At 69.9% G+C, this 55,657-nt stretch carries 59 protein-coding genes and 1 pseudogene (2 of these 60 cut by a window edge); 33 read left to right on the top strand and 27 right to left on the bottom strand.

Annotated features, from left to right (window positions below; all coding sequences use genetic code 11):
• From BN1701_RS04450 to BN1701_RS04430, 5 genes are all read left to right on the top strand, one after another.
• Positions 1-615 carry the 3' portion of a TIGR03842 family LLM class F420-dependent oxidoreductase gene (locus tag BN1701_RS04450; protein WP_054045752.1) on the top strand. 405 nt of this gene lie to the left of the window's left edge, so the window shows 615 of its 1,020 coding nt (coding positions 406-1,020); its start codon lies beyond the left edge, outside the window; it ends in the stop codon at positions 613-615.
• 90 nt (positions 616-705) lie between these two features.
• A complete protein-coding gene (locus tag BN1701_RS36760) occupies positions 706-1,242 on the top strand; it encodes a peptidoglycan-binding protein (RefSeq protein WP_054045750.1) in 537 nt (178 codons plus the stop codon).
• A 10-nt stretch (positions 1,243-1,252) separates the two neighbouring features.
• Entirely contained in the window at positions 1,253-1,816 is a 564-nt protein-coding gene (locus BN1701_RS04440) for a hypothetical protein (RefSeq protein ID WP_157367761.1), read from the top strand.
• A gap of 140 nt (positions 1,817-1,956) precedes the next feature.
• The gene (locus tag BN1701_RS04435; protein ID WP_054045746.1) at positions 1,957-2,571 is read left to right on the top strand and encodes a NucA/NucB deoxyribonuclease domain-containing protein; all 615 of its coding nucleotides are present in this window, start codon (positions 1,957-1,959) and stop codon (positions 2,569-2,571) included.
• On the top strand, positions 2,571-3,092 hold the full coding sequence (locus tag BN1701_RS04430; RefSeq protein ID WP_157367760.1) for a hypothetical protein: 522 nt from the start codon (positions 2,571-2,573) through the stop codon (positions 3,090-3,092). Before BN1701_RS04435 ends, BN1701_RS04430 begins: the two co-directional genes overlap by 1 nt.
• A 256-nt stretch (positions 3,093-3,348) precedes the next feature.
• Here BN1701_RS04430 and BN1701_RS04425 read toward each other — a convergent pair whose 3' ends face one another.
• Positions 3,349-4,218, bottom strand: coding sequence for a PPK2 family polyphosphate kinase (locus BN1701_RS04425; protein WP_054045741.1), 870 nt, complete (start codon positions 4,216-4,218; stop codon positions 3,349-3,351).
• Positions 4,219-4,355: 137 nt separating this feature from the next.
• On the opposite strand from BN1701_RS04425, the gene rocD reads away from it, so the two are divergent.
• Positions 4,356-5,594 (top strand): ornithine--oxo-acid transaminase, encoded by a 1,239-nt coding sequence (gene rocD / locus BN1701_RS04420; protein ID WP_054045739.1) that lies wholly within the window; start codon positions 4,356-4,358, stop codon positions 5,592-5,594.
• A gap of 107 nt (positions 5,595-5,701) precedes the next feature.
• Here the strand turns inward: rocD and BN1701_RS04415 are convergent, their stop codons facing one another.
• Positions 5,702-7,324 carry an ATP-binding cassette domain-containing protein gene (locus BN1701_RS04415; RefSeq protein ID WP_054045737.1) on the bottom strand — a complete coding sequence of 541 codons (1,623 nt, stop codon included), beginning with the start codon at positions 7,322-7,324 and terminating at the stop codon, positions 5,702-5,704.
• Between the two features lie 62 nt (positions 7,325-7,386).
• On the opposite strand from BN1701_RS04415, the gene BN1701_RS04410 reads away from it, so the two are divergent.
• A complete protein-coding gene (locus BN1701_RS04410; protein ID WP_054045735.1) occupies positions 7,387-8,061 on the top strand; it encodes a phosphatase PAP2 family protein in 675 nt (224 codons plus the stop codon).
• 111 nt (positions 8,062-8,172) lie between these two features.
• On the top strand, positions 8,173-8,325 hold the full coding sequence (locus tag BN1701_RS35230; RefSeq protein ID WP_157367759.1) for a hypothetical protein: 153 nt from the start codon (positions 8,173-8,175) through the stop codon (positions 8,323-8,325).
• Between the two features lie 161 nt (positions 8,326-8,486).
• Here the strand turns inward: BN1701_RS35230 and zapE are convergent, their stop codons facing one another.
• Entirely contained in the window at positions 8,487-9,506 is a 1,020-nt protein-coding gene (zapE, locus tag BN1701_RS04405; protein ID WP_054045734.1) for a cell division protein ZapE, read from the bottom strand.
• On the opposite strand from zapE, the gene BN1701_RS04400 reads away from it, so the two are divergent.
• Together BN1701_RS04400 and BN1701_RS04395 are read left to right on the top strand one after the other, a co-directional pair.
• Positions 9,505-10,317: a pyrimidine reductase family protein gene (locus tag BN1701_RS04400; protein ID WP_082860260.1), complete on the top strand. Its 813-nt coding sequence runs from the start codon at positions 9,505-9,507 to the stop codon at positions 10,315-10,317. The genes zapE and BN1701_RS04400 overlap by 2 nt on opposite strands.
• 27 nt (positions 10,318-10,344) lie before the next feature.
• Positions 10,345-11,439 carry an ATP-dependent DNA ligase gene (locus BN1701_RS04395; RefSeq protein ID WP_054045729.1) on the top strand — a complete coding sequence of 365 codons (1,095 nt, stop codon included), beginning with the start codon at positions 10,345-10,347 and terminating at the stop codon, positions 11,437-11,439.
• 16 nt (positions 11,440-11,455) lie between these two features.
• On the opposite strand, the gene BN1701_RS04390 is transcribed toward BN1701_RS04395, so the two are convergent.
• The gene (locus tag BN1701_RS04390; protein ID WP_054045727.1) at positions 11,456-12,367 is read right to left on the bottom strand and encodes a DMT family transporter; all 912 of its coding nucleotides are present in this window, start codon (positions 12,365-12,367) and stop codon (positions 11,456-11,458) included.
• A gap of 109 nt (positions 12,368-12,476) precedes the next feature.
• Here BN1701_RS04390 and BN1701_RS04385 point away from each other — a divergent pair, with 109 nt between their 5' ends.
• A complete protein-coding gene (locus BN1701_RS04385; protein WP_054045725.1) occupies positions 12,477-13,985 on the top strand; it encodes an alpha/beta hydrolase in 1,509 nt (502 codons plus the stop codon).
• A gap of 218 nt (positions 13,986-14,203) precedes the next feature.
• Here BN1701_RS04385 and BN1701_RS04380 read toward each other — a convergent pair whose 3' ends face one another.
• Positions 14,204-14,821, bottom strand: a complete 618-nt coding sequence (locus BN1701_RS04380) for a DUF6319 family protein (protein WP_054045723.1) — start codon at positions 14,819-14,821, stop codon at positions 14,204-14,206.
• Between the two features lie 134 nt (positions 14,822-14,955).
• Here BN1701_RS04380 and BN1701_RS04375 point away from each other — a divergent pair, with 134 nt between their 5' ends.
• Positions 14,956-15,165: a hypothetical protein gene (locus BN1701_RS04375; protein ID WP_054045721.1), complete on the top strand. Its 210-nt coding sequence runs from the start codon at positions 14,956-14,958 to the stop codon at positions 15,163-15,165.
• A 4-nt stretch (positions 15,166-15,169) separates the two neighbouring features.
• Here BN1701_RS04375 and BN1701_RS04370 read toward each other — a convergent pair whose 3' ends face one another.
• Complete coding sequence (locus tag BN1701_RS04370) at positions 15,170-15,364, bottom strand: hypothetical protein (protein ID WP_054055610.1); 195 nt, start codon at positions 15,362-15,364, stop codon at positions 15,170-15,172.
• Positions 15,365-15,483: 119 nt separating this feature from the next.
• Positions 15,484-16,533, bottom strand: coding sequence for a non-homologous end-joining DNA ligase (ligD, locus tag BN1701_RS04365; RefSeq protein WP_054055609.1), 1,050 nt, complete (start codon positions 16,531-16,533; stop codon positions 15,484-15,486).
• A 96-nt stretch (positions 16,534-16,629) separates the two neighbouring features.
• On the opposite strand from ligD, the gene hisS reads away from it, so the two are divergent.
• From hisS to BN1701_RS04335, 6 genes are all read left to right on the top strand, one after another.
• Positions 16,630-17,898 (top strand): histidine--tRNA ligase, encoded by a 1,269-nt coding sequence (hisS, locus tag BN1701_RS04360; protein ID WP_054045719.1) that lies wholly within the window; start codon positions 16,630-16,632, stop codon positions 17,896-17,898.
• Between the two features lie 49 nt (positions 17,899-17,947).
• Positions 17,948-18,274, top strand: coding sequence for a hypothetical protein (locus BN1701_RS04355; RefSeq protein ID WP_054055608.1), 327 nt, complete (start codon positions 17,948-17,950; stop codon positions 18,272-18,274).
• 38 nt (positions 18,275-18,312) lie between these two features.
• Positions 18,313-18,762 carry a peptide-methionine (R)-S-oxide reductase MsrB gene (msrB, locus tag BN1701_RS04350; RefSeq protein WP_054045716.1) on the top strand — a complete coding sequence of 150 codons (450 nt, stop codon included), beginning with the start codon at positions 18,313-18,315 and terminating at the stop codon, positions 18,760-18,762.
• Between the two features lie 105 nt (positions 18,763-18,867).
• Complete coding sequence (locus tag BN1701_RS04345; protein WP_054045714.1) at positions 18,868-19,758, top strand: TIGR04222 domain-containing membrane protein; 891 nt, start codon at positions 18,868-18,870, stop codon at positions 19,756-19,758.
• A gap of 13 nt (positions 19,759-19,771) precedes the next feature.
• Positions 19,772-20,578, top strand: a complete 807-nt coding sequence (locus BN1701_RS04340) for a DUF692 domain-containing protein (RefSeq protein ID WP_054055607.1) — start codon at positions 19,772-19,774, stop codon at positions 20,576-20,578.
• Positions 20,575-20,910 (top strand): hypothetical protein, encoded by a 336-nt coding sequence (locus tag BN1701_RS04335; protein WP_054045712.1) that lies wholly within the window; start codon positions 20,575-20,577, stop codon positions 20,908-20,910. The genes BN1701_RS04340 and BN1701_RS04335 overlap by 4 nt, the downstream gene beginning before the upstream one ends.
• A 108-nt stretch (positions 20,911-21,018) precedes the next feature.
• On the opposite strand, the gene BN1701_RS04330 is transcribed toward BN1701_RS04335, so the two are convergent.
• Positions 21,019-21,774 (bottom strand): VOC family protein, encoded by a 756-nt coding sequence (locus BN1701_RS04330; RefSeq protein WP_054045710.1) that lies wholly within the window; start codon positions 21,772-21,774, stop codon positions 21,019-21,021.
• Between the two features lie 229 nt (positions 21,775-22,003).
• On the opposite strand from BN1701_RS04330, the gene BN1701_RS04325 reads away from it, so the two are divergent.
• Positions 22,004-25,168: a S8 family peptidase gene (locus BN1701_RS04325; protein WP_054045709.1), complete on the top strand. Its 3,165-nt coding sequence runs from the start codon at positions 22,004-22,006 to the stop codon at positions 25,166-25,168.
• A 1-nt stretch (position 25,169) separates the two neighbouring features.
• Here BN1701_RS04325 and BN1701_RS04320 read toward each other — a convergent pair whose 3' ends face one another.
• The 8 genes from BN1701_RS04320 to BN1701_RS04285 form a co-directional block, all read right to left on the bottom strand.
• Entirely contained in the window at positions 25,170-26,108 is a 939-nt protein-coding gene (locus BN1701_RS04320; RefSeq protein WP_231949480.1) for a CoA transferase, read from the bottom strand.
• 353 nt (positions 26,109-26,461) lie between these two features.
• Complete coding sequence (cyaB, locus tag BN1701_RS04315) at positions 26,462-27,016, bottom strand: class IV adenylate cyclase (RefSeq protein WP_054045705.1); 555 nt, start codon at positions 27,014-27,016, stop codon at positions 26,462-26,464.
• Positions 26,997-27,968, bottom strand: a complete 972-nt coding sequence (locus BN1701_RS04310) for an aldo/keto reductase (RefSeq protein WP_054045703.1) — start codon at positions 27,966-27,968, stop codon at positions 26,997-26,999. Before BN1701_RS04310 ends, cyaB begins: the two co-directional genes overlap by 20 nt.
• A 120-nt stretch (positions 27,969-28,088) precedes the next feature.
• Positions 28,089-30,227, bottom strand: a complete 2,139-nt coding sequence (locus BN1701_RS04305) for a radical SAM protein (protein WP_231949479.1) — start codon at positions 30,225-30,227, stop codon at positions 28,089-28,091.
• Between the two features lie 42 nt (positions 30,228-30,269).
• Positions 30,270-30,569, bottom strand: a complete 300-nt coding sequence (locus tag BN1701_RS04300; protein ID WP_054045701.1) for a hypothetical protein — start codon at positions 30,567-30,569, stop codon at positions 30,270-30,272.
• Complete coding sequence (locus BN1701_RS04295; protein WP_054045699.1) at positions 30,566-30,859, bottom strand: hypothetical protein; 294 nt, start codon at positions 30,857-30,859, stop codon at positions 30,566-30,568. Before BN1701_RS04295 ends, BN1701_RS04300 begins: the two co-directional genes overlap by 4 nt.
• 163 nt (positions 30,860-31,022) lie before the next feature.
• A complete protein-coding gene (locus tag BN1701_RS04290) occupies positions 31,023-31,280 on the bottom strand; it encodes a hypothetical protein (protein ID WP_054045698.1) in 258 nt (85 codons plus the stop codon).
• Entirely contained in the window at positions 31,277-31,510 is a 234-nt protein-coding gene (locus BN1701_RS04285; RefSeq protein WP_054045696.1) for a hypothetical protein, read from the bottom strand. Before BN1701_RS04285 ends, BN1701_RS04290 begins: the two co-directional genes overlap by 4 nt.
• Before the next feature lie 267 nt (positions 31,511-31,777).
• On the opposite strand from BN1701_RS04285, the gene BN1701_RS04280 reads away from it, so the two are divergent.
• Positions 31,778-33,013, top strand: a complete 1,236-nt coding sequence (locus BN1701_RS04280; RefSeq protein ID WP_231949478.1) for a helix-turn-helix domain-containing protein — start codon at positions 31,778-31,780, stop codon at positions 33,011-33,013.
• A gap of 11 nt (positions 33,014-33,024) precedes the next feature.
• Positions 33,025-33,681: a YdcF family protein gene (locus BN1701_RS04275; protein ID WP_054055604.1), complete on the top strand. Its 657-nt coding sequence runs from the start codon at positions 33,025-33,027 to the stop codon at positions 33,679-33,681.
• A 2-nt stretch (positions 33,682-33,683) separates the two neighbouring features.
• On the opposite strand, the gene BN1701_RS36755 is transcribed toward BN1701_RS04275, so the two are convergent.
• From BN1701_RS36755 to hemE, 4 genes are read right to left on the bottom strand one after another with little or no spacing between them, the layout of a single operon-like run.
• Entirely contained in the window at positions 33,684-34,112 is a 429-nt protein-coding gene (locus tag BN1701_RS36755; protein WP_054045694.1) for a hypothetical protein, read from the bottom strand.
• Entirely contained in the window at positions 34,109-34,801 is a 693-nt protein-coding gene (gene hemQ, locus BN1701_RS04265) for a hydrogen peroxide-dependent heme synthase (RefSeq protein WP_054045692.1), read from the bottom strand. Before hemQ ends, BN1701_RS36755 begins: the two co-directional genes overlap by 4 nt.
• A 13-nt stretch (positions 34,802-34,814) precedes the next feature.
• Positions 34,815-36,209, bottom strand: a complete 1,395-nt coding sequence (gene hemG, locus BN1701_RS04260) for a protoporphyrinogen oxidase (protein WP_054055603.1) — start codon at positions 36,207-36,209, stop codon at positions 34,815-34,817.
• Between the two features lie 5 nt (positions 36,210-36,214).
• The gene (gene hemE / locus BN1701_RS04255; protein ID WP_054045690.1) at positions 36,215-37,300 is read right to left on the bottom strand and encodes a uroporphyrinogen decarboxylase; all 1,086 of its coding nucleotides are present in this window, start codon (positions 37,298-37,300) and stop codon (positions 36,215-36,217) included.
• A gap of 149 nt (positions 37,301-37,449) precedes the next feature.
• Between hemE and BN1701_RS04250 the strand changes: the two genes are divergently transcribed.
• Genes BN1701_RS04250 through BN1701_RS04240 form a run of 3 tightly spaced genes read left to right on the top strand, consistent with a single transcriptional unit; the run spans position 37,450 to position 38,887 of the window.
• Entirely contained in the window at positions 37,450-38,013 is a 564-nt protein-coding gene (locus BN1701_RS04250; protein WP_054045689.1) for a DUF3000 domain-containing protein, read from the top strand.
• Between the two features lie 26 nt (positions 38,014-38,039).
• On the top strand, positions 38,040-38,567 hold the full coding sequence (locus BN1701_RS04245; RefSeq protein ID WP_172803183.1) for a GNAT family N-acetyltransferase: 528 nt from the start codon (positions 38,040-38,042) through the stop codon (positions 38,565-38,567).
• Between the two features lie 11 nt (positions 38,568-38,578).
• The gene (locus BN1701_RS04240; protein WP_054045685.1) at positions 38,579-38,887 is read left to right on the top strand and encodes a hypothetical protein; all 309 of its coding nucleotides are present in this window, start codon (positions 38,579-38,581) and stop codon (positions 38,885-38,887) included.
• A 62-nt stretch (positions 38,888-38,949) separates the two neighbouring features.
• Here BN1701_RS04240 and BN1701_RS04235 read toward each other — a convergent pair whose 3' ends face one another.
• Positions 38,950-41,430 carry a M14 family zinc carboxypeptidase gene (locus tag BN1701_RS04235; RefSeq protein ID WP_231949477.1) on the bottom strand — a complete coding sequence of 827 codons (2,481 nt, stop codon included), beginning with the start codon at positions 41,428-41,430 and terminating at the stop codon, positions 38,950-38,952.
• Positions 41,431-41,629: 199 nt separating this feature from the next.
• A complete protein-coding gene (locus BN1701_RS04230) occupies positions 41,630-42,796 on the bottom strand; it encodes a dipeptidase (protein ID WP_369800490.1) in 1,167 nt (388 codons plus the stop codon).
• A 242-nt stretch (positions 42,797-43,038) separates the two neighbouring features.
• Between BN1701_RS04230 and BN1701_RS04225 the strand changes: the two genes are divergently transcribed.
• The 3 genes and pseudogenes from BN1701_RS04225 to BN1701_RS04215 all read left to right on the top strand — a co-directional run.
• Positions 43,039-43,755 carry a response regulator transcription factor gene (locus tag BN1701_RS04225; protein ID WP_035282988.1) on the top strand — a complete coding sequence of 239 codons (717 nt, stop codon included), beginning with the start codon at positions 43,039-43,041 and terminating at the stop codon, positions 43,753-43,755.
• Positions 43,756-43,859: 104 nt separating this feature from the next.
• On the top strand, positions 43,860-45,113 hold the full coding sequence (locus BN1701_RS04220) for a ribonuclease D (protein WP_054045681.1): 1,254 nt from the start codon (positions 43,860-43,862) through the stop codon (positions 45,111-45,113).
• 175 nt (positions 45,114-45,288) lie between these two features.
• Positions 45,289-46,293: pseudogene (locus tag BN1701_RS04215) on the top strand (MFS transporter); the annotation flags it as partial.
• Positions 46,294-46,400: 107 nt separating this feature from the next.
• Here the strand turns inward: BN1701_RS04215 and BN1701_RS37090 are convergent.
• Complete coding sequence (locus BN1701_RS37090) at positions 46,401-46,847, bottom strand: nitroreductase family deazaflavin-dependent oxidoreductase (RefSeq protein ID WP_082859646.1); 447 nt, start codon at positions 46,845-46,847, stop codon at positions 46,401-46,403.
• A gap of 101 nt (positions 46,848-46,948) precedes the next feature.
• Here BN1701_RS37090 and BN1701_RS04210 point away from each other — a divergent pair, with 101 nt between their 5' ends.
• The 3 genes from BN1701_RS04210 (at position 46,949) to BN1701_RS04200 (ending at position 51,052) form a co-directional block, all read left to right on the top strand.
• The gene (locus tag BN1701_RS04210; RefSeq protein ID WP_054045680.1) at positions 46,949-47,614 is read left to right on the top strand and encodes a TetR/AcrR family transcriptional regulator; all 666 of its coding nucleotides are present in this window, start codon (positions 46,949-46,951) and stop codon (positions 47,612-47,614) included.
• A gap of 100 nt (positions 47,615-47,714) precedes the next feature.
• Positions 47,715-48,944, top strand: a complete 1,230-nt coding sequence (locus tag BN1701_RS04205; RefSeq protein ID WP_054045678.1) for a thiolase family protein — start codon at positions 47,715-47,717, stop codon at positions 48,942-48,944.
• On the top strand, positions 48,944-51,052 hold the full coding sequence (locus BN1701_RS04200) for a 3-hydroxyacyl-CoA dehydrogenase NAD-binding domain-containing protein (protein ID WP_054045675.1): 2,109 nt from the start codon (positions 48,944-48,946) through the stop codon (positions 51,050-51,052). The genes BN1701_RS04205 and BN1701_RS04200 overlap by 1 nt, the downstream gene beginning before the upstream one ends.
• 54 nt (positions 51,053-51,106) lie before the next feature.
• Here the strand turns inward: BN1701_RS04200 and BN1701_RS04195 are convergent, their stop codons facing one another.
• Both BN1701_RS04195 and BN1701_RS37085 read right to left on the bottom strand, forming a co-directional pair.
• The gene (locus tag BN1701_RS04195; RefSeq protein WP_054045674.1) at positions 51,107-51,538 is read right to left on the bottom strand and encodes an isoprenylcysteine carboxylmethyltransferase family protein; all 432 of its coding nucleotides are present in this window, start codon (positions 51,536-51,538) and stop codon (positions 51,107-51,109) included.
• 68 nt (positions 51,539-51,606) lie between these two features.
• Positions 51,607-52,176, bottom strand: a complete 570-nt coding sequence (locus BN1701_RS37085) for an XRE family transcriptional regulator (protein ID WP_231949476.1) — start codon at positions 52,174-52,176, stop codon at positions 51,607-51,609.
• Positions 52,177-52,392: 216 nt separating this feature from the next.
• Here BN1701_RS37085 and BN1701_RS04185 point away from each other — a divergent pair, with 216 nt between their 5' ends.
• Entirely contained in the window at positions 52,393-53,052 is a 660-nt protein-coding gene (locus BN1701_RS04185; RefSeq protein ID WP_054045670.1) for a DUF4386 domain-containing protein, read from the top strand.
• Positions 53,053-53,103: 51 nt separating this feature from the next.
• Positions 53,104-53,670 (top strand): hypothetical protein, encoded by a 567-nt coding sequence (locus BN1701_RS04180; RefSeq protein WP_054045668.1) that lies wholly within the window; start codon positions 53,104-53,106, stop codon positions 53,668-53,670.
• A 1-nt stretch (position 53,671) separates the two neighbouring features.
• Here BN1701_RS04180 and BN1701_RS36750 read toward each other — a convergent pair whose 3' ends face one another.
• Positions 53,672-54,229, bottom strand: coding sequence for a hypothetical protein (locus BN1701_RS36750; RefSeq protein WP_231949475.1), 558 nt, complete (start codon positions 54,227-54,229; stop codon positions 53,672-53,674).
• 325 nt (positions 54,230-54,554) lie between these two features.
• Here BN1701_RS36750 and BN1701_RS04170 point away from each other — a divergent pair, with 325 nt between their 5' ends.
• Positions 54,555-55,397, top strand: coding sequence for a DUF72 domain-containing protein (locus BN1701_RS04170; protein ID WP_054045665.1), 843 nt, complete (start codon positions 54,555-54,557; stop codon positions 55,395-55,397).
• Positions 55,398-55,453: 56 nt separating this feature from the next.
• Here BN1701_RS04170 and BN1701_RS04165 read toward each other — a convergent pair whose 3' ends face one another.
• A protein-coding gene (locus BN1701_RS04165; protein ID WP_067520513.1) for a helix-turn-helix transcriptional regulator crosses the window boundary here: on the bottom strand, positions 55,454-55,657 show its 3' end. 636 nt of this gene lie beyond the right edge of the window; only the last 204 of its 840 coding nucleotides appear in the window; its start codon lies beyond the right edge, outside the window; it ends in the stop codon at positions 55,454-55,456.

Below are 55,657 nucleotides of genomic sequence, written 5' to 3'. Positions count from 1 at the left end.
GTGCGCATCCCGTGGGTGCGCGACGGGCGGCTGGAGATGTGGATGGCGGCCTACGGCCCGAAGGCGCTGAAGCTGGTCGGCGAGCACGCCGACGGCTTCATCCTGCAGACCGCCGACCCGGCCATCGCCAAGTGGACCATCGACGCGGTCCGCGACGCCGCCAAGGCCGCGGGCCGCGACCCCGGCGGCATCACCGTGTGTGTTGCCGCCCCGGCCTACGTCGGCGACGACCTGCCCCACCAGCGCGACCAGCTGCGCTGGTTCGGCGGCATGGTCGGCAACCACGTAGCCGACCTCGTCGCCCGCTACGGCGAGTCCGGCCCGGTGCCGCACGAGCTGACCGACTACATCCGCGGGCGGCAGGGCTACGACTACTCCCACCACGGCAAGGCGGGCAACCCGTCGACCGACTTCGTGCCCGACGAGATCGTCGACCGGTTCTGCCTGCTCGGCCCGGCCGCGGCCCATGTGGACCGGCTGGCCGAACTGACCGAGTTGGGCGTCGACCAGTTCGCGCTGTACCTGATGCACGACCAGCGGGAGGAGACCCTGGCGTACTACGGGGACCAGGTGATTCCCAACAGTCAGGCACGCAAACCGGCCGGAGTGGGCTAGTCCCGTTACCCGAAGGGGCGGCCGTCCATTCCCTGACGGCCGCCCCCCGGGCGATGACCCGACCGCTCGTCGGCCAGCGAGTGTTGGGGCATGACCGACATGCCCCCGCTGTCCGCCGGTGAGGAGCTCGCGCCCGGCGACGAGAACGATCATGTGCTGGCGCTGCAGCAGCGCCTGACGGAGTACGGGTACTTCACCGACACCGCGAACGGCGTGTTCGGGGAGTCGACCGAGACCGCCGTGCGGGAGTTCCAACGCAACTACGGGCTGGCCGAGGACGGACTCGTCGGCACCGACATGTGGGACACCCTCAGCCACGAGACCCAGAGCTACGCCGAACCCGAGCAGGCCGAGTCGGCCATGCCCGAGGTCGGCTCACTATCCGTGGACGGCTCGTGGATGTGGGACGGCGAGCAGTGGGTGCCCGCCGAGTCCAGTCAGGAACCCGACAACGTCGGCACCCCCGTGGGCACGCTCTCCGAGGACGGCGCCTGGCGGTGGGACGGGCAGCAGTGGCAGTCCACCGAGCAGCCGGAGTCCGAGTCTGCGGAAGGGGAACTGACCCCGGAGCAGTTCCAGGAAGTCATCGCACAGTCAATGACCGTCCACGCCTCAGGCATGGCATAGGGAGCGCATGATGGATGGAGCCCTGGACACCGCCAGCACCGCGCTCGACGTGGTCAACAAAGGTATCGAGACGATCAAGCTGATCATGCGGCCCGGGCATGAGCTCACCGTCGTGGAGGGCGGGTTCGCCAAGTGCCTGCCCGACGGGATCTCCGACAGCGACCTCGACGCGGGCGAGGACTGCCAGATCGTCGCGGTCACCTCCGAGTACGCGGGCGCGTCACAGAAAGCGATCCTGGGCGAGACCCTGGGCGGCTTCCTCGGCGCGGCGTGGAAGTGGGACCTGGTCTTCAGCTGGAAGCACAGCGTGCGCGACAACGGCACCGGCGCCTACATCCTCGACGCCTCCGCCGACGTGCGCACCGAACTGGCCTCCGACCAGATCGCCTGGGAATGGAAGATCACCTTCCCCGGCAAGGGCCGGTGGTTCGACCGGGACGACGCGATCGTCGAGCTGCCGTTCAAGGTCAACGTCAAGTGCACGCACTCGGTGATCTACGACAAGCTCTGGTTCCAGTCGGTCTACCGTGGCTGGATGCGCGGCAACGGCGAGTTCCTCTGCGCGGGACAGTGACTGAGTCGGCCTCCGCCGAGGCTTCACCGACGCTGGCGGGTTGGTGACGCTCCAGCGTCACCAACCGATTCACTCGATTCTCGTTCGGCTTCACGCGGTTGGCCGTCGAGACGCCGGGAAGCGTTCGTCAGGATCGTTTGGTGTCCACGAAGACCAAAGGTTCGCTGCTGTTGTCGCTGGTCGCCATCACTGCGGTAATGGTGGCGTTCCCGGGCGTGCGTGACGAGGTGCTCGGGCTGTTCGATAGCAGGGGCACCGAACTCGTCGGTGACGGCGAGGCCCAGTTCATGGTGGCCGGCTCCGCCGCGGACGACGTCGGCCGGTGCAAGCCCGAAGCCGACCCGGAGTGCGACGGTCTGAAGTTCGTGGTGATCGATGCGGCGAAGATGCCGTTCATCGCGCGCAACATTTCGACGGCGTGGCAGGTGGGCAAGCCCGGTGTGTTGACCAAAGATCGGTTGGCGGAGGGCGTCAACCGTCGGAAGGTGTGTCTGCCCAGCTTTCCGCAGTCGCACGGCGGGCAATGCGACGAGTTTCCGTTCGCGAGCACACGACAAGGCGGTGAAGGCGCCCAAGAGCACGAAGTGCCCGCGCGCGAGAACCAATGCCAGGGCGGCACTCTCGCCAGGGCGTATGTTGCGGCCCGCATCGCCGATGGCGATGATTTCCTGGTGGTCATCACGCACCCGAACAAGATCGCCCCCGGCCCGTTCCAGGGCATCGATATAGCGCTGGACCAGGGCGGGTGCGGCTGATGCGCCAGCCAAGCGTGATCGTGGACCTGACGGTCGAGATCGATCACGGCCAGCTCTACATCTACTCGGCCGCCCCGTGGGCCGACGACCCGAACAACGACGCAATGCTCCGCGCCCTTGATGACGCCCGCGCGTCCGGACGATGGGTCGGCCTCGCGGACGGCCTGATAAACCTCGTTGTGCCCTTTCGCAAGAGCTTCGACGCACCCTTGCGACTGGAGGTCTGGCCGGAGGAACCCCCGGCGGACGACGCCCGCTGGGATCACGTGGTCGACGTCGACTTCGAAATGTCCACCCGCGAGATCGTGTTCGAGCCGTCCGGCGGTTTCGCCCCGGTCCACTGCAAAGACCAGGTGCCGCCCGGCTCCTACCGCGCGCGGGTATCCGGTCGGGGATATGCCGAAGCACGTGACGGTGCCGATGGGATGGACGCTTACCGGCTCCGGCTGTGGCCGAGCGTCAACCCCGCTGCCCCGGCGCTTCGCAAGGGCTGGCCGGGGTGGCGCGATCAAGGAATGTAGGTGAGGAACGCGAGAAATGGGGCGAGTTGCCTGGGTACTTCCCGGTTGGGCAACATCAGCACACGCCCCGACCCACTAAGCCCACCTGGTGATCGACAGCGATTGGTCCGCCTTGTGCGGTACACCAATCGACCAGTCCACCGGCTATCGGCCCCTTCGGTAAGACCTGCCCGGAGTGCGCGCTCGCCTACGTCGACCGCTTCTTCATTCCGCCCGGTCAATCGCACGGCGACTGGCCACACAGGACGTGGCTGGATTAGTTCAGCGGGTCTGCTGTCTTGAGGCGCTTGAGTTCGGCGTCGAGGTCGTAGTCGATCGAGGGCAGCTGCGGGTCGAGGTCGCGCAGGGTCTCCAACAGGAGCCGCGCGACCGCCCAGTTGCGGTACCACTTGCGGTCGGCCGGGATGACGTGCCAGGGCGCGACCGCCGTCGAGCAGCGGCCGAGGGCGGCGGCGTAGGCCTCTTCGTACTGGCTCCACTTGGATCGGGCGCGCAAGTCGTCCGGGTTGTACTTCCAGCGCTTGGCCGGGTCCTCCAGGCGGGCCAGCAGCCGCGCCTTCTGCTCCTCGGCTGAGATGTGCAGGAAGCATTTGACGACCGTGACGCCCTGCTCGGCCAACTCGGCCTCGAAGTCGTTGATCTGCTGGTAGCGCGCCTCCCAGACCGACTGCGCGACCAGGCTCTCCACCCGGACCACCAGCACGTCCTCGTAGTGCGACCGGTCGAACACGCCGATCAGGCCGGGGCCGGGGACCTGCTTGCGGATGCGCCAGAGGAAGTCGTGGCGCCGCTCGGCGGGCGTGGGCTTCTTGAACGAGGCGACCCGGATGCCCTGGGGGTTCATCAGGCCGAAGACGTGCTCGATCGTGCCGCCCTTGCCCGAGGTGTCCATCCCCTGCAGCACCAGCAGCACCCCGCGGCTGCCGCCGCCGAAGACGCCCTCGGCCCACAGCGCCTCCTGCAGGGCCGCCAGCTCGGCGCCGGTCGCGGCCAGTTCCTCGGCGGCCTTGGCCTTGGCGGTCGGGCCGACCGGGGTGTCACCCGGCTTGAGCAGGACACTCTCGCTGCCCGGGGCTACCCTCAGTGCGTCGCGAACCGATGTGGCCGTGGCCTGCTTCTTGCCCATTCGAACAGCCTAAACCGCCGGCGCATCTTCCGCTGGCGCAACAAACCACCGAAGTTCCTGCGAATGGCGCAACAGATCGGCGTGGGAAGCAACACTCACCGGATGAATCCGACGTCTTGCCCCCTTAGCCTGGGGGCATGACCCCGACTGCCCCCTCCACCACCGCAGCCGAGCCGCGTTCGGCGGCCGACTTCATCGCCCTCGACGAGCGCTGGAGCACGCACAACTACCACCCGCTGCCCGTGGTGATCGCCGAGGCCGAGGGGGCCTGGGTGACCGATGTGCACGGTCGCCGCTACCTCGACTTCCTCGCCGGATACTCGGCGCTGAACTTCGGCCACCGCCACCCGGCGCTCATCGCCGCGGCCACCGAGCAGCTCGGCAAACTGACCCTCACCAGCCGCGCGTTCCACCACGATCAGCTCGGCCTCTTCTGCCAGGAACTGGCCGAACTGACCGGCACCGACCTCGTGCTGCCGATGAACTCCGGCGCCGAGGCCGTCGAGTCGGCGCTCAAGGTCGCCCGCAAGTGGGCCTACCAGGTCAAGGGTGTGCCGGAGAACACCGCGGAGATCATCGTCGCGGGCTCCAACTTCCACGGCCGGACCACCACGATCATCTCGTTCTCGACCGACGAGGTGGCCCGCAAGGACTTCGGGCCGTTCACGCCCGGCTTCACGGTGGCCAAGTACGGCGACACCCAGGCGCTGGAGGCCGCGATCACCGACCGCACCGCCGCCATCCTGGTTGAACCCATCCAGGGCGAGGCAGGCGTGCTGGCCCCGCCGTCGGGCTACCTGCGCGAGGTCCGCGCGCTGTGCGACCAGCACAACGTCCTCTTCATCGCCGACGAGATCCAGTCCGGCCTGGCCCGCACGGGCACCCTGTTCGCGCTGGACCACGAGGGCGTCCGCGCGGATCTGTACACCCTCGGCAAGGCCCTCGGCGGCGGCATCCTCCCGGTGTCGGCGGTCGTCGGCCGGGGTGACGTGCTCGGCGTCCTCAAGCCCGGCGAACACGGCTCCACCTTCGGCGGCAACCCCCTGGCCTGCGCCGTCGGCCGGGCCGTGGTGAAACTCCTCGCCACCGGCGAATTCCAGGAACGCTCGAAGACCCTCGGCGCCCACCTCCACGCCCGCCTCGGCGAACTGGTCGGACGCGGGGTGGCCGAGGTTCGCGGCCGCGGCCTGTGGGCCGGTGTCGAGATCGCCCCCGGCGGCCCCTCTGGCCGCCTGGCGTCCCAGGGCCTGATGGACCGGGGCGTGCTGTGCAAGGAAACCCACGACACGACCCTGCGCGTCGCGCCGCCACTGGTGATCACCGAAGAGGAGATCGACAAGGGCGTCGACGCGATCGCGGAGCTCGTGACGCACTAAAGCGACCGTCCGGCCGGGCAGCGAGGGCTCTCGGCCGGACGGGATCCACTGTTGGACTTCGACCTGCGCGCCAAACCACCCGGCAGGCCCGCACCGGAGCCCGCCGATCACCGCGCCCGCTTCACCCGCGTCTCGTCCCACACCGGCTGTGGGGTCTCCACGACCTCGCCGTCCGAGCGGAACACCAGGAAGCGGTTGAAAGATCGCGCGAACCACCGGTCATGCGTCACCGCCACGACGGTGCCCTCGAACGCCTCCAGCGCGTCCTGCAGTGCTTCGGCCGAGTGCAGGTCGAGGTTGTCCGTGGGCTCGTCCAACAGCAACAGCGTGGCCCCGCCCAGTTCGAGCAGCAGGATCTGGAACCTGGCCTGCTGCCCGCCCGACAGCGTCTCGAACCGCTGCTCCCCCGCCGCCGCCAACCCATACCGGCTCAATACCGAAGCCGCGCCACCCCGGTCGAGACCGCCACGGTCGCCGTCCCCATGCCACAGGATGTCGACAAGCGTCCGGCCGATCCACTCAGGATGATCATGGGTCTGTGCGAACAACCCAGGCACCACCCGAGCCCCCAACCGACACACCCCCGAATGCCGCACACTGTCCACATCAGACAGCAACCGCAAGAAGTGACTCTTCCCTGACCCGTTGGACCCCAGCACCGCCAACCGGTCAGCGAAGAACACCTCAACGTCGAACGGCTTCATCAGCCCGGTCAGCTCCAGGTCCGCGCACGTGATCGCCCGGATACCCGTCCGCCCACCGATCAGCCGAGGCTTGACCTTCTGCGGTCGCGGCGGCGTCGGCGGCGGCCCCGCTTCCTCGAACTTGCGCAGCCGAGTCTGCGCCGCCCGGTACCGACTCGCCATGCCGTCGTTGACGATCGCGGCACGGTGCATCAGCCGAACAAGTTCCTTGAGCTTCTCGTGTTCCTCATCCCACCGCCGCTGCAGTTCGGCGACCTTCTCCCAGCGCGTCTCCCTCGCGTCGTGCCACGACGCGAAGCCCGCAGGATGGGTCCACGAAGTCCCCGCCTCCACAGTCACCACATGAGTCGCGACCTGGTTCAACAGCTCACGATCGTGGCTGACCAGCAACACCGCCTTCGCGGTCTCAGCCAGCTGGGCTTCGAGCCACCGCTTGCCCGGCACGTCGAGGTAGTTGTCGGGCTCATCGAGCAAAAGAACCTGTTCCCGGCCACGCAGCAACGCCTCCAGGACCAGCCGCTTCTGCTCGCCGCCCGACAGCGTCCGGACCTCGCGGAACCGGGCCTTCTCGTAGCCGACCCCCAAAGCCGCCACGGTCACCGTGTCCCAGAGGACTTCCGCGATGTACCCGCCCGCCTCGTCGTAATCGGCCAGAGCGGTCGCATAACGCAGCTGGGTGGGCTCGTCATCGGTCTCCATCATCGCCAGCTCGGCTTGGTCCACCGCCAAAGCGGCCGCGCGCAGCGGGGCGGGCGCGACGGCCAGCAGCAGGTCGCGCACCGACCGGTCGTCGCGCACCGAGCCGACGAACTGCGGCATGACCGCGAGTCCGCCCTGCACCGAAACCCCTCCGTCCGGTGAGGTCAACTCGCCGCTGAGCAGCCGCAGCAGGGTGCTCTTGCCCGCCCCGTTCTCCCCGACAACCGCCACGACCTGACCCGCGCCCACCCGCAGACCGGCGTCGCGGAACAGCACCCGGCCGTCGGGCAGGGTGTAGGAGAGTCCGGCGGCGTCGAGGTGTCCCATGTCGCAGATGGTGACCTAACGACCCTGGCCGACGCGAACTGTTTGTCGGGCATAGTGGCTGGGTGGTTCTCGAACGGCGTCGCCTGCTGCCCGCGCACCTGCTCCGTCCGGCACTGGCCATGGTGGTGCCGTGCCTGATCGTCGTCGGCGCGCTGGGCGCGGAGGTCGCGGGCAACACCGACGCCGGGCCGGTCGACCAGGTGGCGTTCGACGTGTTCTGGCTGCGCCGCGACATCGTCACGCCGCTGACGGTCAGCACCAACCCTGCGGTCATGATCGCGGTGATCACGCTCGTCGTCGGCATCGCGCTGTGGCATCGCCGCCCGCGCATCGCCCTGCTGGCCGTGCTCGGGCCGGTGTTGGCCGCCGGGCTCAACACCTGGCTCCTCAAGCCGTTCTTCGCCCGCACCCACGACGGCTACCTCGCCTATCCGAGCGGGCACACAACGACGCTGGTCTCGATCCTCGCGGTGATCACCCTGGTGGTGGCCGCCAACGCCGCACCGGGACGGCGGCTCAAAGCGACGCTGGGCGCGGGCGCGACCGCGCTCGGACTGGTCGGCATCGGCGCCTGGGCGATCATCGGCGCCAAGTACCACTACCTCTCGGACACGCTTGGGTCACTGTTCTGGGGCGTCGCGGTGGTGATCATCGTGGCCGCGGTGATCGACGCCGTCGCCAAGCCTGTGGGCGATCCACGGACGGTGCCCGCGGCCAGCGGAAACACCGCACGGTAGCCAATTCACCCGGCTACGTCACCTGATGTAGCGAAGGGACCACCCCGTGGCGTCACAGAGCCCCAGGCGTACGGTGCGTGTGCGCGGGGGGAAGCTGACGAGAGGATGCTGGTGACCGACACACCCATCTACGACCAGGTCCGCCAAGAGCTGCGCGAGCGCCCCGAGCCGAGCAAGCCCAGCCGGTCGGCCGAGACCAGCTCCGGAGTGTCGGTATGGGCGTTGATCGACAAGTCCCAGCGCGGCGGCAACCACCGCCGCTAGTGTCCCGAGTCGGGGGTTCGACACCACCTCCGGCGCCCGCGCGGCGCCTGGCCGCACCGCGCGAAAAGGCCAAGTACAACCCGGTACTACGACCTTCCGCACGGCACGCCCAGCCACCACGCGGATCACCGGATCTGGCGCCGAACCCCCGACTCGGGACACTAGGACGCCGTGGCCGCGTCCCGCGACAGGGCGACGAGCCTGCTGACCGCGCGCAGGTACTTCTTGCGGTAGCCGCCGCGCAGCATCTCGTCGGTGAACAGCGCCGAGACCGGGGCGCCGGACACGACCACGGGGATGGCCCGGTCGTAGAGCCGGTCGGCGAAGGAGACCACGCGCAGGGCGACGTCCTGGTATTCCAGGGGATGCACGCCGCGCAGGTGCACCGCGGCGACCCCGTCGACCAGCTTGCCGTAGCGCGACGGGTGCAGGGCGGCCAAGTGGTCGCACAGCCCGTCGAAGTCGTCGATGGTCGAGCCCTCCAGCCCGGCCGCGCTCGCGTCGAGGTCCACATCGGACAGAGGGGCGGGCGCGTCCGGCAGGCCGCGGTGGCGGTAGTCGGGACCGTCGACGCGCACGACGGAGAACCGCGCCGACAGCGCCTGGATCTCGCGCAGGAAGTCGTCCGCGGCGAAGCGTCCCTCCCCCAGCTTGTCCGGCAGCGTGTTCGACGTGGCCGCCACGTGCACGCCCGCGTCGGTCAGCTGGGCGAGCAGTCGGGTGACGAGCATGGTGTCGCCGGGGTCGTCGAGTTCGAACTCGTCGATGGCCAGCAGCCGGTGCGTGCTGAGCCGCTCGACGGCCTGGGTGAAGCCCAGCGCGCCGACCAGGTGGGTCAGCTCCACGAACGTGCCGTACGCCTTGGGGCCGGGCACGGCATGCCAGATCGAGGCGAGCAGGTGGGTCTTGCCGACGCCGAACCCGCCGTCGAGGTAGAGCCCCGGGCGGCCTGCCTCGGCCTTGCCGCCGAACATCCGCTGGAAGAGTGACTTCTCCTGCCGGGCGCCGACCCGCTCGGCGAACGCCGCGCAGTCCCGCACCGCGGCGGCCTGGCTCGGCTCCGCCGGATTGGGGAAATAGGTGTCGAACCGGACGCCCCCGAAGCGGGGCGGCGGCGCCATCGTGGCGATCAACTCCTCCGCGCCGATCTCGGGGGCGCGGGCGAGCAGGCTGGCGGGCATGACGGGCAGCGTAGTGGCGTGCTGGGATGGTGCGGTGCACAGGTTGTGGCCCGTAGACCGGGTTTCCCCAGGTCAGACCGAAGTCGGTGTGGTGGATGACACCGAACTCGAAGCGCTCTACGCCTATCCGGACGGGCTGGACCGGGCGTGGACGCAGGTCAACTTCGTCAGCAGCGCCGACGGCGCGGTCGCCGTGGACGGCAAGTCGGCAGGCCTGTCCAGCCCCGCCGACAAGCGGATCTTCGCCCTCGGCCGCGACCTCGCCGACGTGGTACTGGTCGGCTGGGGCACCGCCCGCGACGAGGGCTACCGCGGCGTCAAGCGCACCGAGGTCCGTACCCGCCGCCGCACGGCGCTGGGCCTCAGTGCCGTGCCGCCGATCGCGGTCGTCACCGGCCGGTGCTCCATCGGCCCGGACTCGCCGCTGCTGACCGACACGCTCGTCCCGCCGATCGTCGTCACCACCGAGTCGGCCCCGACGACCCGGCGCGCGGCGCTGGTCGACGCGGGCGCCGACGTCGTCGTCGCGGGCGACGACCGGGTGGACCTGGCCGCCGCGCTGGCCGCGCTGTCCGACCGCGGCCTGCGCCGGGTGAGCTGTGAAGGCGGGCCGACCCTGTTCGGCGACCTGATCGCCGCCGACCTCGTCGACCAGCTCTGTCTGACAGTGGCGCCGCTGCTCGCGGGCGGCCGGGAACGCCGCATCGCCGTCGGCGCCCCACCTGTCGCGCCCGCGCGGATGGAGCTGGCATCCGTGCTGGCCGAGGACGGCTTCCTCATGCTGAGGTACCGCAGGGGCGGCGCGGCGTAGCGGCGGAGAACGCTCGGAACGGGCAGGATGGGGTTCGTGGCCCTCCCACTGACCCCGCCGGTCCAGCCGATGCTCGCCAAGGCCGTCAAGTCCATCCCGGACGACGCGAGCCTGGTGTTCGAGCCCAAATGGGACGGTTTCCGCTGCCTGGTGTTCCGCGACGGCGACGAGGTGACATTGCAGTCGCGCTCGGGTAAGCCGCTCAACCGCTACTTCCCCGAGGCCGAGATCGCCCTGCGCGCGGCGCTGCCGGAGCGGGTGGTGGTCGACGGGGAACTCGTCGTCGACATCGACGGCAGGCTCGACTTCGACAAGCTCGCCGAGCGCATCCACCCCGCCGCGAGCCGGGTGAAGATGCTGTCGGAGACCACCCCGTCGCGCTTCATCGCCTTCGACGTCCTCGCCCTCGGCGACGACCTGCTCCTCGACACCCCCGGCGTCGAGCGGCGGCGCAGGCTTGAGGACCTGCTGACGGTGACCGACTCGGTGCACCTCACCCCGGCCACGACCAGCTCCGACCTGGCCCGCCAGTGGTTCGAGATATTCGAGGGCGCGGGCCTCGACGGCGTCATGGGCAAGCCCGCCGACGGCCCGTACACGCCGAACAAGCGCACGATGCTCAAGTTCAAGCACTCGCGCACCGCGGACTGCGTGGTGGCGGGCCTGCGCTGGTACAAGGACACCGAGCCCGGCGAGGCGGTCGGCTCGCTGATGCTCGGCCTCTACGACAACACCGGCGGCCTCAACCACGTCGGCGTCGTCGGCTCGTTCCCCGCCGCCCGCCGCCGCGAACTCGCCGTCGAACTCGCCGACCTGATGCGCGACGGCGCCGAGGACCACCCGTGGGCGAAGTGGCACGAGGCCGAGGCGACGCGCAAGCCGGGCGCGGTCAGCCGGTGGCGCACGACCGAGCAGCCCTGGGTCCCGCTGCGGCTGGAACGGGTCGTGGAGGTCGCCTACGAGCACACCGAAGGCGGCTATCCGAGCCGCTTCCGGCACACCGCCCAGTTCCAGCGCTGGCGCCCGGACCGCGAGCCTTCGTCCTGCACGTATGAGCAGCTGGAGGAACCGGCCCGCTACGACCTGGCCTCAGTCCTAAGAGGCGAGGTCCGCGCCCGCTAGTGCTGTGACCACAGCACTAGACGTCGGGCCGGGCTGTTCTGGTCGCGCCCGCTGAGGCCGCCACGACGCAGCAGATGGCGACCCACTGCAGCGGAGTCAGGGCCTCGCTGAGCACCAAGAGGCCCGCGACGGCGGCGACGGCGGGTTCCATGCTCATCAGGACGCCGAACACGCGCGGAGGGATCTTGCGCAGGGCTTCCAGCTCCAGCGAGTACGGAATCACCGACGACATCAGCGCCACGCCGAGGCCGACCACCAGCACCGTCGGCGACAGCAGCGCCGACCCGGCGTCGGCGATGCCGAACGGGGCGGCGACCAGGCCCGCGCAGGCCATGGCCAGGGCCAGACCGGAGCCGTCGCTGGACCGGCTGCCCAGGGCCGCGCTGAGCAGGATGTAGGCCGCCCAACAGACGCCGGCGCCCAAGGCGAACAGCAGGCCCACGGTGTCGGCGCCGACGGTCGACTGGGCCAGCAGAACCACGCCGCCCGCCGCGAGCAGGGCCCACAGGACGTCGAGGATCCTGCGGGAGCCGAGCAGCGCGACGGCCAGCGGGCCGAGGAACTCGACCGTCACCGCGATCCCCAGCGGGATCCGCTCCAGCGACAGGTAGAACAGGACGTTCATCGTCGCGAGGACCACGCCGTAGCTGAGGATGACCGGCAGGTCCCGTTTTGCGGGCCAGGAGGGGCGCCAGATCAGCAGCAGTACCGCCGCGGCGAACACCAGCCGCAGGGTGACCACGCCCGACGAGCCCGCCACGCTGAACAGCTGCTTGGCGAACGCGGCGCCGACCTGGACGCTGACGATGCCGAGCAACACCTGCGCGGTCGGCGGGATGGAACCCACGAGCCGCGGTGTCCCGGCCACCGCCGAGGCGATCCACGTCAGCGGCGACCGACCAGCTCGTTCCACGTGCGCGACAACCACAGCCCAGCTCCTCTCGCCCAAAATTCATCCTACGTCTGAGCGTTCACGGCGGTCTCACCTGGTAGCCGGCACTCTGGCGAACGGTAGGCGGACAGGGGAGGACGAAGGCGTGAGACGGCTGTCGTGGCTGCTGCCGATGGCCCTGCTCGCCTCCTGCGCGGCCGGACCGTCGGCCCGACCGGCGATCGTGGTCAACGACGGCGACCAGGTCCCACCCGCCACCACCGCGAGCGGCCCCCGACCGCTGCCGCCGCTCGACGAGCCCAAGAACTCGCTGATGCGGTGGGTGCCGTGCGGACCGGAGATCACCGACCGGCTCGCCAAACTGGCGCCGCCCGCCGCGTTGAAGATCGACTGCGGCCGGGTCAGCGGCGTCCTCGACTCCCCCTACGCGCCGGGCCGGGGCAACATGCGGATGCAGGTGCTGCGCGTGGGCACCGGGCCCGTCCCGCTCGTCGTGGTCAACGACGTCGACGGCCTGCCCGGCACCCTCTACGCCGTCCGGCTCGCCATGAGCCTGCCCGCCGACTTCCTCAACCAATACTCGCTGGTCGGCCTGGACCGGCGCGGCACCGGAAACTCCGACGCCGTGCGGTGCGTGCCCGAGGAGGTCCGCGCCAAGCTGGTCGACCTGGACCCGCGCTCCGGCGACGTCGAGCCGCTGGTCGACCTGGCAAGGACCGCGGGCCAGCAGTGCACCCTGACGCTGGAGTCGCGCCTCCCCGCGATAGACACCTGGCGCACCGCGGCCGACATCGAGTCCACCCGGGTCGCCCTCGGCATGGCCCACCTGCACGCGATCGGCCACGGCGAGGGCTCTCGGGTGCTGTCGGTGTTCGCCGAGCGCTTCCCCGACAAGGTCGGCCGGATGGTGCTCGACGGCCTGCCGGACCCGAACGAGGACCCGGTCGTCGCCATGGTCGGCGTCGCCGAGGGCGCGGACGCCGCGTTCAGCGCCTTCGCCGAGGATTGCGCCCGCCGCGCGTGCGAACTTGGCGCCAACGCTCGACAGGCGCTGAGCGAAGTACTGGCACTGCCCGACTTCCCGCTCGCGCCCGGCGTCGTCCTGCGTGCGGTGCTCGCGGCCTTGCACGACCGTCAGTCCTGGCCCGCGCTGTCCAAGGCCATCGCCGACGCGCGCGGCGGCGACACGGATGGCTTGGCAGCCTTCGCCAACCCGGTGGTCCAGGAGACCGACGAGCTGCCCGCGACGTATGACGGCACGCTCGTGACCAGGTGCAACGACACGCGCGGCAGGCTCTCAACCGCGCAGCTTTCGGCCACCGCGAAGGACTGGAACACCCGGTATCCGGTGTTCGGCGGCCTGATCGCGCAGTGGCTGGCGGTGTGCAGCCCGTGGCCGGTCGCGTCTCACCCGGTCACCCAGCCGCAGGCTGCCTCCGCGCCGCCGATGGTCGTGCTGTCCACGGCAACTGATGCGGTTACGCCGCACTCGGGCACGGAACGGGCCGCTCAGCAGCTCACGTCGGCGGTGCTGGTGTCCTGGCAGGGCGCGGGCCACGGGGCTTTTGGAGTGTCGGCGTGTGCCACGGAGGCTGTCACGGCCTTCTTCACCGGAGGCACCCTGCCGCGCAACGGCACCGTCTGCCCGCCCTAGCCACGCTCTTTGAGGAGACCGATAGGTCCCTGTTCTTCCCCCTGCACCCTCGTCCCGGCAATCCCTTATCCGGAAACAGCGATGTCAATGGTCAGCTCCGCTGATCGCGCAGCGACGCCGCAGGCGCCATTGACATCGCTGTTTCCGGATAAGACGCTGAAAAACGAGGGAGCGACCCCAGCTGTCGAAGCACGAACGAGCCCACTCTCGCGAGACACCTAGCCCAAGTCCCGCAACGCCCGCTGCGCCGCCTCAAGCTCAGCCTTGAGCTGCTCGACCCGCGCCGTCTGCCGGTTCTTGGCCGCTTCCAACGCTGTCCCGATCGCCTCCCCGACCTCCGGGGGCAGCGACCTGGCCGCCTTGGCGACGTCGCCTGCCGAGACCGGCATCCACCGCACCGTGCGCTTTTTGCCGACCAAGACGTCGACAGTCCACTCGCCCTCCATGGTCGAGTGCAGGGTCACAGTCACCTCAGTCGGCTTGCGCGCGGGTTCTCGGCGGCGGGGAGTGGGCGCCTCAGCCCCGGGTTCCAGTCCCATGACCACCTCCGGCACCAGCTCCGGCGCGGGTTTCAGCGCTGCGGGCTTGGGCCTCGGCGCGGGCTTGACCAGCGTCAACTCCGCCGGCGAGAACGAGAGCTCGTCGCGGGATCCAGTCGGGCGGACCTGGATGAAGTCGCCTTCCGCGGGCTCGGCGAACCCGGTGACCTTGGCCGACTGGCCCGCCGTGACCCCGACGGCGGCGGCGGTGAACCACACCGTCGCCGCCTTGCCCGCCGCCAGGTCCGCGCCGATCCGCTCGATGTCCTCGGCGGACAGCGCCACTACCCTCGCCATCGAGGTCCTCCCCTTCGCTGAAGTCCGGGCGTAGTGTGCCCGCAGGGACCGACAGCCCAGTCGACCCCACCCAGGCGACACCCGAACGGACGTCACCGGATGCCGTCTGGCAGCGACGGACTTAGGTTGCCGAGATGACCGTGCGGTACCTGTGGTGGCGAAGCTGTTACGACGGCGCGCTGCACGCGTTCCCGGTGGCCCCGGGCGCCCGCTTGGCCCACCAGCACTACCGCGCCTCCTGCACCCACGCCGCCCCACCGGATCTGGCCGCCGACGAACCCGCCGCGTCGCGCTGCGAGTTGTGCCTGCTCATCATCGGCGAGCTCGCCACACCGTCCACATAGGACGTCAGTGTTCCCGCAGCCGATACTCGCAGCCGTACTCGACGGCGTAGTGCAGGTCGTAATGGTGCACGATCTTGGGCCCGCCGTGCAGATGCACATGGGTGACCGTGGACTTGGGAGTCTCCGGCGAGGCGTCGAGCGTGTCGACCCGGCCGTCGAGGGGACCGCCGACATAGCGCACTAGGTAAGAACCCGGCATCGCGGTCTCCTTTCGCCCCCTGTCAGTGTAATCGGCGAATTCGTCAGCGGCGATGGTCGCCAATGGCCACATCGCCGAACGTCTCGCGGAACCACACTGACGAAAGCCTTCGACCGCTGTCAGGTGTCGTCGCGGGCCTTGGAAGGCTGGACCCGCTTGGGTTCGCCCGCCATCTTCGGATACTCCGGGGGATACGGCATGTCGCCGAGGTCGTGGTCGCGCTGGTCGCGTTCGACCAGCTCGATCAGCGGCTCCAGCGAATACGCCTCGGTCGCCACCCCCGCGTGGAGATCGCCGACCTGGGCGAACCGCTCCGGCATGGTGAGCACCGAGAAGTCCTGCGGGTGTGCGTCACCCACCTCATCCCAGGTCACCGGCGCCGAGACGAGGGCGCGCTGAGTAGGGCGAATGGAGTAGGCCGAGGCGATCGTGCGGTCGCGGGCCATCTGGTTGTAGTCGATGAAGATCCGCTGCCCACGCTCCTCCTTCCACCACTTGACCGTGACCTGGTCCGGCATCCGCCGTTCCATCTCCCGACCCAGCGCGATCAGGGCGCGGCGGGCCTCGACGAAGGTCCAGCGGGGCTCGATCGGCACATAAAGATGCAGCCCACGGCCGCCGGAGGTCTTCGGGAACGCCGTGATGCCCATCGACGCCAGCAGGGCGCGGACCTCGAAGGCCACCCGGACCGCGTCCGAGAAGTCGGTGCCGGGCTGGGGGTCGAGGTCGATGCGCAGCTGGTCTGGCCGGTCCACATCGGCCCGGCTGACCGGCCAGGGGTGGAACGTCAGGGTGCCCAGGTTGGCCGCCCACGCCACCACCGCCAGTTCCGTCGGGCACACCTCGTCGGCGGGCCTGCCGCTGGGGAAGGCGATCCGGGCGGTCTCGACGTAGTCCGGCGCGCCCTTGGGGATGCGTTTCTGATAGAAAGCGTCGCCCCGGTGGTCGGCTCTGGTGGACAGTTTGGCGCCTTCGAAGACGCCGCCCGGCCAGCGTTCCAGGGTGGTCGGGCGGTCGCGCAGCGCGCCCAGGATGCCGTCGCCCACCGACAGGAAGTACTCGACGATCTGGCGCTTGGTCAGCCCCAGTTCGGCGAAGTACACCTTGTCCGGATTGGACACTCGAACGGCTCGCTCGCCGACCTTGATCTCCACGGCCTCAGTCGCCACGACCACAGCCTACGGCGAAGGACAACGCGCGCGCGCGGCTTCGGCCAGTCCCGGTACCGTACTGCGGGTCAGCGACCGCTCGACCTGAGGAACCCGGTGAAGATCGACAACAGCCCCGCGAGGGGCACCCGTGACCTGCTGCCCGCGACCGTCGCCGTGCGCGATCATGTCCTGGCCCAGATCACCGAGGTCTACCACCGGTTCGGCTACCAGCGCATCGAGACCCCCGCGCTGGAGAACATCGAGCGGCTGACCGGCGGCCAGGGCGGCGAGAACGAGAAGCTGATCTACCGGATCCTGCGCCGCGGCCTGGACGAGACGGTGTCCGCCGAAACCACGCTGGGTGAGCTGGTCGACCTCGGTTTGCGCTACGACCTCACGGTCCCGCTGACCCGCTTCTACGGCAACAACCAGGCCACGCTGCCCCAGCCGTTCCGCTCGTTCCAGTTCGGCCCGGTCTGGCGGGCCGAGCGGCCGCAGAAGGGCCGCTACCGGCAGTTCTACCAGTGCGACATCGACATGCTCGGCGAGGAAAGCGTCCTGGCCGAGGTCGAGCTGATCGAGGCCACCACCGAGGCGCTGGCCGCCGTCGGCCTCGACGGGACCACCGTCCGGGTCTCCGACCGGCGCTTCCTGTCCGCGCTGGCCGCGGGCGCGGGCCTGCCGGAAGAGGAGTGGACCGGCCTGTTCATCACCCTCGACAAGCTCGACAAGGTCGGGTGGGACGGCGTGCGCGCCGAGTTGGCGGGCCGGGGCCTCGACGGCGACCGGGTCGACCAGCTCCAGGCGAGCATCACCAGCCTCCAGGGCATCGACTCCGCCAAGTTGGGCGATCAGCTGTCGGCGTCGGTCCCCGGTCTGGCCGACGAGGTCATCGCCGACCTGTCCGCCACCGCCGACGCCCTGCGCGCGCTCGGTGAGACCCGCCCGATCAGCTGGGAGTTCGACCCGACGCTGGTGCGCGGCATGGGCTACTACACCGGCCAGATCTTCGAGATCGTGCACCCCGGCTCGTCGGGCTCGGTGGCGGGCGGCGGGCGCTACGACCGGCTCATCGGCCGGTCGCTGGGCCGCGACGTGCCCGCGTGCGGCTTCTCCATCGGCTTCGAGCGCATCGTCGACCTGCTCGGCGGCCAGGCCCCCGGCGAGCGCGTCGCGGTCCTCTATGAGGCCGACGTCGCGCTGCCCGCGGTCACCGGGGCGGCGCGCACGCTGCGCGGCACGGGTCGCACCGTGTCCCCGATCCGCAGGCGCGGCAAGTTCGGCGCCCAACTCGGCAGGCTGGAGGAGTGGGGATTCACCTCGTTCGTCCACCTCAAAGCCGACTCGGCCGACCTCGACGAGCGCCCGCTGGGCGACAGGTAAGGGTCGACCAGGTTACCGTGGACATATGGTCGCGACCGGTTCCTTCGGCATGCCCGATGATGACCCGCGCCCTCCGACGCCACCGGCCCCGCAGCCGGGCCCGCAGGGCCGATTCGCCGACGACCTGATCGGTTTGGACCCCGACGACCCCGAGGCCAGGGCGTTCGCCGAGCACCTCGACCGGGTCCAGCGGGTGCGCCCCGGCTTCACCGTCGAGGGCTACATCGGCGGCGTCGGCGACTTCGCCGACGCGGCCAACCGGCTCGGCGGACACCGCAGGCTCACCGCGGGCATCCTGGTCGCGCTGATCATGCTCGGGGTCATCATCGCCGTGTGGGACACGCTGGTGTTCATCCTCACCACGCTGTTCGCCTGAGCGCCCAACCGCACCAGAGAAGTCAGGAGCGATTTCCGGTGAAACCCGTTGTCGGCGCGACCCCTAGGGTCGTCAAGTCCGAACAGGAATGGCGCGCGCAACTGGACCCGCGCGAGTTCGCGGTGCTGCGCAAGGCCGGGACCGAGCCCGCGTGGACCGGCGAGTACACCGAAACCAAGACCGTCGGGGTCTACCGGTGCCGGGCCTGCGGCGCCGAGCTGTTCCGCAGCGACACCAAGTTCGAGTCGCACTGCGGCTGGCCGTCGTTCTTCTCGCCGCTGGCGGGCGAGAGCGTCATCCTGCGGGAGGACCGCGAGTTCGGCATGGTGCGCACCGAGGTCCTGTGCGGCAGCTGCCACAGCCACCTCGGCCACGTCTTCGAGGGCGAGGGCTACCCGACCCCGACCGACCAGCGCTACTGCATCAACTCGATCTCGCTGACGCTGGTCCCGGACGAGGACACCTCAAGTCCGGCTCAAGAAGCCTAAATCTCACCCACGGCTTGCCTAAATCTTGGTCAAGCCTGCTTGTGCGCGCGGTCACACACCCAGAACCATCTGCCTTGTCAGGGTGACTGACGAAGGGGGTGGGCAATGAACGAGCCGTGGGGACTCTCGGGACCTGAGTTCCTGAGGATCTATCTGGTCGTGTTCTTCTTCGCCCTGTTGTTCGCGTTGGCGGTACGGATCATGGTCCGTACGGGATCCGCCGACACGCGGCCGACAGGCGGGACGATCCGGCCTGGTCAGCTCTCGATGCACGAGCTGGCGTACCTGGCGGGCGGCGCGCGGCGCGTCGTGGAGACGGCCATCGCCAGGTTGATCGACCAGGGCAGGATCCGGCCGAGCCGCAAGGGATCGGTGAGCGTGGTCGAGGGGTCCACGTCCGCCGATCCCGTCGACATGGCCGTCCTGTCGGATGTCAAGCGGTACGGGGACCGCGCGATTCACTTGCTCGTCGACAAGGTCAGCAGGGTTGACGCCGTCACCGGCGTCGGGGATTCCCTGGTGCGCAAGGGGTTGCTGGTCGGCGAGGCGGCGGCGCGGGCACGATGGGGTGCCCTGCCGCTGGCTGTGCTCTTCGTAGTGGGCGCGGCGCGGTGGATCAACGGGATATCCGACGGACGGCCGATCGGCTGGCTGTCGCTGGCGCTGCTGGCGACCGGCCTGGCCATGGTTCTGGTGTACCGCATGCCGGTGCCGACCCGGACCTACGCGGGGGAACGCGTGCTCCGCGAGGCCAAGCCGAACGGCCGCAGGGTGCCCAGTGAAGAAGCGGCGTTGCTGGGTGCGGCCGGCGTCGTCGGGATCGTGGCGTTCAGCGGTCTTGGCGCCCACCCGGACGAGGAGATCAACACCGCGATGGCGTCACATCGGTCCAGCCACGACGGCGGTTCCTCGTCGTCGGGTGGCGACGGCGGCGGTGGCAGCAGCAGCAGCTGTGGCGGTGGCTGCGGTGGCGGTGGCGGTGGCTGCGGGGGATGAGACAGTGGGTGGCGTGGGTGAGCTCGGGGTAGGCATCGGCTGGCGGTCGGAGATAGATCTGACCGTCGAGCGGATGCCGGGGGTCGACTTCGTCGAGGTGGTCGCGGAGAACGTGCACCACGACAACCTCCCGGAGTCGCTGCGGATCCTTCGGGACCGCGGGATCCCCGTCCTCCCCCACGCCGTCTCGCTGTCGCTGGGCGGCGCCGACCCGGTCGACGGCGCCCGGATCGACCATCTCGCGGCGGTGGCCGACGCGCTGGACGCGCCGCTGGCCAGCGACCATGTGTGTTTCGTGCGCGCGGGCGGCCTCGACTCTGGTCATCTGATGCCGGTCCCCCGCACCCGCGACGCACTGGACGTGCTGGTGGCCAACGTCAAGACGGCTCAAGCGGCGCTGGGGGTGCCGCTGGCGCTGGAGAACATCGCCGCGCTGATCGAATGGCCCGCGGCGGAGCTGACCGAGGCGCGGTTCCTCACCGAGCTGGTCGAGCGGACCGGCTGCCTGCTGCTGATCGACGTGGCGAACATGTGGGCCAACGCGCTCAACCTCGGCCAGGACCCAACCCTGCTGCTCGACGGACTGCCGCTGGACCAGGTGGCGTATGTGCACGTCGCGGGCGGGATGGAGACGGACGGGGTCTATCACGACACCCACGCGCACCCGGTGCCGCCTGGCGTGCTCGACCTACTGCGTGAGCTGTGCACCCGGGTCCGGCCGCCGGGGGTGCTGCTCGAACGCGACGACTTCTACCCGACCGACGCGGCACTGAAGGCCGAACTCGACGCGATCCGCGCGGTACTAGCGGAGACAGCGTGAGCGAACCCCGTGACCGTCTCGCCGCCGCCCAGGCGGACCTGCTGCGGGCGGTGCTGGCGGACGGGCCCATTCCTTCGGGATTCGACGAACGGGCGGTGCGCGTCGAGGCGGCGGCGCTGCTGGCGAAACGGCGTCGGGTGGTCGCGCGGCTGATTCCGGAGACGGCGGGCGACCTGGGCGACCGCTATCGCCCCTTATTCGACGAGTACGCGCGCATTCACCCCCGTCTGGAGGGCACCCGCTACCGAGACGATGCCGCACAATTCGAACAATGGGCGACCGCCCAAGGAATGTTGGCCGCACCCAAGCGCCGCTGGTGGCGCCGCGGCTGACCCGTCAGACCCCGACCGGGGCAACCGGCTCAGCCGGTGGTCGGACCGCCGGGTGGCGCCGACGCGCATCGGCACCACCCGGCGACACCCGGGCACCGTCCTGGCGCGTTACCGCGCGGGCACGTCGGCGATCAACTTGAAGATCGCGCCTTGGTCGTCGGCGACGGTGGCCATCCGGCCGAACGGCGTCGACTCCGGCGCGTCGATGACCCTGCCGCCGAGTTCCTCGACCAAGGCGGCCGCGGCGTCGGTGTCGGCGACGTTGAAGTACGTCCCCCACGAACCGACACCGGACGCGCCCATGCCGCCGACCGCGTCGCCGCCCTCGGTGAGCGAGAACGTGACGTAGGACAACGGGCCGCCGACCTCGTCGTAGCTGTATCCGAAGACCTTGGCGTAGAAGTCTTTGGCCGCCTCAAGGTCGCCGCTGAGGTGTTCGTTCCAGCTCAGCGAACCCGGCTCGTTGGTCAGTTGCACGCCGTAGTGCGTGCCCGCCTCCCACACGCCGAACATGGCCCCGGTCGGGTCGACGGCGATGAACATCCTGCCGAACTCCATGATGTCCATCGGGTCCACGACGATCTGTCCGCCCGCGCCCTTGACCTTCGCGGCATCGCCGTCGAGGTCGGCCGATGCCAGGTAGGTCGTCCACGCGGTGGGCTGGCTCGGGTCCTGCAGCGGACCGAACCCGGCGACGACCTTGCCGTCGAGGAACGCCTGCCCGTACCCGCCGACCTCCTCGCCGCCGACCTGGATATCCCACCCGAACAGGCCGGTGTAGAAGGAGACCGCTCGCTCGACGTCGGTGCCCAGGTCGACCCAGCACGGAGTACCCGCGGGCCACGGGTTGTCGCGGAAGACCATGACGAACCTCCTTTACTCGGGATCGGGCTGCCACGCTAACCCCGAACGGCCCAGCCCGCACGAACGATCACGGCCATTCGAGTGAACGTCCCGAGTCAAGATCATCTTCCTTGCGCCGCCCCCCGTTGATCATTACCTTCGGAAGAACTGGGGGTTGGATTCTGGGGATTTCCCTTGTTCGCCCTCATGTCCTGTTCTTTTTGCGGATTAGTGGGGGCTGACGCCACAGATGAAACGGACATTCTCCTTCCTCACCGCCCTGGGGCTGGTGCTCGCGGGCACCGCTCCAGCGCAAGCCGAACCAACCAAGACCGCCACACCGACCAAATCCCGTTCGGTCACGCTGATCACCGGCGACCGGGTGGTCGTCCCCGACGGCGGCCGGGCACCATCCTTGATTCCCGGCAAAGGCCGGGAACGAATTCAGTTCCGAACCCAGAAGACCGGCGGTCACCTGACCGTCATTCCCGCCGACGCCATGAGTCTCGTCGCCGACGGCACGCTCGACCGGCGCCTGTTCGACGTCACCGGCCTGCTCGACGCCGGGTACGACGACACCCGCGCCGACCTGCCGCTGATCATCACCGGGCAGGCGCCGACCGGGATGCGGACCATGCGGGAACTGCCCGCGGCCAAGGCCCGAGCGGTGAGCGCGGACAAGTCCGCGCTGGCGAGCGGATGGCAGACCCTCACGCGCGGCGGGAAGGTCTGGCTCGATGGCAAGCGCAAGGCGACGCTCGACCGCAGCGCGGCCCAGATCGGCGCGCCGCAGGCGTGGCAGGCCGGGCTGACCGGCGCGGGCGTCAAGGTGGCGGTGCTCGACACCGGTGTCGACCAGACCCATCCCGACCTGGCCGCGCGCGAGGTCGGCGAGCGCAACTTCACCGACAGCGCCGACGCGGTCGACCGGGTCGGCCACGGCACGCATGTCGGCTCGATCATCGCCGGTGGCGGCGCGAAGTACCGCGGCGTCGCCGACGGCGCGCGACTGCTCGACGGCAAGGTGCTCAACGACCAGGGCTACGGCCTGGACTCGTGGATCATCGCGGGGATGGAGTGGGCGGTCGAGCAGGGCGCCGACATCGTCAACCTGAGCCTGGGCGGCGAGGACACCCCGGACATCGATCCGGTGGAAGCGGCGCTGAACCGGCTCTCCGCCGAGCACGGCACCCTGTTCGTGGTGGCGGCGGGCAACTCGGGCCCGTCGGCGAGTTCGGTCGGCTCCCCCGGCAGCGCGGACGCGGCGCTCACCGTCGGCTCGGTCGAGCGGGACGACTCGGTGTCGTTCTTCTCCAGCCGGGGCCCGCGGATCGGCGACAGCGCGGTCAAGCCGGACGTCACCGCGCCGGGCTCGGAGATCGCCGCGGCCAAGGCGGCCGAGGGTGTCATCGGCAACCCCGTCGAACCCGGCTACGTGGCGCTGTCCGGAACGTCCATGGCCACCCCGCACGTCGCGGGCGCCGCGGCGCTGCTCGCCCAGAAGAATCCACAGTGGACTGGCGCCCGAATCAAGGCGGCGCTCACCGCGTCCGCGCGGCCCACGGCTGGGGCAGGCGCCTTCGACCAGGGGTCCGGCCGGATCGACGTGCCGAAGGCCCTGGCGCAGAACATCGTCACCGAGCCGACCTCGGTCAGCCTCGGGCTGCAGCAGTGGCCGCACGACGACGACCAGCCGGTGACCAAAGACCTCGCCTACCGCAACGACAGCGACCAGGCGGTCACCTTCGACCTGACGCTCGACGTCGCCGACCCGCAGGGCAAGCCCGCGCCCGCCGGGATGTTCACGTTGTCGCAGAACAGGATCGAGGTCCCCGCGGGCGGGACGGCGACCATCCGCGTCACGGCCGACACCCGGATGGGCACGGTTGACGGCGTCTACTCCGGCTCGCTGACGGCCAAGGCGGGCGAGGTCGCGGTCCGTACGCCCGTCGCGGTGAACCGTGAGGTCGAGAGCTACCAGCTCAAGATCACCTACCTCGGTCCGGACGGCAAGCCGAGCAACTCGGTGGGCGGCCTGCTCGTCGGCATGGACAGCGGTACCGTCGACTTCCTGCGCCCGGTCGACGGCGTGTTCACCAAGCGCGTGCCCAAGGGCAAGTACCTGATCGACAGCTTCATCTCCGACGACGCGAGTGCGCACCACCTGGTGCACCTGGGCGTCGACCTGACCAAGGACACCGAGGTCGTGGCCGACGCCAGGGCCACCAAGCCGCTGCAGATCACCCCGCCGGTCGAGGCGACGCCGACGCTGGCGTCGGAGGAGTACGTGATCAAGACAGCGCACGGCTTCGTCGGGATCGGCGTCATCAGCTCGGATCCACGCCGCGTGCACACCGGCCAGGTGGGCCCGGCGATGCCTACCGACCAGCTGACCTGGACCGTCAACACCAGTTGGGAGACGACCGACGCGTTCTACGGCCTGGCCTGGTCGCAGGGCGGATCGATCCCGACCGGCTGGGTCAAGCAGGTGCGGCAGCAGGACCTCGCCACCGTGCGCACCGAGGTGGGCCGGGCGGCGGGTGACCACGAGGCCGTCGAGCGGTTGGTGTTTCCGAGGCCGACCTCGGGCGAGGGCGGCGGGTGGGCCAGGGTCCGGCGGACGACGATCCCCACGACGATCACCGAGCACCTCACCACTGACGGCATGCGCTGGTCGGGCGAAATCTTGATGACCACCCCGGACCCCATGCGAATCGACGGTGCCTACACCTCGCCGTGGCGGGACTACCGCGCGAACCGCACGTACCAGGAAAGGATGAACGTCGGGATCTACGGACCGGCGATGCCGGACACCGGCTACTCGCCGGGCATCCGGTACGAGAATAGGCTGGGTTTCCGGATCAGCCTGTTCGGCGACGGCGGGGGCAACTCGGGATACATGATCACCGAGTCGGCCAACACCACTCTGTACCGCGACGGCGTGAAGATCGGTGAGAGCGACGTCCCGGGCTACGGTGAGTTCGAGGTGCCCGCTGAGCGGGGCCGCTACCGGCTCACCACCGACGTGGTCCGGCCCGCCCGGTACGACGTCAGCACCAAGATGTCGGCGGCGTGGACCTTCGAGTCCGCGAAGGGCGACACGACGGTGCCACTGTCGACGGTGCGGTTCCACGCCAACCTGGACGCGACCAACAGCGCGCCCGGCGGTCGGGCGTTCGCGTTGCCGGTGACGCTGCAGCGGGAGAACGGGTCGACCGCGATCCCCCGTGGACTGTCGGTCGACGTGTCCTTCGACGAGGGCGCGACCTGGCGCAAGGCGACGGTCGTGGCCAACTCGGTGGTGCTGCTGCACCACCCGGCGGGCGCGAAGTCGGTGTCGCTGCGGGCCAAGGCGTCCGACGGCCGCGGCGGCACGGTCGAGCAGACGATCGTGCGGGCCTACAAGCTGAAGTAGGTCACCACCAGGCCGCCGGGTCGCTGCCGGGAGTACGGGGACCATGCCCGTACCCCGGCGGCGATCCGGGCAGCCCACCTGGACACCGCACGTGCCTAACAACGCCGAAATCACTGTCCATATCAGACAGATACGGATCGGCGAAACCTGGAACCTCCACCGATTCCACCCGGCCGAGGTCATCGAACCAGCGCGCCGTCCTGGCCAACGAGAGTCGCACGTGCCAGGTCCCGCCCTCGACGGCCCGACGGCGCAACGCGGTCATGACAGCGGCCGCGGCAAGCCAGCCGGTGGCGTGGTCAAGCGCTTGCGCGGGCAGCGAGACCAGCCGATCCCCTGAGTCCTGGGCGATGCCGGTGGCGAGTTGGACCAGGCTGTCGAACCCGCGCCGATTCCGCCACGGTCCACTGTGGCCATAGGCGGAGATACTCACCAGGATGACGCCGGGCGGCAGGTCGGCGGGCCCGAACCCCTTGGCCGCCAAGGTATCCGGCCGAAACGACTGCACCATGACATCGGCGTCGGCGAGCAGACCGCGCAGAGTGGCCCGGTTCTCCTCGGCCCGCAGATCGAGATGGCACGTCCGCTTGCCAAACCCGTGGTCCACCACCAGCGGAAACACCGTCGGCAACCGCGCGGCGCCAACGTGCAGGACATCGGCACCATGGGCGGCGAGAACCCGCCCGCAGGCGGGGCCCGCGATGACGTGGGTGAGGTCAAGCACCCGGACACCCGCCAACGGCCGATCAGCGGGCGGCAACGGACGCGCGGGCGCGTCACCGATCCGCTCGATGGCCATGAGCGGCTCAGCGGCCACGGCCTTGCCTTGCGGATGAACCCGCCACTCGTCGGCGGACCGCAAGCAGGCAGCGGCACCCCCGGCCGCCACCACCGCCTCCGCGACTTCCGCCGCAGGCCACCGCGCGACCTCCGCGGCCACCACCGCCCTTCCCGCCGAGTTACCGACAGCCGCCCAAGAACCGAGATCGCCTGACGCCACGTCGATATTCTGCCCCAGCGAGCCCGCGCCCTTTCAACTGACGCCGGAGCCGTCTTACGCCCGCACCGCCGAGACGTTGACGTAGTTGTCCCACGGACTTGCTGTTGGGTCGTCCGTCTCAGGCTCTGGCACAGCTGCCATACGGACCTGTCGCTTTGCCTGGTTCGTTCCCTACCCAACACGGTCAACGTTGTGGCTGACCGGTGTGCGGTCCTGGTTCAGCTCGGGCAACATGCGGGGGACCACTCGTTCGAGTGGTCCCCCGCATCTGGGGCTTCGCCAGTGCGGCTGTGTCAGTGCTGGCGGCCGAGGAGGATGTGCGGGTAGCCCCGGTTGATCGGCTCGCCGAGTGGCACGCCGACGGAGGCGATGAACTGCGCCAGTCGCTCGGTGGCGTCCTCGACGGTGGCGGCGTCGGCCTTGTACTCGAACTCGACGAAGTGTCCTGCGCCGATGACGTGGTCGAACACGATCTCGATCTCGGGCAGCTTCCACTCCTCGCGGGTCTTGTCGACGGTGACCAGCGGCTTGAAGTCGAGTGCTTCGAGGAGGCGGCGGATGGCTTCGACGTCGTCGACCTTGGTCTCGTACTCGTCTGCGTGGGTCTTGATCAGCTCGTTGATCGGGTGCCAGCGCTTGAAGTTGACCGACGAGCCGCGGGCCTCGGTGCGCACCCGCAGCCACTCTGAGATCGCTTCGGGGGCGGTGAAGTCGCGGTGCGGGGCGTTGAAGTAGGCGTCGATCTGGTGGGTCGCCTCGGAGGGCTTGGCGCCGAGTGCTTCGAGCTTGGCCTTGAGTGCGGTCGGGTCGGGCAGGGCGAACTTCTTCTCAACCTCGATGTACTGCACGGGCGGGCGTCCTCTCGTCGTGTGTGTCGGGGTGGAGCAGTGCGGTGATCTCGACGACCTCGTCCGGGTGGAGCGGGGTGTCCAGGCTGGTGAGGGTGGTGGTGATCTGGTCGGCGTCGCGGAAGCCGACCAGCACGGCGGCGTCGGGCGCGTGCCGCAGCGCGTAGCCCAGGGCGATGCGGGCCAGCGCGGCCGGGCTGGTGCCGAACCGGCCGCGCAGCGGGGCCAGCCGCCGGTCGATCTCGGCGAGGGCGGTGGGCTGGAAGTCGCGGTCGCGGCTGCGGTGATCGGCGGGGCTGAACCCCCGGGGTGAGCGGTTCGGGTCGCGCAGGATCAGGCCCTGGCCGAGGGCCTGCTTGATGAGCACGCCGACCTGGTGGTGGCGTGCGAAGGTGAAGATGTCGGTCTCCTGCGCGGGGTAGCGGGGGCTGAGCAGGTTGTATCGCACGGTCATGACATCGGGCCGGACCTGGTCGAACAGCCGTAACCAGCGGCCGGTCTCTGCGGCCCGCGGTCCGGTGCCGTCCGCCCATTCAAGGGCGAAGGTGTGGGGTGCGCACAGCCCGATCGCGTCGATCATGCCCTGCTCGCGCAGCTCCCGCAGCGCGGCGACCGCCCCCGGCAGGTACTCGTCGTCGGGGCCGAAGTCGGTACTGTGCAGGAAATACAGGTTCAGGTGGTCGGTGCCGAGGTTGTCCAGGGTGGTGTCGAACTGGCGGCGGATCTGCTCAGGCTGATACGGGTGCCGTGCGGTCCCGGCGAAGTAGCCGACCTTGCTCGACAGCACCAGCCCGTCCCGCCCGATGTCGCGGACGAGTCGGCCGAGCAGCCGCTCGGACCGGCCAAGGCCGTAGACGTCGGCGGTGTCGAACAGCGTCACCCCGAGCTCGTGGGCGCGGAGGAGCCCGGCGTAGGCCTGGTCGGGGTCGACGTCGTCCCAGCCGATCGGCACACCGCCGTTGGTGGCGGGGCCGCCGATAATCCAGCAGCCCGCCCCCGAAGGCGGAGACCTCGCGGTCGAGACCGTGCAGGAACCGGCGCTGCATCAGGTGATCCCTCCTGGTCGTGGTGGTCAGGTTCCGCACGGGTCCGCCACGTTGATCAGCCGCCACCCGTCGGTCGCGGTCCAGCGGTCGTGCTCGCGGCGCAGGGTGTCGCGGTGCCGATCGGGCAGACTCTCACCGACCGAACCGAGTGCCGCGTCCAGGTCGGCGCGCAGCTCGGCGAGCAGCCGGTCGGCCAGGCCAGAGCACTGGTCGTTGAGTTCGTCGGCCCGCTCCGGTGCGGTGTCGGCAGTCGTGGCAGCGTCGATCATCCCGCCGAGCAGCCGGTACCCGGCGGTCTTGATGGTGCGCCGCAGGTCGCGGACCAGGCCGTAGGGTTCGCCGTCGAGGACCTTCTCCAGGCTCTTGAGGGTGTAGTCCAGGGCGAAGTTGCGGTCGATCCACAGCTGCGCCCAGTGCGAGGCCACCCCGATGCGCCAGTCAGCGAACCGGGCCTGCACCCGCCCCATCGACGGGTCGGCGTCCCCGGTCAACCCGGCGGCCTCGGCCTTGCGGGTGTAGGCGGCGTTGATCAGGCACTCCATCGACACCAGCATGTAGGAGATGCCGGTGTAGAACGGCTTGCCGGTGGTGTGGGCGGCGACCCAGTGCTCGTCGCGGACCCCGTCGATGATCTCGTCCACGCTCAACCCAGGTTGCGGGCGCAGCAGCAGGTCGGTGCGGCCCTGGAAGGCGTATGTCTGCTGCAACTCGTCGAGGGTCATCAGCTGGTCGAACGTGATGTAGGTGAACCTCGGCGGCACGCCGAGCGCGGTCAGGGTGCGGATGGCCAGGGCGTTCTGGGTGCCGGTGGTCTCCTTGTTGAACCGGTCCAGGATCGAGGTCACCCCGGACTCCACCCCGAACAGGCACCTGCGCAGACCGCGTTCCACCAGGTCTCGCCACAGGTGCGCCCGCTCGATGTGCCAGTCCCGATCGAGGTCCAGGCGCACGGCCTGGTCGACCCGACACGAGGTTTCCCACGCGAACCCGGCCTCGTGCAACGTGTCCGCGACCGCCAGCGCCCGGGAGACCGCGTCGTCGCCGCGGCCGATGAACTCCTCGTCCACCAGGTACAGCGTCCGGCTGACCTGTGGGTGCCGGTCGACCACCGCGCCGATCTCCCGCAGCACCCACGGCAGGGCGTCCGGTTCCGCTCCGGCCCACTGTCCTTTGTGGCCGCGTGGGCAGAACGAGCAGTAGTTCGTGCACCCGCGGCTGGATTCGAGCTGGGCGACCCCGCCGCAGGCGAACGTGCGGTCCAGCAGGTCCAGCTCCGGCCACATGTCGGTCTGCGCCCGGTTGGCCACCACCGGCGTGCGCCGGGGCCCGATCGACATCGTGCCCTCCCCTCGCGCGGCCCCGGCGTAACCGGCACCGCGGATGTGCTGCACCGCCATGTCGTCGTGCCAGTGCCCGAGCACGTCGGCGATCGTCGGCTCACCGGCCCCACGGCCGATGATCAGCTGCGGGTACCGCTCCAGCAGGATCCGCTCGTTGCGCACCGTCAGGCTGCCCCCGGCGACCAGCAGCGGCGGCTCCGGCATCGCGGTGAGCTCATCGAGCAGGCGGGTCATCAGGTCGTGCTGGCCGAAGGTGGCCGAGATCCCGACGATGTCGACCTCGCCGCCGGTTGCCCGGGCCACGACATCGTCGAGGAGCACACCGAGCTGCATGTCCAGCAGCTCCACCTGGCCCAGCAGCGTGGAGCGGGCCGCCCGTGCCAGATCGGAGATCGCCAACGGGAACCGGGGCAGCGGGAAGTTCTCCGGGTGGTACAGCGAGGCCAGCAGCAACCGGGGCCGCGCCAGCCGGTGCCTGCCCTCGGCGGTGATCTCCGCCCGCGACAGCCAACTGTCCGGGTCGCTGATGACGAGATTGGCCTCGGCCCAGCCCGGCCAAACCCGGGTGCCGTGCGGCTGACCGGACAGGTCCGCCGCCGTCCACGTCCCGCCTGATTCGTGCTCGATGAGCACCAGCCGCCGGTCCAGCGTCCCGGTCACCACGACCGTTCTCCCGTCCACGCACTCCCGCAGCGCGGCGTCGACCTTGTCGGGCTGCGTGAGCGGCACCTTCCACACCGCAGCGGCCACTGTGGGCATGTCGCCGGTCGCGTGAGCGATGGCCTGGACAAGCAGATCACGTTGGGACAAGCGCAAATCGCGCATCGAATCCTCCTGACTGTCGATGTTGGACGGTTGGTGCGCCGTTCAGTGCCCGAGAGGACCCGCGTCGTGCGGGACCTGGGGCGAGGTGAATTCGTGTCGGCCGATCTCGGCGCGGGTGTCGGTGGGGAAGGCGGGGAACAGTGCCGCCATGGCCAGCAGGCAGCAGTCCGGGCACAGCAGCTCCGGCACCGACGGCCGCAGCTCCCACAGGTCGTCCACTGGCAGCCCGCACAGCCCGGCCCGGCCGCTGCCTGGCCACACGACGTGCGCGCGGCCGGCGTAGAAGGTGCTGTTCCCCCGGTTGGTGCCCCACCACACCGGCTGCTCGATCGCGCTGGTCATCGCAGGTCACCGGCTTGCTGTCCACGACGGACGTGTTCGGTGTTGAACGAGAGCAGCAACCGCGTCCCGGGCAGGCTCAAGCCGACCGGCCGCACCGCCAAGTCGCTGCCCGGCTTAGGCAACTGATGCTGGAGATAGCCGTCGCGGGCGAGGACGAGCAGCGCCGCGAACACCTCCGGTGGCAGGTCGACGTGGTCGCGGCGCCGCAGCACCGTCCGGTCGGAGACGATCAGCTCACGGGCCGCCAGCCGCAGCGCTGTGTACCGGCCAGGGGTGTAGTCCAGGCTCACCGTCGCCCACCCCTTCCGGGATAGCCGACCTTGAGCACGTGCCCGTGCACGCATTCGTAGTAGCCGCAGACGATCCGGTACTGGTGGCAACAGTGGTTGCCAACCGGGAACGTCAACGCCGGACGGGCCACACGCGGCCGGGTCGCCGCTCGTCGAGCACTCATCAGCGAGGTGTCCTGTTCGATCGCGGGTCCCGGGAGGACGCGGGGACGCGGAGGATCGGCTGGGTGCGCCAGCCGACGGAGGCGTAGGGGGCGACCCGGAGCCCGGCCTGGACGGGCGAATGCGAACGACGCGGGAACCGCACGGTGGGCTGGTCGAGGAAGATCAGCTCGGTGTCCGGTTCCGGCACCGCGACCGGCTGGGCCGGGTGCCGCCACCAGCGCGGGCGCCACCGCCGGGCCGCGCGGACGGCCCTCACGACGCGACCCGGCCAGGGACTGGCCGCAGCCGGTAGGGCTCCGCCGGGCCGGGCAGCGCTCGCCGGTTGCGGTCACGGATCTCGTCCACTCGGCAGCGCAGGTCCGCCGCCCGGCAACGCGCCAGCCTGCGGCGGGTGCACCAGACGTTGATCGCCCACCCGACCAGCACCGGCGCGACCGCGCAGCCGACGATCACCGCCACCGCCAGGACCAGCCCCCACCCGGTCATGACCGGCCCCGGCCAGGGTTGAAACCTGCCGTGCCGACCGGTCGGGGTACGCCCGACACGGCAGGAGCCAGTGCTGATATCTCATGCGTCCGCTTGACCATGGGCATGGTCGCTCCCCAGTTCGCTCACACGCCTGCGTGGGACGATCTCCTCGTGACGTCCTATGTCACGGGGAGTGCTTGATTCAGGACGCTAGGTGCGGCGAATGTGGTGAACCGGGAGGATTTCTCTGGGTTCGTCGCGGCCGGAGCTGGAAGGTTGAACCTCATGCGAGGGATGACCGACGACATGACCATCGGCGAACGCGTCGCGTTCTACCGGCAGCGACGCGGGCTGACCCAGGCCGTGCTGGCCGGGCTGGTCGCGCGCACCGAGGACTGGCTGCGCAAGGTCGAGCACGACGTGCTCCCCGTCGACCGTCTCTCCGTGCTGCGCCGACTGTCCGCCGCGCTGGACATCTCCCTTGGCGACCTGATCGGCGAACCTGTCCTCCTGGCCTGGGCCGATGAGTCAGGCCGCCGAACCGTGCCCGCGCTGCGGGTCGCGCTGATGGACCACCGCCAGTTCCTCACCGGCCCGCGCGAAGGCGAACCGGCCCGGCTGGACGTCCTCGCGGCCGAGATCGCCGCCCAGTGGGACGACTACCAGAACTCCCGCTACGCCCGGCTCACCCAGCGGCTCCCGTTGCTGATCACCGACGTTCAGGCCGCCTGCCAGCAGTACGGAACCAGCAGCGACGACGGCTTGAGCGCCCACGCGCTGGCCGCCAGCGCCCACCAGGTCGCCACCGCGTTCCTCACCAAGCTCGGCGAGGCCGACCTCGCCGCGATCTCCGCCACCCGCGGCCTGTCCGCCGCCAACACCAGCGGCGACAACCTGATGATCGCCTCCCTCTACCGCTCCGTCGCCCACGCACTGGTCTCCATCGGAGAGTTCGAGCAGGCCGTCGCGCTCATCCGCGCCGCCGCCGAACACCTCGAACCCGGCCTCGGCGACGCCACCCCCGAGTACCTGTCGGTCTACGGGATGCTGCACCTGGTCGGCGCGGTCGCCTCATCGCGGCGCGAGGACCGCTCCGACACCACGACCTTCCTGTCCGAGGCGGACATTGCCGCCACCCGGATCGGGCACGACGCCAACCACCTGTGGACGGCGTTCGGCCCCACCAACGTCAACATCCACCGCGTCACCGCCGCGATGGAGCTCGGCGACGTCCAGATCGCCGTCGACCTCGGCCCCCGCGTCGACACACGGGCACTACCTGTCGAGCGCCGCGTCCGACATGCCATCGAGACCGCGCGGGCGTTCGTGCGCTGGAACCGCGCCGACGACGCCCTCGGGCTGCTCCTCGGCGCCGAGCAGTACGCGCCTGAGCAGGTCCGCTACCACCGGCTCTCCCGCGTGCTGGTCCGCGAGATGATCCGCCACCCTCGACCGGCGGACCGGGCGATCGAACTCGCGCACCGGATGGGCGTACACGGCACCGACCCTCGCCAGCCGTAACCTTGCCGGTCATGGCTACCACCGAACTGCTGCCCCAACTGCGGAACGACGTCGAGACCCTGTGGGCCTACCACGACATGGGCCACCAGACTCGCCGCTGCGATCTCGGCATCGGCCTGGGCTCCCACGACCTCGGCGTCGCCATCCACACCGCGCAGCTCTACCAGCAGGGCCTGTTCGAGCGGATCGTGTTCACCGGCGCCAACGCCCCCACCACCATCGAACGCTTCCCCCGCGGCGAAGCCGTCCACTACCGCGAGCACGCCATCGAACTCGGCGTCCCCGCCGACGCGATCCTCATCGAGACCAAGGCGACCAACACCAGCCAGAACCTCACCAACACCCGCGCCGTCCTCGCCGACGCGGGCATCCACCCGGACTCCGTCATGCTGATCTCCCGGCCCTACCAACAGCGACGCGCCTACGCGACCTGCCGCAAGGTCTGGCCCGAAGTCGAGGTCATCTGCTCATCACGGCCGCTGCCTCTCGACGATTACATCGGCTCGATCGGCGACGTCGACCGCGTCATCAACATGCTCGTCGGCGACACCCAGCGCATCACCGAGTACGCCCGCCTCGGCTTCGCCATCGAGCAGGACGTGCCCGAGCAAGTGCACGCCGCCTACCAGCGGCTCGCCGACGCGGGCTTCACCAGCCGCCTGATCTAGCACTAGCCAGGCGCCCGCTCGCCGTGGCTTGGCGCGGCAAGTTCAACACGCACAGACTCAATCGGGGCAACAGCTACAGCGTCCTCATCGTCCGGGCCGGCTAGAAACTCGTGGCGTGGGGTGGCGGGGAGATTGGCGATGGCCGTGAGTGCGGCGGCTTCGTGGTGTGGGTAGTTGCAGTGCAGCCGCACCCAGCCGTCGGCGGCCTTGTAGTCCCCCGACAGCGGCGACCACAGGTCCCCTGTCGACTCCCCGTCGATCAGCAAGTGGCGTTCGCTGCGGAACGCCGCCATCGCGTGGGCCGGGTCGACCGACACCGGGCCGGGGTCCGTCCCCCTGGCCCGCAGCAGTTCCGCCGCGGCCAAAGTCGCCTGTTCGACACACCAGGTGGCGGCGTCGGCGACCCGGTACGGGCCCGGGACGTAGGTCAAGGCAGGTTGGCGACGAGTTCGGCGGCCGGGACGCGGGTGCCCGTGTAGAACGGGATCTCCTCACGCACGTGCAGGCGGGCCTCGGTCTTGCGCATGTGGTGCATCAGGTCGACGATCCGGTGCAGTTCGTCGGCCTCGAAAGCGAGCATCCACTCGTAGTCGCCCAGGGCGAACGAGGCGACGGTGTTGGCGCGCACGTCCGGGTAGTCGCGGGCGGCCATACCGTGATCGGCGAGCATCTTGCGCCGCTGGTCGTCGGGCAGCAGGTACCAGTCGTACGAGCGCACGAACGGGTAAACGCAGACGTACTTGCGCGGCTCCTCCCCGGCGAGGAACGCGGGGATGTGGCTGCGGTTGAACTCGGCGGGCCGGTGCAGCGCGACCTGGCTCCAGACCGGGGTCGACGCGCGGCCGACGGCGGTGCGGCGGAAGCCGGTGTAGGCGGCCTGGACCTGCTCGATCTCCTCGGCGTGCCACCAGATCATATAGTCGGCGTCGGCGCGCAGGCCCGCGACGTCGTAGACCCCGCGCACCTCGACTCCCTTGCCCGACAGGGCGTCGAGGTAGTCGCTCGCCTCGGTCGCGGCCGGGCCGCGGTCCTCCGGCAGGCGGCCGGGCTCGATCCGGAACACCGACCACATGGTGTAGCGGATGGTGTCGTTGAGTTCGTTGTAGTTCAGGCGGGCCATACCGTCCATCGTCTCACTTGGCGACCAAGGTGTGCAGGTGGGCGGCGACACGTCGGGCGGCGGCCTCGCCGGTGCCGATGCAGGCCGGGACCCCCACCCCGTGCAGTGCCGCGCCCGCGACCGCGAGGCCGGGTTCGGCGGCCACGGCCTCTTCGATCCGCCGAGCCAGCTCAACGTGGCCGACGCCGTACTGCGGCAGTCCGCCACCCCAGCGGGTGACCAGGGTGTCGATCGGGGCGGCGGTCACGCCCGCGAGTTCGGCGAGATCATCGCGGACCAGCCGGACCAACTCGTCGTCGTCGGCCAGCAGCGCCCCCGGGTCGCCGAAGCGGCCGACCGAGCCGCGCACGACCACCGCGTCGAGGTGGGCCCACTTGGTCGCCGAGTAGGTGAACGCCTTGACCGCGAACGGTTTGCCGTCGCCCCGCCGTTCCGCGGCGCCGACCAGCACGCCCGAGGTGTCCGGCAGCGGCGTACCCGGCGGCAGCGCCAGGGCCACCACGCCGACCGACGCCGTCTCGATCCGCGAGTAGGCCATGGCCGCCACCGCGACCACGCCGTCGAGCAGCCTGCGCGCGGCGGCGGGCGGGACGGCCAGCACTACGGCGTCCACGTCGAGGACCGGGTCGGCGGGCTCGTGGCCCGAGGCTGCCGCGCCCAGGGTGAGCCGCCAGCCGGACTCGGTCCGCTCCAGCAGCCGCACGGGCACCCCGAGTCGGACGTCGACATCGCGCGCGAGCCGGTCGACCAGGGTGCTGAGTCCACTAGGGACGGTGCCGAACACCGGTCCGCCAGTGGGGTTCCCGATGACGGTCGCGGCGGCGGCGGTCAGCGAGGTCGCGCCGCCGTCGATGGCGGCGGCGAGCTGCGGCAGCGTCGCGCGCAGGCCGAGGCTGTCGACGCCGCCCGCGTAGACGCCGCCGAGCAGCGGGTCGATCAGCCGGTCGGGCAGCTCGTCACCGAACCGGGACCGGATCAGGGCACCGAGTCCGAGGTCGGCACCTTCGAGCCGCAGCGGCGGCAACGCGGGCTCTGCCTCGACCCGGCGAAGTCCTTCCTCGGACAACACGTCAGACACAGCTCCGGCCGACGCGGGGATGCCCAGCATCGTGCCGCCGGGAATGGGCCGGGTGACGCCGCCCGCGCGCACTGTCGAGCGCGCCGCGGTCGGGTGGGTGATCTCGATGCCCAGTTCGGCGACCAGCGCCGCCGCCTCGGGCCTGCGCACCAGGTACGCCTCGGCACCGACGTCATAGCGGATGCCCGCCAGGTCGACCGTGCGCAGCTTCCCGCCGAGCCGGTCGGTCTGCTCGACCACCGTGATCACCGCGTCCGGACCGAGCAGGTCCCGCAGGCGGTGGGCGGCGGCGAGCCCAGAGATCCCTCCGCCGACGATCGCCACCCGCACCGGGGTCACCCGCCGTGGACCAGGTCGACGACCTTGGTGATCGCGTCCGGGTCGGTCTCGGGCAGCACGCCGTGGCCGAGGTTGAACACGTGCCCCTGGGCCGCGCGGCCCTCCTCGATGATCCGGGCGACCTCGCGGCGCACGACGTCCTCGCCCGCGAACAGGACCGCCGGGTCGAGGTTGCCCTGCACGACCGGGCCGGTGGCGTACTCACCGGGCGCGGCGGCGATCCGGGTGACCGCGTCGTCCAGCGGGGTCCGCCAGTCGACGCCGACCACATCGGCGCCCGCCTCGCGCATCGCGCCGAGCAGGTGGCCGGTGCCGACACCGAAGTGGATGCGGGGCACGCCCGCGTCGGCCAGGCCGCGCAGGACCTTGGTCGAGTGCGGCAGGACGAACTCGCGGTAGTCGCGCAGCGAGAGCGCGCCCGCCCAGGAGTCGAACAGCTGCACGGCGTCGACCCCGGCGGACAGTTGGGCGCGCAGGAAGGTCAGCGCGGTGTCGGCGAGCCGGTCCAGCAGCGCGTGCCAGGTCGTCGGGTCGGCGTACATGAGCGCCTTGGTGCGCTCGTGGTTGCGGCTGGGCCCGCCCTCGACCAGGTAGGACGCGAGGGTGAACGGGGCGCCCGCGAAGCCGATCAGCGCCGTGTCGCCCAGTTCCTTGGTGAGCAGGCGGACGGCGTCGGCGACCGGGGCGACCTGCTCGGCGGCGAGCGTCGGCAGCGCGGCCACGGCGTCGGCCGAGCGGATCGGCTCGGCCACGACCGGGCCGGTCCCGGCCACGATGTCGAGGTCGACGCCCGCGGCGACCAGCGGGACCACGATGTCGCTGAACAGGATCGCGGCGTCGACGCCGTGCCTGCGCACCGGCTGCATGGTGATCTCGCAGACCAGGTCCGGGTCGAAGCAGGCGGCGAGCATCTTCGTGCCCGCGCGCAGGGCGCGGTACTCGGGCAGCGAGCGGCCCGCCTGGCGCATGAACCAGACGGGGACCCGCGCGGGCCGCTCACCACGGGCGGCGGCCAGGAACGGGGACTCGGGCAGACTCCGACGGGCGGCGCGCGCCTGAAGGGCCGTGTTGGTGTCAGTCATCGCGCGGACATCGTCCCACGTTGTGGTTTCCCGCCGGTCGAGCGGGAGCCGAACCGACCCAGGTCACACTGTCGGTGGCGTGATCGGGCCACAAATGCTCGGCGCGCCGTTCCCACTCACTAGCTCGGGTGGTCCTACAGTTACCAGTCGTGACCGGACCGTCGTCTGCGCCTGAGCTGTTCAGACTGGCTGTCGAGGCGCTGAAGTCGCTGCGACCTCGACCGGAGCTGCAGCTCGCCGAGGTTCGCCCGCCGCAGCGGCTGGCCCCGTGGGCCTACGCCCTGTCCGCCGAGGCCATCGGCCCCGCCGACGTGGCGGCCACCGGCAGGCTCATCCTCCTGCACGACCCGCAGGGCCAGGAGGCCTGGGACGGGGAGCTGCGGGTGGTGGCCTACGTCCGCGCCGAACTCGACGCCGAGTTGGCCGACGACCCGCTGCTGCCCACCGTCGGCTGGTCCTGGCTGACCGACGCCCTGGCCGCGTCGAAGGCCGACTTCACCGCGCTCGGCGGCACGGTCACCGACACCTCGTCGGCCCGGTTCGGCGACATCTCGGGCCCGGCCCGCGTCGACGACCTGGAGCTGCGCGCGTCCTGGACGCCGCGCACCGCCGACCTGCGCCCACACGGCGAGGCGTTCTGCGACCTCATGGCCAGCGTCGTTGGCCTGCCGCCGGTCGGGATCACCCTGTTCACCCAGCGCTCGGGCAACTAATGCTGCCGGTCACCGGAAATGGCGTCGTGATCGACCGCCTCGCCCCCGCCGACGCCGAGGTGCTGTCGGTGTCGCACTCCGATCCAGACAACGCCCGGTTCCAGGGCTGGCCGTCGCCGCTGTCCCCCGCCGACGCGCTGGCCTTCATCGAGTCGATGGGCGAGGCCACGTTCGCGGTCGGCACCGGCATCCAACTCGCGATCCGTGAGTCCCCTGGCGGCCCGCTGGTCGGCGACCTCTATGTCGCCCGGGAGCGCGCGGAGGCCGTCGAACTGGGCATCACGCTCGTCCCCGGCCACCAGAGCCGCGGCCTGGCCACCGCCGCCGTCACCGCGATGACCAACGCACTGCTCGCAGGCCTGCCGATCACCACGGTCGAGGCGATCTGCGATGTCGACAACACCCGCAGCGCCGCCCTGTTCGAGCGGGCGGGCTTCCGTTTCCGCGAACGGACGACCGCGAGCTGGACCCGCCGCGACGGCACGGTCACCGACGAGCTGCGCTTCGTCCGCGATTTCCCAGTTCCGGGAGCTAAGGGTCAGAGACCCACCTAGGATGCGGGCCCATGCGCAAAGTCTGCATCGCCGCCGCCGCATTGGCCTTCCTCGGCGCCCTCGCCTCCGTCATCACCGTCGCCGTCCTCGGCGGCGAGAACAGCACCAAGCCCATCGAGATCGCCGCGTGGATCGCCTGCGCCATCACGTGCGCCTTCATGACCATGGGTGCCTCGCTCGGCGCGATGGCGTTCCGGCCGACCGGGCTCGAACCCGCCAAGGTCCAGGCCGCCCCGCAGCAGTACCCGGGCCAGCACTCCGGCCCGATCCCCCAGGCCGCACCCGGCCAGCAGCAGCAGCAGCAGTGGCCGGGCCGCTGACCTGACACAGCAAAACGGCGGCAGGCGCGGGATGCGCCTGCCGCCGTCTTGGTTCGGACTGCTTACTTCTTGCGCTCCTTGGCCGCGACGGCCGAGCGGACGCAGACATCGCCGACGTCCACGGTCTGGCCGCGGTCGACGTAGATCTCCGCGAGTCCGACGAGCCTGCCACGCTTGTCACTGCAGGTCAGCGTGTAGGGCTCCTTCGGACCGTAGGTCGTCGGCAGCGGCGAGAAGAAGTCGACCTTCAGGTTCGACCAGTCGTCCGGAGTCGACGGGTTGGCCTGCGAGTAGTTGACCATCACCGCGGTGTAGTCGCCCGCGGGCGGGTCGAACAGCACGGCCTTCTCCGAGTTGGTGCCACCGCTGGCCGACGAGCTCACCAGGTTGCCCGCCGCGTCGAAGATGTAGAGGTCCCAGTCGGTGTCGGCGGTGCCCCAGCCGACGGAGACCTGCATCTTGCCGTTGTCCACCTTGGGCATGCCGTCCACGTGGAACGGGATGACCTCGCCGGTCATGTCGGCCGGGAAGTTGGTGTTCTCGGCCGGGACGCCCGCCGGGTTGGCCAGCGCGATCGTCGCCTGCGCCGGGCCCTGCGGCTCGCGGCCGTAGCGGCCCGCGACGTAGGGACGCGTCGACGGGTTGACCGCCCAGCTGAACCGGCCGCCGGTGCTGGCCAGGTCGGACTTGAGCACGTCGGACACGAAGATCGGGTCCTTGACGCTGCCGTCGGGCTGGACCACCGGCGAGGTCGGCGTCTGGAACGCCTTGCGCAGCTGCAGCTGGTAGCCCTTCGGCGCCGAACCGACCAGCGTCGAGTGGGCCGCCGGGTCAGCGGCGTTGGTCAGCATGTCGATGAACGCCATGCGGTTGCCGCCCTTGCCCGCGCCCGCGGCCGGGGCCAGGCCCGCGTACTCGGCCACGACGTTCTGGAACGGCGGGTGGAACTCGTTGGGGCCGACCTCGAAGGTGAAGCCCCAGCCACCGGTGGCGAAGTACGACCAGTCCTCAGTGCCTCCGGTGGTGTCGTAGAGCGCCCACGACGGCTGGCTGACGTAGCCGTTGCGGGAGGCCATCTTGTCGCCGAGGGCCTTGTAGGCGGGCTCGTCGAGCGGCGGCCGGACGTCGGCGACACCGGGCACGCGCAGCACCAGGTTCGAGTACGTGTGCAGCGTGATCAGGTTGGTGACCTGACGGTTGGACACGATCGACCGGACGTTGCGGGTCTCGGGCTCGGAGAACGGGCCGGAGCCGCGGAAGGTGTCGCTGCTCCACGCCGTCGACGCGCCCGCGCCGCCCCAGAAGCCCGCGTAGTTGCGGTTGGGGTCGGTGCCGCGCAGGCGACCGGCCGGGTTGGCCTTGCACACGCCCGTGCGGAAGGCCTCCGGCGAGTCGTTGACGTTGCAGTTCTTGCGCTTCATCTCGTAGTCGAACCGGGAGAAGTCGCCCTTGGGCTCGGCCTCGCGCGAGACGTTGAAGCCGTCGGGGTTGACGATCGGCACCACGATGTTGCGGGTCTTGGTCACCAGCGACCGCAGCTCGCCGCCCGCCCGGTAGCCCTTGACCAGTTCGTGGGCCCACTCCATCGCGTGCTCACCGGCGGGCCACTCCCGCGCGTGGTGGATGCCCATGGTGAAGTTGACGGCCTTGCCGTCCTTGATGTTGTCGACGTCGGCGGCGATCTCCACGCCGACGACCTCGCGGCCTTCCCAGGTCGACTCGGGCAGCGTGAACGCCTTGACCAGGCCGCGGTTGGCCCTGGCCAGTTCCTTCATCTCGTAGTTGTAGTCGTACAGGTGCCGGTACGCCGTACGGCCCGACGGCAGCTCAGAGCCCGACTTGGTGGCCGCGTACTGCTTGTCGGTCTTGGCGTTGGCGATCGAGCGGGCCGAGATGTCGGCCTGCACGACGGTGGACTTCATGCCGCTGTCGCGCAGGGTCTTCCGGTCGGCGTCGCCCGCGAGGACGACCTCGACGCCGGTGGCGTCGGCCTTCTCGGTGACGTCGAGACCGAGGGCGAACAGCCGGTCCTTGTGCTGCTTGGTGGGTGTCTCCACCCGGACGATCTCGGCTCGTTGGGCCGCTGTGGGCCCGCCCTGGGCGTTGATCGCCAGGAAGTCGACGCCCAGGTTGACCGTGCGCGCGGACCCGGCGTAGCGGCAGGCCTGGACCACCAGTTCCTGGCCCTTGGTCACGAAGCTCTCGGCGAGCTCGGCGCTGCGCAGCGCCGTCGAGGCGGCCACCACGTTCCCGGTGGCCTTGTCGAACACGGCGAGGTCCCAGTCACCCGCGTCGGCACCCCGCGCCGTCAGCCTGGCCTGGATCAGGCCGTCGACCGTCGAGGTCACCTCGCGGCGGTCGGTCCCCCTGGTGCCGCCCGGCAGCAGCTTGGCGAAGCAGGAGCGGGCGACGTCCCGGTCACTGCGCAGGACGTTGTCCTCCGCGACCGCTGTCGACGCGGTGAGGCCCGCGACCACGGCCCCACTCAGGCCGACGGCGGCAGCGAGCTTCCACGCCGGAATTCGTCTTGCTGATGAGCTCACGCTCGACTCCTCCCAAAGATTCGCCGGCCCCCATGCCTGGAGCCGGCAGCGTGACGCTAACCACAGCGTCCACAGTTTTAAGGGATTACCAGTTGCCAGTGCCCAATTTGGGGACGACTGGCCGAAGGGGTTGCGTCCGACGAGCCCACGACATGATCGGAATCGAAGGTAAGGCGAAGAAGTTTTTAACTTTTGCCAGTTATGTACGCTCGGCCGCCACCCGTTCGGCCGAACGCAGCACCCGCAGGACGTTACGGCCAGCAACCTTCGCGCAGTCGTCCTCACTCCAGCCCGCGTCCAGAAGCGCGTTGAAGAGGGCGGGGTAGGTGCCGACGTTCTCCAGCCCGCGCGGGAGCTGCGGACATCCGTCGTAGTCGCCGCCGACGCCGATGTGGTCGATCCCGACGACCTCGCGGGCGTACTCGAAGTGGGCCACCACCTCGGCCAATGTGGCCTCGGGCTGCTCGTCTCGGCCCTCCCAGGTGGCGAAGAACCGCTCCCGGGCCGCCAGGTCGGCGTGCTTCTCCCCCACCGCCGCCATCGCCTCGGCCATTCGGTCGTCCCAGGCCGCGATGGCCGGGGAGACGAAGCGCGGTACGAAAGTCACCATCAGCACGCCACCGTTGTCCGGGAGACGTTTCAGCACGTCATCGGGCACATTTCGGGGATGGTTGGTGACCGCGTGGCAGGACGAGTGGCTGAAGATGACCGGCGCGGTGCTCGCGTCCAGCGCGTCGCGCATGGTGGTCGCGGCGACGTGGGACAGGTCGACCAGCATGCCCAGCCGGTTCATCTCGGCCACGACCTCCCGGCCGAAATCCGACAGCCCGCCGACGTTCGGCACGTCCGTTGCCGAGTCCGCCCACGGCACGTTGTCGTTGTGGGTGAGGGTCAGATAGCGCACGCCAAGGCGGTACAGCGCCCGCAGAACACCGATCGACTCGGCGATGCAATGGCCGCCCTCGGCGCCGAGCAGGGAGGCGACCCGGCCGCTGGCGAAAGCGGATTCGGCCTGGTCAGCGGTGTAGGCAAGGCCCAGGTCGGCCGGGTAGCGCGCGGCGAGGGTGTGCACGATCTCGATCTGTTCCAGTACCGCGGACACCGCCGCGTGGCCGGTCAGCTGACAGGGCACGTAGACCGACCAGAACTGGCCGCCGACGCCGCCGCGGCGCAGCTTGACCAGGTCGGTGTGGAAGTCGGGCTGCTCGACGGCGAGGTCGATCCCGGCGAGGATGGCGCGGGGGTCGGAGCCGAACTTCTCGCGCAGCGCCCACGGGAGGTCGTTGTGTCCGTCGACCAGAGGGACGCTCGACAAGAGCGCTCGCGCGCGGTCGATACCTGGGTTGTGCACTACCCGTGACTCCATTCCATCGTGTGACTAAGTCCATCCGTTACGTCACCGTTCGGTGAGTCACCCGATCGTGGGACATTCACGTCCCTCAGTGACAACCCGATCGGATACTTACCCGATTGATCGTCCCGCTAACCCGCTTGGGCGGCTAGGCTGCCCCTGTCGACACCACTTTCGGTCCAACGGCGGCGCGGCTGTTTGGTCGAAAGTCCCAGTGCCGGTCGGGGGGCAACGACCGACTCCAGGGAGGTAGTGACGTGGCTGCCGTCGGCTTAGGTCAGGCCGTTCGTACCACGCCAGCAGGCAGTTTGCCTGCGAACATGGTCCCGCACCCGCGGGAAGAGTTGTTCTCAGTGCTGGTGGTTGACGACCACCCACTGTTGAGGGAGGCGATAGCCGCCCGGCTCACGCAGATGGGCGCGGGCACAGTGCACGAGGCCGCCACGGTGGCCGAGGCGAGGGCTAGGGCACAGGCCACTGGGCCGTGTGACCTGGCGATCCTCGACTTGGGTCTGCCGGACGGCAGTGGGATCGAGCTCGTCACGGAGCTCCGCAGCCATGGTTGGCCGCGGATCGTCGTGCTGGCTTCGTCCGACGACCCGTACGCCGTACGGTCGGCCTTCCAGGCAGGCGCACAGGCCTACCTGCTGAAGTCCGCATCGCCGGTCGTGGTGACCGACGGGGTCCGCCGGGTGCTCGAGGGTGGCGTCTACGCCGACCCGAGTGTCGCCCCGGTCCTCGCCACGGGCACCAGGGTCCCGGGCACCGACAACACTCCGCGTGAGCTTTCGGCGCGCGAGGTCGAGGTGCTCCAGCTCGTCGCGGACGGTCAGTCCAACAAGGAGATCGGCGAGGCGCTGAACCTTTCAGCGCTGACGGTGAAGTCTCACCTGTCGCGGATCGGCCGCAAGTTGGGCACCGGCGACCGGGCGCAAATGGTGGCTCTCGCCATGCGAGCGGGCGTCATCCGATAGACAACAGCGGTCGTGTGGCCGGGCAGGGCATGGCCCAGCCACACGACTGCTGCTGATCTACCGCGATCTTGTTCGGTCGTGCCGTAGGGTCAGTCGCCGTGACTATGCCCGGACCAGGACCCAGCTCGGCGGCCGTTGACCCTCCCGTCCCGGTGCTGCTCACCGAGCCAGCCGACGGCACCCCCGACGTCGTTGCCGACCGCGAGGCCCTGCGCCGCGCCGCGGATCTCATCGCCGCGGGCACCGGCCCCATCGCCGTCGACACCGAGCGGGCCTCCGGCTACCGCTACTCCCAGCGCGCGTATTTAGTGCAGATCCGCCGCGAGGGCGCGGGCACCTTCCTGGTCGACCCGGTGGCGGTCGACGACGAGGTCGAACCGCTCATCGAGGCCCTCGCCGCGGACGAGTGGGTGCTGCACGCCGCCTCACAGGACCTGCCGTGTCTGGCCGATCTCGGCCTGCGCCCCAAGGAACTCTTCGACACCGAACTGGCGGGTCGGCTCGCGGGCTTCGACCGCGTCGCCCTCGGCACGCTCGTGGAACTGCTGCTCGGCTACCGCCTGGAGAAGGGCCACGGCGCCGCCGACTGGTCCCGCAGGCCGCTGCCCCTGGACTGGCTGAACTACGCGGCGCTGGATGTCGAGCTCCTGGTGCCGCTGCGCGACGCGCTGGAGGCCGAACTGCGCGCCCAGGGCAAACTCGACTGGGCCTTGGAGGAGTTCGAGGCCCTGCGCACCGCAGGGCCCGCCGCCCCCCGCAAGGAGCCCTGGCGGCGCACGTCCGGCATCCACAGCGTCCGGACCGCGCGCGGCCTGGCCGCGATCCGCGCCCTCTGGGAGGCGCGCGACACGATGGCCCGCGACCGCGACATCGCCCCCGGCCGCGTCCTGCCCGACAGCGCCATCATCCAGGCCGCGGCGGTGTCCCCGACCGACGAACAGGCCCTGCTCCAGCTCCCCGTCTTCAAGGGTCGCGCCCAGCGCCGCCTCGCCGGAACCTGGATGCGCGCCCTGCGCGCCTCGGCCGCCCTGCCCAAGAGCGACCTGCCCGACCCGTCGCCGCCGAACGACGGCCCGCCACCCGCAAACCGCTGGGCCGACAAGTTCCCGGAAGCGGCGGCCCGCCTGGGCGCGGCCAGGACCGCGTTGACCGCGATCGCCGAGGCCAATCGACTGCCGGTGGAGAACCTGCTGCAGCCGGACCTGGTCCGGCGGACCTGCTGGCAGCCGCCGGAGGACATCGACCTCGACACCGTCACCGCCGCCCTTCGCGTGGGCAGCGCGCGGGAATGGCAGATCGCGTTGACCGGGGAGGCGCTGGTCACGGCCCTGCGCACGACTGTCACACCGCAGTCCTAGGGCGTGTCCTGAGGATCACGGCAGACGCTATCCGCACCCGCGCGGCCCCTGGCCATCACGGATCCCGCCCCACCGTGATCCACAGGCAAATCATTTGCGTGAGCTTCGTCGACCACGCGAGGCTCGCCCGGTGATCGAACGCGGCCTGAGCCGTCGGGTGCTTCTGCTGCTGGCCATGGCCTGTGGGGTCGCTGTCGGGAACGTGTACTTCCCGCAGGCGGTCAGCCCGCTGGTCGCCTCGGGTCTCGGCGTGTCGCCCGACTCGGCCACGCTCGTGGTGACCGGCACGCAGCTCGGCTACTCGCTGGGGATCTTCCTGCTGGTCCCCCTCGGCGACCGGCTTCCGCACCGGCCGCTGATCGTCAGCCTGGTCGCCGTCACCGCCCTGAGCCTGCTCGCGGCCGGGTTCGCCCCCGGGCTGCCACCGTTGGTCGGGGCGAGCGTCCTCATCGGTGTCACCACGGTTATCGCCCCCGTGATCGGCCCGATGGCCGCAGGCCTCGTCGCCGCGGACCGCCGTGGCGAGGTCTCAGGAACACTGCTCGCGGGCTCCATCGGCGGCATGCTGCTGGCCCGCACCTTCGCGGGCACCGCAGGCGACTGGATTGGCTGGCGTGCTCCGTACCTCATCGCGGGCGCGGTCACCGCCGTCCTGGCCGTGATGCTGGCTTTCGTCGTGCCCAAGTCGGTCCCGGCGACTCGCCAGCGGTACCTGTCACTCATCATCGAGCCACTGCGCCTGCTGCGAACCGAGCCCGACCTGCGCCGCTCGTGCTTCTACCAGGCGACGATCTTCGGCGGCTTCTCCGCGGTCTGGACCACGGTCGCCCTCCTGCTCACCGGCCCCACCTACGGCTACGGCGCCGAAGCGGTCGGCTGGCTGGCACTCATCGGCGCGGCGACGATGATCTGCACCCCGATAGCGGGCCGCCAAGTCGACCGGCGTGGGTCCGACCCGATCAACTTGGTCTGCATGATCGCCGTCATCGGGTCGGCGGTGCTCTTGATCCCGGGTGGGTTTGGCGGCGTGGTGGGGCTTGGCGCGCTTGTCCTCGGCACGCTGGTGCTGGACGTGGCGATGCAAAGCGGAATGGTCGCCAACCTGGTCCGCGTCTACGCGATCCGCCCCGACGCCCGCGGCAGGCTCAACACCGCCTACATGACGTGCGCCTACCTCGGCGGCACCGTGGGCTCCTGGGCGGGTACCCGCGCGTACACGGCGTTCGGGTGGCTCGGGGTCTGCGCGCTGGTCGGCTTACTCGGGGTGATCGCGCTGACCGCGGGCCCTCATGCCAGGGTGATCCGGAAGGCCGGGTGGTCCGGGGCGACTCGGCGGAGGTCGGTGTCGGCTGAGGAAGCGTCGACTCCGTCGAAGAACATTCCCACCTCGAACTTCCACCGCTTGAGATAGGCGCGCAGCAACTCCGGCTTCTCGTCGTCGGCCAGTTCGACCGCGGTGAACGTGAAGACCTTGCGGCCCAGGCGCAGTTCGCCCTCGCCCGCCGCCCGCAGGTTGCGCACCCACTGCGTGTGGCCGCGCGGGGCGACGAGGTAGTTCTCGCCGTTGTGGACGAGGAGGTTGACCGGGGTCGACCGCATCTCGCCGGACTTTCGGCCGCGCACCGACAGCACCCGCGAGCCCCACACATTCACGCCGCGGCGGACCAGGAAGGCCACGAAACGGTTGAACACGTCCGTGGTGAGCCTGCCCGGACGCTGGTAGCGAGTCGACATCGTCAATCCCTCCAAGAAACGAGAGCACCGCTCTCTCTTGGTCTCCAGTAAATACGAGAGCGGGGCTCTCGTCAAGAGCGGCGCTCTCGTATGCTCGGTCCATGACGACGAAGACCCCAGGCGCGCGCGACCGCAACCGGGCCGCGCTGACGCTCGCGATCAAGGAGGACGCCCGCGACCAGCTGGCCACCGCGGGCGCGCAGGCCCTGTCCCTGCGCGCCGTGGCGCGCAACCTCGGCATGTCCTCGTCGGCGGTCTACCGCTACTACCCCTGCCGCGACGACCTGCTCACCGCGTTGATCATCGACGCGTACACCTCGCTGGCCGACGCGGTGGAGCGAGCCGACCACCAGGGCACGCCGCGCGAGCGCTGGCTCGACATCTGGCGGGCCGTCCGGGCCTGGGCGCTGGCCAACCGGCACGAGTACGCGCTGATCTACGGCTCCCCCGTCCCCGGCTACAAGGCCCCGCAGGACACCATCGCCCCAGCGGGCCGCGTGCCCCTGCTGCTGCTCACCATCGCCAGAGCGGCCGAGGTCGCGGACGCGGAGATCGACACGACATTGCGCGGACAGCTCGCCGCCGTCGCGGACGCGATCTCGATCGACTTGCCGCCGGGGGCGTTCGCGCGGGTAATGGTGGCGTGGACACAGCTGTTCGGCGTCGTCGGCTTCGAGTTGTTCGGTCAGCTCGTCGGTTCGGCCGACCCGGCCGACGCGTTGTTCGACTTCTCCGCCGCGGCGATGGCGGACTTCGTCGGACTGTGACCCACTCCATAAGCGCGCCGCTATGTTACTCACTGGTAACCAGCGCTAGAGTAGGGCTTGTTACCAGTCGGTAGCCCATATTCGACTAAGGAGCACCCACGTGGCCGCACCCGCTGCATCCGCAGCCGAGCGCGCCGTTCGGAACGTGGTCTTCGTCGACGGTGTACGCACGCCGTTCGGCAAGGCAGGCCCGAAGGGCATCTACGCGGAGACCCGCGCCGACGATCTCGTCGTGAAGGTCATCCGTGAACTGCTGCGCAGGCACCCCGAGCTGCCCCCGGAGCGGGTGGACGAGGTCGCCATCGCCGCGACGACGCAGATCGGCGACCAGGGCCTGACCATCGGCCGGACGGCGGCGCTGCTCGCGGGCCTGCCCAAGTCCGTCCCCGGCTACGCCATCGACCGCATGTGCGCGGGCGCGATGACCGCGGTCACCACCAGCGCCAGCGGCATCGCCTTCGGCGCCTACGACGTGGTGATCGCCGGCGGCGTCGAGCACATGGGCCGTCACCCGATGGGTGAGGGCGTCGACCCGAACCCGCGCATCGTGGCCGACAAGATCGTCGACCCGACCGCGCTGATCATGGGCCAGACCGCGGAGAACGTGCACGACCGCTACCCGGCGATCACCAAGCAGCGCTGCGACGAGTTCGCCGCGCGCAGCCAGGAGAAGTACGCCGAGGCGGTCAAGGCGGGCAAAATCGGCCCCGAGTTCGTCGCGGTGTCGACCCGCTCGGCCGAGCTGGGCTGGGGCCTGGCCACCGAGGACGAGCCGCCGCGCCCGGGAACGACCGTCGAGCAGCTGGCGAGCCTCAAGACCCCGTTCCGTCCGCACGGCCGCGTCACCGCGGGCAACGCGGCGGGCCTCAACGACGGCGCGACCGGCTGCATCCTGGCCGAGGAGGAGACCGCGCGCGAGCTTGGTCTGCCGATCGGCATGCGCCTGGTGGGCTTCTCGTTCGTCGGCGTCGAGCCCGAGGTCATGGGCGTCGGCCCGGTCCCCGCGACGGAGAAGGCGCTCAAGCGCGCCGGTCTGTCCATTGAGGACATCGGCCTGTTCGAGCTGAACGAGGCGTTCGCGGTGCAGGTGCTGGCTTTCCTCGACCACTTCGGCATCGACCAGGACGACCCGCGGGTCAACCAGTGGGGCGGCGCCATCGCGTGCGGCCACCCGCTGGCCTCCTCGGGCGTGCGTCTGATGACCCAGCTCTCGCGCCAGTTCGCCGAGCACCCCGAGGTGCGCTACGGCATCAACTCGATGTGCATCGGCATCGGCATGGGTGGCACCGTGATCTGGGAGAACCCGCACTGGAACGGTGGTGGCAACTGATGCTGACCCAGGAACAGGCCCTCGCGGCCTTCCCGGACGAGGTCGTCACTCGCGCGGTCACGCGGCTGATCAAGGTTCCCGGCCTCGACAAGCCGGTCGCCTTCATCACCATCGACAACGGCCACGACCACACCCGCCCGTCCACGTTCGGCCCGCAGTCGCTGGTGTCGCTGAACGCCGCCTTCGACGCGGCCGTGGCGGCTGAGCCCGCCGCGATCGCCGTGACCGGCAAGCCGTTCATCTTCGCCGTGGGCGCGGACCTGTCCGGTGTGGAGCAGATCGCCGAGCGCGAGCGCGCGCTGGAGATCGCCCAGGCCGGGCACGACGTGTTCCGCCGGTTCACCGAGTCGAAGATCCCGACCTTCGCCTTCATCAACGGCGCGGTCATGGGCGGCGGCCTCGAACTCGGCCTGTCGTGCCACTACCGCACCCTCTCCGCGGGCGCGGCGGCCATCGCCCTGCCCGAGGTGTTCCTCGGCCTGTTCCCCGGCTGGGGCGGCACGCAGCTGCTGCCGAACCTGATCGGCCCGGACGCGGCCGTGACGGTGATCTTCGAGAACGCGCTGGCGCAGAACAAGATGCTCAAGCCGAAGCAGGCGCTGGAGCTGGGCATCACCGACGCGCTGTTCGACTCGGCCGACTTCCTGGAGCAGTCGCTGCTGTGGCTGGCCTCGGTGGTCAACGGCCAGGTCACCCCGGCCCGCCGCGAGATCGACCGCGGCGCCGAGTGGGACGCGGCCGTCGCGCGGGCGAAGGCGATCGTCCACGGCAAGACCAAGGGCGCGTCGCCGGGCGCCGAGCAGGCTCTTGAGCTGCTGGAGCTGGCTCGCGAGAACAACCTCGACAAGGGTTACGCCGCCGAGACCGAGGCCCTGGCCAACGTCCTGATGACCGACCCGCTGCGCGCAGGCCTGTACTCGTTCAACCTGGTCCAGAAGCGCGCGCGCAAGCCCGCGGGCGCCCCGGACAAGTCGCTGGCCCGCCCGGTGACCAAGGTCGGCATCGTCGGCGCGGGTCTGATGGCCAGCCAGATGGCGCTGCTGTTCGCCCGCCAGCTCAAGGTGCCGGTCGTGCTGACCGACATCGACCAGGCGCGCGTGGACAAGGGTGTGGGCTACGTCCACAGCGAGATCGACAAGCTGCAGGGCAAGGGCCGGGTCTCCCCCGACGGCGCCAACCGCCTCAAGGCGCTGGTGTCCGGTTCGCTGGACAAGGCCGCGTTCGCCGACGCGGACTTCGTCATCGAGGCCGTGTTCGAGGAACTGGGCGTCAAGCAGACGGTGTTCGCCCAGGTCGAGGAGCACGTCAGCGCGGAGTGCGTGCTGGCGACGAACACCTCGTCGCTGTCGATCACCGACATGGCCTCGAAGCTCAAGCACCCGGAGCGGGTCGTCGGCTTCCACTTCTTCAACCCGGTCGCGGTCATGCCGCTGCTGGAGATCGTCCGCGCGGACAAGACGGACGACGCGACGCTGGCCACGGCGTTCGCGGTGGGCAAGGCGCTGAAGAAGTCGTCGGTGCTGGTCAAGGACGCCCCGGCGTTCGTGGTCAACCGCCTGCTCACCCGCTTCATGGGCGAGGTCGTCAAGTCGATCGACGAGGGCACCCCGTTCGAGGTCGCCGACAACGCGCTGGAGCCGCTGGGCCTGCCGATGAGCCCGCTGGTGCTGCTGCAACTGGTCGGCCCGCCGGTCGCACTGCACGTCGCCGAGACGATGAACCGCGCCTTCCCTGACCGCTTCGGCGTCTCGGACAACATGAAGGCGTTCGTCGCGGCGGGCAAGGCCGCGGTGTGGACCTGGGACTCGACCGGCAAGCCGAGCGTCGACCCCGAGGTCCAGGAACTCTGGCAGTTCGGCGACGCCCCGCTGACCGCGGAGCAGGTCCGCGCGCGGGCCCTGGAGGGCCTGGCCGAGGAGATCCGCATCATGCTCGACGAGGGCGTGGTCGCGGAGGCACAGGACATCGACCTGTGCATGATCCTGGGCGCGGGCTGGCCGTTCTGGCTGGGTGGCGTCACGCCGTATCTGGACCGTGAGGGCATCTCGGAGAAGGTGAACGGCAAGCCGTTCCTGGCTCCGGGCGTGGCCTCGGTGCCGGTGGCGTAACCGGTTTCGCAGCGCCCCTGGTGTCTCCTCGGAGACACCAGGGGCGCTGTCGTTTCACCAGTACCGCGGGACCCGCCGCGCGTAGCTCGCCTGCTCGTCGCCGAACAGCGAGGCCAGTTGGCGCTCCTCGCGCAGGACGGCGCGATGGACCATGACGGCGGCGAGCGGCCAGCCCGCGAGCAGCCACGGCGAGCGGGCGGCGAGCCCAGTGCCAAGGTGGAGCAGGCTCCAGCCGACGTACATGGGGTTGCGGGTGAGCGCGTACGGCCCTGCGGTCACGAGTCGGTCCGGGTCGTCGATGTCGCCCACTCCCCGTGCTCGGACGGCCCACAGGTTGAGGCCCAATCCGGCCACCAGGACGATCCAGCCGGCGGGCGCGAGGCCCTCGGGCAGGCGGGTGCGGGTGCGCGCGTGCAGGAGGAGGCCCGCGGTCATCGTGACCGCGTGTTCGGCTGGGAGGGGTGTCCGGTCCCAGAGGGCCGACATGGGCCCACTGTATGCGACCCCGGCGAAGGCACGTTCCGGGTGGGCGTAGCCGCCCGGGCGATGTCGAGTTAGGCGGCCGATGGACGCGGGTCGAACCGAACGACCAGGTCCGCCGACAGTGCGTGCGCCAGCCGTTCGAGAAGCGGAATCGTGGGCACCGTCCCACCCGCTTCAAAGCGTGCGATCGCCGGTTGAGTCATGTCGGCCGTCTCCGCCAGCTTGGCCTGCGTCCACCCACGCGCTTCGCGCATCCGGCGCACCGACGTCCCCAGCTCGTATGCGAGCCGAGCCGCCTCATACGCCTCGTGGGCGCCTGGTTCGGTCAGCCTGCGGTCACGAAGCTGTTCCCAGTCCCGATCATCCGACATCCGCCTCAGTCCTCCACCACATGTTCCTGCGCGACGCATCGTCGTAACGCCCGCACGGCCCTGGCAAATCTCCCGCTCTTCCCGCATACGAGTCTTGCGAAAGACAGTGAGGAGGATGATCCGCCTCCCTGCCGCGATCCAGTACGTCACCCTGACCGCATCACCGTCGAGGTGCAGGCGAAGCTCACGCAACTTGCCTTCCAACTGCCGCGTATACGGCTCGCTCAACAGCGGCCCCTGCTCCGACAGCAGATCAATGTAGAACGCCACCGTCGCGAAGTGCGCAGTTGAGAGATCACTCAGCCAGTTCCGAACCTCTGGTTCGAGTTCTACGATACCCCAGGATATACCACCTATGCTATATCACTCAAGGTGTTGATCTTACCACCCACGGTAACATCGCCAGGCAAGTTAAGAAAACTTGACATCATGTCAATGCCACTTTACCTTCATCGGTGTCAAGTTTTCTTTACACAAGGAGCGACGATGCTGACCCAGACCCGAAGAGCCGCAGTCACAGGAGGGATCGGCCTGCTACTGATGGCCTTACTCGCTTTCGTCGCCAACTTCGTGGTCGTGGAGAAGCTGGTGACCCGAGGCGACACGGCCAAGACGGCGGGGGACATCCTGGCTTCCGAGGGCTTGTTCCGGCTTGGCGTGGCCGCCTTTGTCGTCATCGTGGTGCTCGACGTGATCGTGGCGTGGGCGCTGTGGATCTTCTACGGCCCGACGAGTGTCTCCACGTTCGCCGCGTGGTTCCGGATCGTCTACTCGGGAGTGTTCCTGGTGGGGATCATCCATCTCTTTGGGGCGCTGCGGCTCGCCGGGAGTGACCCGGGGCTGATGATGTCCGAAGTGGACACATTCTTCGACATCTGGAATCTGGGCCTCGTCCTCTTCGGCGCCCACCTGCTCCTACTCGCCTACCTGACGTTCAAGTCGAGTTACGTCCCCACCTGGGTCGGCGCCCTGCTCGCGATCGCGGGCGCGGGCTACGTCGTGGACAGCATCGGCAAGGTGATCTTCGCCGGCTACCAGCTCGACATCGGCACGGTGGCGGGCTTCGGCGAGGTGGCGCTGCTCGTCTGGCTGCTGATCCAGGGCCGCCGGGTCACGATTCCGGAGGACCGCGTCCAGACCGTCTGAGTCGTCGTCTCAGCGGTTGAGGGCCACCACGCGGCCGGTAGCGTCTGCGACATGCGGACATTCGACCCCCGCGCCGTCGGGCGGCGGGAATGCGGAGCCTGGGTGGCCTACTACCGCAGGCAGTGGTTCCGGTTCTTGCGCTACGCGGTGGGGATGGTGCGGGCAGGCTTCGAGATGTCCTGGCCGAAGACCCTGTACGGCGCGTGGCTGGTGCTGCGCGCCAACCAGCTCTGGGCGCCCGCCGAGGGCAACGACCCCGACGGCGCGCGGCGGTGCATGCGCCGGTTCTACGAACTGGTCATCGAGGCGCACGCCGAGCCGTTCGACCCGACCGAGGCGGCCCGCCTGGAGGTCGAGTGGTGGCGCGTGCACCGGGAGGCCCAGCGCGCGGGCGTGGCGAGCGAGGAACTGGTGGACGCCCTGATCGCCCTCTACGCGCACGTCTACGACGCGACGCCGGAGTCGATGCGGCTCGCCGCCCAGGAGCGCGCGGCGGCCATGGTGATCTCCGACGAGTGGGTCGCCGACGGGTGTGACCCGCTGAGCCCGTCGATCGCCATGGAACGGGCCGCGCTGGTCAGGTCCTACGCCGCCCTGCTGGCGGCCGTGCACCGCTGACTCAGCAGGAGACAGACACCGTGGCGGCGGCCTTGAAGGACACGTGGACGTGGTCCATGTGGTTGGCGGTCGGGCTGCCGCGGTTCTCCATCGCGTCCCAGCCGCCGCCGTCGTTGTAGCGCTGGCGCCAGATCACGTAGGTGACGCCGAAGGCCTGGCGGTTCGCGAGGATGTACTCGGCGACGGCGTTGCCGGTGGCGGTGTCGACCATGAAGTCGAGCGCCAGGCCCGACGGGTGGTCGCTGGTGCCGCTGCGGCCCGCGACCCCGCCGATGTCCCGAACGCCGAACTTGGCCGCGATGTGGTTGCCGACCTGCGCGACGTGCGGTTTGACGCCGTCCAGCGTGGTCGAACACGAGCCCGTGACGGGCTTGGGCTTGGTGGTGGTCTTCGGCGGCGGCGGGGTCGTGGTGACCGGCGGCGGCGGTGGAGTGGTCGTGACCGGCGGCGGAGGCGGCGTGGTGGTCACGGGCGGCGCGACGGGCGCGGCGGGGGGCGGGGTGCTCGACGGGGTCGACGTGGTCGTCAGCGGAGCCCGGAGCGAGAAGGCGGCGTTCATCGTGCGGGTCTCGGGAACGGGACCCTCGGAGAGCCAGACAGCTGCACATAAACCGGTGCCGATGACAACACCTACGCCCGCGGGCACGTGCCAGCCCACGGACTGCTTCCTATGTCGACCTGACATTCGTTGATCACCACTTGGCTCGGGGGCGACTCCTCGGGGCGGAGCCGGGGCAACATTACGAAACGGACTCGGGAAAGTCACGCCAGAGTGTCGCCGACCACATTTCCGCAGGTCGGCTTGACGTGGCGAAGATGACCTAGAATCCGGCGCATGCGTCTCACCCTGGTGGCGGTACTGATCAGCCTCCGGTCGGGCTCGCATGTGGCTGACCAGCGACAACGAGGCTGAAGCGGTGACCGGAACGATTCGGGTCGGCACGTCGGGATGGGTCTACCCACCCTGGCGGGGCGTGTTCTACCCGAAGGGGCTGACCCAGAAACGTGAGCTGGAGTACCTGTCGCGGCAGGTGACGTCGATCGAGATCAACGGCTCGTTCTACGCCCTGCAACGCCCCGAGAGCTACCAGAAGTGGCGCGACGAGACGCCCGACGGGTTCGTGTTCTCGGTCAAGGGCCCGCGATTCATCACCCACATGAAGCGACTCAAGGACGCGGACGTCACCCTCGCCAACTTCTTCGCCTCCGGCGTACTCGCCCTCGGCGCGAAACTGGGGCCGGTGCTGTGGCAGCTGCCGGAGAACTTCAAGTACGAGCCTTCGGTCTTGGAGAACTTCTTCAAGGCCCTCCCTCGAACCACTGTGGCGGCAGCGTCCGTCGCCCGTGCGCACGACTCCCGTTTGGACGGTCGCGCGTGGACGGAGACCGATGCGGACCGGCCGGTGCGGTACGCGCTGGAGGTGCGCAATCCGGAGTTCAAGCGACCGGAGTTCGTGGACTTGGCGCGGGAGCACGGGGTGGCGGTGGTTGTCGCGGACACGGCCGGTCGGTGGCCACGGTTCGATGAGGTGACGGCGGACTTCGCGTACGTGCGGCTGCACGGGGATGAGGAGCTTTACACCAGCGGCTACACGTCCGAAGCCCTTGATGCCTGGGCGGCGAAGGTGACGAAGTGGCGCGAATCGGGCGATGTGTATGTGTATTTCGACAACGACGTGAAGGCCCACGCTCCCCGCGACGCGCAGGCGTTGATCAGCAGGCTGTGATCAGGCCACGGGTGAGCAGCCGGCCATACCGACTGCCACTCTCCGTGCACCCTGTTTCAGCCCCGCTCGTGATCAGCGATCATTTTCCCAAGGAACTCCACCGTTTCGGACGAATCCAGCGCGATCCTCCGCAGGCTGGCGACCACTTGCTCGAGTCGGTCGATGTCATCGGCATCGTCAAGGAAGCCGCTCATCTGACTGCCTTCCACGAAGACCAGAGGCGGCGCGTCCCGGAATCCGAGAAGGGAGAAGTACCCGGA

This window comes from Alloactinosynnema sp. L-07 (assembly GCF_900070365.1).
Lineage (GTDB): Bacteria > Actinomycetota > Actinomycetes > Mycobacteriales > Pseudonocardiaceae > Actinokineospora.
Note: the sequence above shows the minus strand (reverse complement) of the source record. Positions and strands in the feature narration are given on the sequence as shown.

Excerpts from the sequence above, each read along its gene's own strand:
- BN1701_RS36760 (WP_054045750.1), top strand. The coding sequence starts at position 706 with ATGACCGACATGCCCCCGCTGTCCGCCGGTGAGGAGCTCGCGCCCGGC.
- BN1701_RS04440 (WP_157367761.1), top strand. The coding sequence starts at position 1,253 with ATGGATGGAGCCCTGGACACCGCCAGCACCGCGCTCGACGTGGTCAAC.
- BN1701_RS04430 (WP_157367760.1), top strand. The coding sequence starts at position 2,571 with ATGCGCCAGCCAAGCGTGATCGTGGACCTGACGGTCGAGATCGATCAC.
- BN1701_RS04425 (WP_054045741.1), bottom strand. The coding sequence starts at position 4,218 with ATGGGCAAGAAGCAGGCCACGGCCACATCGGTTCGCGACGCACTGAGG.
- rocD (WP_054045739.1), top strand. The coding sequence starts at position 4,356 with ATGACCCCGACTGCCCCCTCCACCACCGCAGCCGAGCCGCGTTCGGCG.
- BN1701_RS04415 (WP_054045737.1), bottom strand. The coding sequence starts at position 7,324 with ATGGGACACCTCGACGCCGCCGGACTCTCCTACACCCTGCCCGACGGC.
- BN1701_RS04400 (WP_082860260.1), top strand. The coding sequence starts at position 9,505 with ATGACGGGCAGCGTAGTGGCGTGCTGGGATGGTGCGGTGCACAGGTTG.
- zapE (WP_054045734.1), bottom strand. The coding sequence starts at position 9,506 with ATGCCCGCCAGCCTGCTCGCCCGCGCCCCCGAGATCGGCGCGGAGGAG.
- BN1701_RS04395 (WP_054045729.1), top strand. The coding sequence starts at position 10,345 with ATGGGGTTCGTGGCCCTCCCACTGACCCCGCCGGTCCAGCCGATGCTC.
- BN1701_RS04380 (WP_054045723.1), bottom strand. The coding sequence starts at position 14,821 with ATGGCGAGGGTAGTGGCGCTGTCCGCCGAGGACATCGAGCGGATCGGC.
- BN1701_RS04375 (WP_054045721.1), top strand. The coding sequence starts at position 14,956 with ATGACCGTGCGGTACCTGTGGTGGCGAAGCTGTTACGACGGCGCGCTG.
- BN1701_RS04370 (WP_054055610.1), bottom strand. The coding sequence starts at position 15,364 with ATGCCGGGTTCTTACCTAGTGCGCTATGTCGGCGGTCCCCTCGACGGC.
- BN1701_RS04355 (WP_054055608.1), top strand. The coding sequence starts at position 17,948 with ATGCCCGATGATGACCCGCGCCCTCCGACGCCACCGGCCCCGCAGCCG.
- BN1701_RS04345 (WP_054045714.1), top strand. The coding sequence starts at position 18,868 with ATGAACGAGCCGTGGGGACTCTCGGGACCTGAGTTCCTGAGGATCTAT.
- BN1701_RS04330 (WP_054045710.1), bottom strand. The coding sequence starts at position 21,774 with ATGGTCTTCCGCGACAACCCGTGGCCCGCGGGTACTCCGTGCTGGGTC.
- BN1701_RS04325 (WP_054045709.1), top strand. The coding sequence starts at position 22,004 with ATGAAACGGACATTCTCCTTCCTCACCGCCCTGGGGCTGGTGCTCGCG.
- BN1701_RS04305 (WP_231949479.1), bottom strand. The coding sequence starts at position 30,227 with ATGCGCGATTTGCGCTTGTCCCAACGTGATCTGCTTGTCCAGGCCATC.
- BN1701_RS04300 (WP_054045701.1), bottom strand. The coding sequence starts at position 30,569 with ATGACCAGCGCGATCGAGCAGCCGGTGTGGTGGGGCACCAACCGGGGG.
- BN1701_RS04285 (WP_054045696.1), bottom strand. The coding sequence starts at position 31,510 with ATGACCGGGTGGGGGCTGGTCCTGGCGGTGGCGGTGATCGTCGGCTGC.
- BN1701_RS04280 (WP_231949478.1), top strand. The coding sequence starts at position 31,778 with ATGCGAGGGATGACCGACGACATGACCATCGGCGAACGCGTCGCGTTC.
- BN1701_RS04275 (WP_054055604.1), top strand. The coding sequence starts at position 33,025 with ATGGCTACCACCGAACTGCTGCCCCAACTGCGGAACGACGTCGAGACC.
- hemQ (WP_054045692.1), bottom strand. The coding sequence starts at position 34,801 with ATGGCCCGCCTGAACTACAACGAACTCAACGACACCATCCGCTACACC.
- hemE (WP_054045690.1), bottom strand. The coding sequence starts at position 37,300 with ATGACTGACACCAACACGGCCCTTCAGGCGCGCGCCGCCCGTCGGAGT.
- BN1701_RS04240 (WP_054045685.1), top strand. The coding sequence starts at position 38,579 with ATGCGCAAAGTCTGCATCGCCGCCGCCGCATTGGCCTTCCTCGGCGCC.
- BN1701_RS04230 (WP_369800490.1), bottom strand. The coding sequence starts at position 42,796 with ATGGAGTCACGGGTAGTGCACAACCCAGGTATCGACCGCGCGCGAGCG.
- BN1701_RS04220 (WP_054045681.1), top strand. The coding sequence starts at position 43,860 with ATGCCCGGACCAGGACCCAGCTCGGCGGCCGTTGACCCTCCCGTCCCG.
- BN1701_RS37090 (WP_082859646.1), bottom strand. The coding sequence starts at position 46,847 with ATGTCGACTCGCTACCAGCGTCCGGGCAGGCTCACCACGGACGTGTTC.
- BN1701_RS04210 (WP_054045680.1), top strand. The coding sequence starts at position 46,949 with ATGACGACGAAGACCCCAGGCGCGCGCGACCGCAACCGGGCCGCGCTG.
- BN1701_RS04200 (WP_054045675.1), top strand. The coding sequence starts at position 48,944 with ATGCTGACCCAGGAACAGGCCCTCGCGGCCTTCCCGGACGAGGTCGTC.
- BN1701_RS04195 (WP_054045674.1), bottom strand. The coding sequence starts at position 51,538 with ATGTCGGCCCTCTGGGACCGGACACCCCTCCCAGCCGAACACGCGGTC.
- BN1701_RS04185 (WP_054045670.1), top strand. The coding sequence starts at position 52,393 with ATGCTGACCCAGACCCGAAGAGCCGCAGTCACAGGAGGGATCGGCCTG.
- BN1701_RS04180 (WP_054045668.1), top strand. The coding sequence starts at position 53,104 with ATGCGGACATTCGACCCCCGCGCCGTCGGGCGGCGGGAATGCGGAGCC.
- BN1701_RS36750 (WP_231949475.1), bottom strand. The coding sequence starts at position 54,229 with ATGAACGCCGCCTTCTCGCTCCGGGCTCCGCTGACGACCACGTCGACC.
- BN1701_RS04170 (WP_054045665.1), top strand. The coding sequence starts at position 54,555 with ATGTGGCTGACCAGCGACAACGAGGCTGAAGCGGTGACCGGAACGATT.